The sequence below is a fragment of the Neisseria shayeganii 871 genome (genome assembly GCF_000226875.1).
In the GTDB taxonomy this organism is placed as follows: Bacteria; Pseudomonadota; Gammaproteobacteria; order Burkholderiales; family Neisseriaceae; genus Eikenella; species Eikenella shayeganii.
On record NZ_JH164926.1, the window covers coordinates 1,258,310 to 1,312,092 of the forward strand.

Annotated in this window: 56 protein-coding genes, 2 tRNA genes, 1 other RNA gene and 7 pseudogenes (1 of these 66 cut by a window edge); 33 read left to right on the forward strand and 33 right to left on the reverse strand. The window is 59.5% G+C overall.

The features are described 5' to 3' along the window. Positions 1–99: 99 nt before the first annotated feature. On the forward strand, positions 100–330 hold the full coding sequence (locus tag HMPREF9371_RS05775; RefSeq protein WP_009119038.1) for a DUF2798 domain-containing protein: 231 nt from the start codon (positions 100–102) through the stop codon (positions 328–330). Positions 331–427: 97 nt separating this feature from the next. Here HMPREF9371_RS05775 and ygiD read toward each other — a convergent pair whose 3' ends face one another. The 3 genes from ygiD to HMPREF9371_RS05790 all read right to left on the reverse strand — a co-directional run bounded on the left by ygiD (position 428) and on the right by HMPREF9371_RS05790 (position 2,734). Further along, on the reverse strand, positions 428–1,213 hold the full coding sequence (gene ygiD, locus HMPREF9371_RS05780) for a 4,5-DOPA-extradiol-dioxygenase (protein ID WP_040660862.1): 786 nt from the start codon (positions 1,211–1,213) through the stop codon (positions 428–430). 254 nt (positions 1,214–1,467) lie between these two features. Beyond that, on the reverse strand, positions 1,468–2,073 hold the full coding sequence (locus HMPREF9371_RS05785) for a nitroreductase family protein (RefSeq protein ID WP_040660258.1): 606 nt from the start codon (positions 2,071–2,073) through the stop codon (positions 1,468–1,470). A 250-nt stretch (positions 2,074–2,323) separates the two neighbouring features. Continuing rightward, a complete protein-coding gene (locus tag HMPREF9371_RS05790; RefSeq protein ID WP_009119041.1) occupies positions 2,324–2,734 on the reverse strand; it encodes a DoxX family protein in 411 nt (136 codons plus the stop codon). Between the two features lie 100 nt (positions 2,735–2,834). Between HMPREF9371_RS05790 and HMPREF9371_RS05795 the strand changes: the two genes are divergently transcribed. After that, positions 2,835–3,740: a LysR family transcriptional regulator gene (locus HMPREF9371_RS05795; protein WP_009119042.1), complete on the forward strand. Its 906-nt coding sequence runs from the start codon at positions 2,835–2,837 to the stop codon at positions 3,738–3,740. Positions 3,741–3,795: 55 nt separating this feature from the next. On the opposite strand, the gene HMPREF9371_RS05800 is transcribed toward HMPREF9371_RS05795, so the two are convergent. Together HMPREF9371_RS05800 and HMPREF9371_RS05805 are read right to left on the reverse strand one after the other, a co-directional pair. Further along, positions 3,796–4,782 carry a cation diffusion facilitator family transporter gene (locus tag HMPREF9371_RS05800; protein ID WP_009119043.1) on the reverse strand — a complete coding sequence of 329 codons (987 nt, stop codon included), beginning with the start codon at positions 4,780–4,782 and terminating at the stop codon, positions 3,796–3,798. Positions 4,783–4,905: 123 nt separating this feature from the next. Then, positions 4,906–5,478, reverse strand: coding sequence for an adenine phosphoribosyltransferase (locus HMPREF9371_RS05805; RefSeq protein WP_040660260.1), 573 nt, complete (start codon positions 5,476–5,478; stop codon positions 4,906–4,908). Positions 5,479–5,611: 133 nt separating this feature from the next. Between HMPREF9371_RS05805 and HMPREF9371_RS05810 the strand changes: the two genes are divergently transcribed. Then, positions 5,612–7,822: a RelA/SpoT family protein gene (locus HMPREF9371_RS05810; RefSeq protein ID WP_009119045.1), complete on the forward strand. Its 2,211-nt coding sequence runs from the start codon at positions 5,612–5,614 to the stop codon at positions 7,820–7,822. A gap of 87 nt (positions 7,823–7,909) precedes the next feature. After that, entirely contained in the window at positions 7,910–8,092 is a 183-nt protein-coding gene (locus HMPREF9371_RS13350) for a hypothetical protein (RefSeq protein WP_009119046.1), read from the forward strand. Positions 8,093–8,126: 34 nt separating this feature from the next. Here HMPREF9371_RS13350 and HMPREF9371_RS05815 read toward each other — a convergent pair whose 3' ends face one another. The 3 genes from HMPREF9371_RS05815 to HMPREF9371_RS05825 form a co-directional block, all read right to left on the reverse strand. Beyond that, positions 8,127–8,468: a YbaB/EbfC family nucleoid-associated protein gene (locus HMPREF9371_RS05815; protein WP_009119047.1), complete on the reverse strand. Its 342-nt coding sequence runs from the start codon at positions 8,466–8,468 to the stop codon at positions 8,127–8,129. 76 nt (positions 8,469–8,544) lie between these two features. Further along, a complete protein-coding gene (dnaX, locus tag HMPREF9371_RS05820) occupies positions 8,545–10,509 on the reverse strand; it encodes a DNA polymerase III subunit gamma/tau (protein ID WP_009119048.1) in 1,965 nt (654 codons plus the stop codon). A gap of 103 nt (positions 10,510–10,612) precedes the next feature. After that, positions 10,613–10,688: transfer RNA gene (locus tag HMPREF9371_RS05825), tRNA-Asn, on the reverse strand. Positions 10,689–10,813: 125 nt separating this feature from the next. Between HMPREF9371_RS05825 and HMPREF9371_RS13785 the strand changes: the two genes are divergently transcribed. The 7 genes from HMPREF9371_RS13785 (at position 10,814) to HMPREF9371_RS05860 (ending at position 14,734) form a co-directional block, all read left to right on the forward strand. Beyond that, a complete protein-coding gene (locus HMPREF9371_RS13785; RefSeq protein ID WP_040660262.1) occupies positions 10,814–11,206 on the forward strand; it encodes a type IV pilin protein in 393 nt (130 codons plus the stop codon). 75 nt (positions 11,207–11,281) lie between these two features. Continuing rightward, positions 11,282–11,752, forward strand: a complete 471-nt coding sequence (locus HMPREF9371_RS05835) for a type IV pilin protein (RefSeq protein ID WP_009119050.1) — start codon at positions 11,282–11,284, stop codon at positions 11,750–11,752. Between the two features lie 91 nt (positions 11,753–11,843). Then, the gene (locus HMPREF9371_RS05840) at positions 11,844–12,158 is read left to right on the forward strand and encodes a hypothetical protein (protein ID WP_009119051.1); all 315 of its coding nucleotides are present in this window, start codon (positions 11,844–11,846) and stop codon (positions 12,156–12,158) included. Positions 12,159–12,199: 41 nt separating this feature from the next. Beyond that, positions 12,200–12,973: an exodeoxyribonuclease III gene (locus HMPREF9371_RS05845; protein WP_040660264.1), complete on the forward strand. Its 774-nt coding sequence runs from the start codon at positions 12,200–12,202 to the stop codon at positions 12,971–12,973. 238 nt (positions 12,974–13,211) lie between these two features. Next, a complete protein-coding gene (locus HMPREF9371_RS05850; RefSeq protein WP_009119053.1) occupies positions 13,212–13,409 on the forward strand; it encodes a DUF1737 domain-containing protein in 198 nt (65 codons plus the stop codon). A gap of 157 nt (positions 13,410–13,566) precedes the next feature. Further along, positions 13,567–13,995 carry an inner membrane protein YiaA gene (gene yiaA / locus HMPREF9371_RS05855; RefSeq protein ID WP_009119054.1) on the forward strand — a complete coding sequence of 143 codons (429 nt, stop codon included), beginning with the start codon at positions 13,567–13,569 and terminating at the stop codon, positions 13,993–13,995. A gap of 211 nt (positions 13,996–14,206) precedes the next feature. After that, entirely contained in the window at positions 14,207–14,734 is a 528-nt protein-coding gene (locus HMPREF9371_RS05860) for an alpha/beta hydrolase (protein WP_009119055.1), read from the forward strand. A 93-nt stretch (positions 14,735–14,827) separates the two neighbouring features. Here HMPREF9371_RS05860 and pyrI read toward each other — a convergent pair whose 3' ends face one another. Beyond that, entirely contained in the window at positions 14,828–15,286 is a 459-nt protein-coding gene (gene pyrI, locus HMPREF9371_RS05865; protein ID WP_009119056.1) for an aspartate carbamoyltransferase regulatory subunit, read from the reverse strand. A 52-nt stretch (positions 15,287–15,338) separates the two neighbouring features. Between pyrI and HMPREF9371_RS13360 the strand changes: the two genes are divergently transcribed. Next, the gene (locus tag HMPREF9371_RS13360) at positions 15,339–15,488 is read left to right on the forward strand and encodes a lipoprotein signal peptidase (RefSeq protein WP_083813989.1); all 150 of its coding nucleotides are present in this window, start codon (positions 15,339–15,341) and stop codon (positions 15,486–15,488) included. Between the two features lie 5 nt (positions 15,489–15,493). Here the strand turns inward: HMPREF9371_RS13360 and HMPREF9371_RS11035 are convergent, their stop codons facing one another. Both HMPREF9371_RS11035 and pyrB read right to left on the reverse strand, forming a co-directional pair. Then, positions 15,494–16,042 carry an acyl-CoA thioesterase gene (locus HMPREF9371_RS11035; protein ID WP_009119058.1) on the reverse strand — a complete coding sequence of 183 codons (549 nt, stop codon included), beginning with the start codon at positions 16,040–16,042 and terminating at the stop codon, positions 15,494–15,496. Positions 16,043–16,046: 4 nt separating this feature from the next. Then, positions 16,047–16,967: an aspartate carbamoyltransferase gene (pyrB, locus tag HMPREF9371_RS05875; protein WP_009119059.1), complete on the reverse strand. Its 921-nt coding sequence runs from the start codon at positions 16,965–16,967 to the stop codon at positions 16,047–16,049. Between the two features lie 207 nt (positions 16,968–17,174). On the opposite strand from pyrB, the gene HMPREF9371_RS05880 reads away from it, so the two are divergent. The 8 genes and pseudogenes from HMPREF9371_RS05880 to HMPREF9371_RS05910 all read left to right on the forward strand — a co-directional run bounded on the left by HMPREF9371_RS05880 (position 17,175) and on the right by HMPREF9371_RS05910 (position 23,292). Next, on the forward strand, positions 17,175–18,704 hold the full coding sequence (locus HMPREF9371_RS05880; RefSeq protein ID WP_009119061.1) for a helicase HerA-like domain-containing protein: 1,530 nt from the start codon (positions 17,175–17,177) through the stop codon (positions 18,702–18,704). A 35-nt stretch (positions 18,705–18,739) separates the two neighbouring features. After that, positions 18,740–18,990, forward strand: a pseudogene (locus HMPREF9371_RS13365) (hypothetical protein). Between the two features lie 840 nt (positions 18,991–19,830). Next, positions 19,831–20,188: RNase P RNA component class A (gene rnpB, locus HMPREF9371_RS11090), an RNA gene on the forward strand. Between the two features lie 30 nt (positions 20,189–20,218). Next, positions 20,219–20,587, forward strand: a complete 369-nt coding sequence (locus tag HMPREF9371_RS05890) for a hypothetical protein (protein ID WP_009119063.1) — start codon at positions 20,219–20,221, stop codon at positions 20,585–20,587. 271 nt (positions 20,588–20,858) lie between these two features. Then, entirely contained in the window at positions 20,859–21,305 is a 447-nt protein-coding gene (locus tag HMPREF9371_RS05895; protein WP_009119064.1) for a CopD family copper resistance protein, read from the forward strand. A 73-nt stretch (positions 21,306–21,378) separates the two neighbouring features. Then, positions 21,379–22,539, forward strand: a complete 1,161-nt coding sequence (lpxB, locus tag HMPREF9371_RS05900) for a lipid-A-disaccharide synthase (RefSeq protein ID WP_009119065.1) — start codon at positions 21,379–21,381, stop codon at positions 22,537–22,539. Beyond that, positions 22,536–23,120 carry a ribonuclease HII gene (gene rnhB, locus HMPREF9371_RS05905; protein WP_009119066.1) on the forward strand — a complete coding sequence of 195 codons (585 nt, stop codon included), beginning with the start codon at positions 22,536–22,538 and terminating at the stop codon, positions 23,118–23,120. The genes lpxB and rnhB overlap by 4 nt, the downstream gene beginning before the upstream one ends. A gap of 95 nt (positions 23,121–23,215) precedes the next feature. Next, positions 23,216–23,292, forward strand: a tRNA-Met gene (locus tag HMPREF9371_RS05910). 130 nt (positions 23,293–23,422) lie between these two features. Here the strand turns inward: HMPREF9371_RS05910 and HMPREF9371_RS05915 are convergent. From HMPREF9371_RS05915 to HMPREF9371_RS05925, 3 genes are all read right to left on the reverse strand, one after another. Further along, positions 23,423–23,746, reverse strand: coding sequence for a DMT family transporter (locus HMPREF9371_RS05915; protein WP_009119067.1), 324 nt, complete (start codon positions 23,744–23,746; stop codon positions 23,423–23,425). Between the two features lie 92 nt (positions 23,747–23,838). Further along, positions 23,839–24,711 carry a pirin family protein gene (locus tag HMPREF9371_RS05920; protein ID WP_009119068.1) on the reverse strand — a complete coding sequence of 291 codons (873 nt, stop codon included), beginning with the start codon at positions 24,709–24,711 and terminating at the stop codon, positions 23,839–23,841. A 72-nt stretch (positions 24,712–24,783) separates the two neighbouring features. After that, positions 24,784–25,020: a DUF896 domain-containing protein gene (locus tag HMPREF9371_RS05925; protein ID WP_040660871.1), complete on the reverse strand. Its 237-nt coding sequence runs from the start codon at positions 25,018–25,020 to the stop codon at positions 24,784–24,786. A gap of 178 nt (positions 25,021–25,198) precedes the next feature. On the opposite strand from HMPREF9371_RS05925, the gene HMPREF9371_RS05930 reads away from it, so the two are divergent. Next, positions 25,199–25,561 (forward strand): winged helix-turn-helix transcriptional regulator, encoded by a 363-nt coding sequence (locus HMPREF9371_RS05930; RefSeq protein WP_009119070.1) that lies wholly within the window; start codon positions 25,199–25,201, stop codon positions 25,559–25,561. A gap of 35 nt (positions 25,562–25,596) precedes the next feature. Beyond that, positions 25,597–25,871, forward strand: a pseudogene (locus HMPREF9371_RS13370) (hypothetical protein). On the opposite strand, the gene HMPREF9371_RS05935 reads toward HMPREF9371_RS13370, so the two are convergent. From HMPREF9371_RS05935 to murA, 3 genes are all read right to left on the reverse strand, one after another. Then, complete coding sequence (locus HMPREF9371_RS05935; RefSeq protein ID WP_009119071.1) at positions 25,835–26,605, reverse strand: TIGR03915 family putative DNA repair protein; 771 nt, start codon at positions 26,603–26,605, stop codon at positions 25,835–25,837. The pseudogene HMPREF9371_RS13370 and the gene HMPREF9371_RS05935 overlap by 37 nt on opposite strands. A gap of 23 nt (positions 26,606–26,628) precedes the next feature. Continuing rightward, a complete protein-coding gene (locus HMPREF9371_RS05940) occupies positions 26,629–27,891 on the reverse strand; it encodes a putative DNA modification/repair radical SAM protein (protein ID WP_009119072.1) in 1,263 nt (420 codons plus the stop codon). Positions 27,892–28,038: 147 nt separating this feature from the next. After that, on the reverse strand, positions 28,039–29,292 hold the full coding sequence (gene murA, locus HMPREF9371_RS05945) for a UDP-N-acetylglucosamine 1-carboxyvinyltransferase (protein ID WP_009119073.1): 1,254 nt from the start codon (positions 29,290–29,292) through the stop codon (positions 28,039–28,041). Between the two features lie 32 nt (positions 29,293–29,324). Between murA and HMPREF9371_RS13375 the strand changes: the two are divergent. Then, positions 29,325–29,562: pseudogene (locus HMPREF9371_RS13375) on the forward strand (ATP-dependent exonuclease). A gap of 117 nt (positions 29,563–29,679) precedes the next feature. Here HMPREF9371_RS13375 and hpf read toward each other — a convergent pair. The 6 genes from hpf to HMPREF9371_RS05975 all read right to left on the reverse strand — a co-directional run bounded on the left by hpf (position 29,680) and on the right by HMPREF9371_RS05975 (position 33,889). After that, positions 29,680–30,003, reverse strand: a complete 324-nt coding sequence (gene hpf, locus HMPREF9371_RS05950) for a ribosome hibernation-promoting factor, HPF/YfiA family (RefSeq protein ID WP_009119074.1) — start codon at positions 30,001–30,003, stop codon at positions 29,680–29,682. Between the two features lie 52 nt (positions 30,004–30,055). After that, positions 30,056–31,429, reverse strand: a complete 1,374-nt coding sequence (gene rpoN / locus HMPREF9371_RS05955; protein WP_009119075.1) for an RNA polymerase factor sigma-54 — start codon at positions 31,427–31,429, stop codon at positions 30,056–30,058. A 17-nt stretch (positions 31,430–31,446) separates the two neighbouring features. After that, positions 31,447–32,190, reverse strand: a complete 744-nt coding sequence (gene lptB / locus HMPREF9371_RS05960) for an LPS export ABC transporter ATP-binding protein (RefSeq protein WP_009119076.1) — start codon at positions 32,188–32,190, stop codon at positions 31,447–31,449. Positions 32,191–32,284: 94 nt separating this feature from the next. Beyond that, positions 32,285–32,797: a lipopolysaccharide transport periplasmic protein LptA gene (lptA, locus tag HMPREF9371_RS05965; protein WP_009119077.1), complete on the reverse strand. Its 513-nt coding sequence runs from the start codon at positions 32,795–32,797 to the stop codon at positions 32,285–32,287. Further along, positions 32,772–33,356, reverse strand: coding sequence for an LPS export ABC transporter periplasmic protein LptC (lptC, locus tag HMPREF9371_RS05970; protein WP_009119078.1), 585 nt, complete (start codon positions 33,354–33,356; stop codon positions 32,772–32,774). Before lptC ends, lptA begins: the two co-directional genes overlap by 26 nt. Next, positions 33,353–33,889: a KdsC family phosphatase gene (locus HMPREF9371_RS05975; protein ID WP_009119079.1), complete on the reverse strand. Its 537-nt coding sequence runs from the start codon at positions 33,887–33,889 to the stop codon at positions 33,353–33,355. The genes lptC and HMPREF9371_RS05975 overlap by 4 nt, the downstream gene beginning before the upstream one ends. 229 nt (positions 33,890–34,118) lie before the next feature. Here HMPREF9371_RS05975 and putP point away from each other — a divergent pair, with 229 nt between their 5' ends. Beyond that, entirely contained in the window at positions 34,119–35,636 is a 1,518-nt protein-coding gene (gene putP, locus HMPREF9371_RS05980) for a sodium/proline symporter PutP (RefSeq protein WP_040660266.1), read from the forward strand. Positions 35,637–35,774: 138 nt separating this feature from the next. Here the strand turns inward: putP and HMPREF9371_RS13380 are convergent. After that, a pseudogene (locus HMPREF9371_RS13380) lies at positions 35,775–36,046 on the reverse strand (ATP-dependent exonuclease). 29 nt (positions 36,047–36,075) lie between these two features. On the opposite strand from HMPREF9371_RS13380, the gene putA reads away from it, so the two are divergent. Further along, entirely contained in the window at positions 36,076–39,681 is a 3,606-nt protein-coding gene (gene putA, locus HMPREF9371_RS05985) for a bifunctional proline dehydrogenase/L-glutamate gamma-semialdehyde dehydrogenase PutA (protein ID WP_009119083.1), read from the forward strand. Here putA and HMPREF9371_RS13385 read toward each other — a convergent pair. Continuing rightward, positions 39,682–39,888: pseudogene (locus HMPREF9371_RS13385) on the reverse strand (ATP-dependent exonuclease); the annotation flags it as partial. A 153-nt stretch (positions 39,889–40,041) separates the two neighbouring features. Between HMPREF9371_RS13385 and fdx the strand changes: the two are divergent. From fdx to xth, 4 genes and pseudogenes are all read left to right on the forward strand, one after another. Then, positions 40,042–40,383 carry an ISC system 2Fe-2S type ferredoxin gene (gene fdx, locus HMPREF9371_RS05990; protein ID WP_040660875.1) on the forward strand — a complete coding sequence of 114 codons (342 nt, stop codon included), beginning with the start codon at positions 40,042–40,044 and terminating at the stop codon, positions 40,381–40,383. A gap of 68 nt (positions 40,384–40,451) precedes the next feature. Further along, positions 40,452–40,646 (forward strand): Fe-S cluster assembly protein IscX, encoded by a 195-nt coding sequence (gene iscX / locus HMPREF9371_RS05995; protein WP_009119085.1) that lies wholly within the window; start codon positions 40,452–40,454, stop codon positions 40,644–40,646. Positions 40,647–40,702: 56 nt separating this feature from the next. Next, positions 40,703–40,893 (forward strand): annotated as a pseudogene (locus HMPREF9371_RS13390) (hypothetical protein); the annotation flags it as partial. A 19-nt stretch (positions 40,894–40,912) separates the two neighbouring features. Further along, positions 40,913–41,680 (forward strand): exodeoxyribonuclease III, encoded by a 768-nt coding sequence (gene xth, locus HMPREF9371_RS06000; RefSeq protein WP_040660268.1) that lies wholly within the window; start codon positions 40,913–40,915, stop codon positions 41,678–41,680. Between the two features lie 424 nt (positions 41,681–42,104). On the opposite strand, the gene HMPREF9371_RS06005 is transcribed toward xth, so the two are convergent. From HMPREF9371_RS06005 to mutS, 8 genes and pseudogenes are all read right to left on the reverse strand, one after another. Further along, positions 42,105–42,704 (reverse strand): response regulator, encoded by a 600-nt coding sequence (locus tag HMPREF9371_RS06005; RefSeq protein WP_009119087.1) that lies wholly within the window; start codon positions 42,702–42,704, stop codon positions 42,105–42,107. Positions 42,705–42,715: 11 nt separating this feature from the next. Beyond that, on the reverse strand, positions 42,716–42,877 hold the full coding sequence (locus HMPREF9371_RS13395; RefSeq protein WP_232203133.1) for a lipoprotein signal peptidase: 162 nt from the start codon (positions 42,875–42,877) through the stop codon (positions 42,716–42,718). Positions 42,878–42,928: 51 nt separating this feature from the next. Then, positions 42,929–43,495 (reverse strand): annotated as a pseudogene (locus tag HMPREF9371_RS13400) (sensor histidine kinase); the annotation flags it as partial. Between the two features lie 69 nt (positions 43,496–43,564). After that, positions 43,565–44,395, reverse strand: a complete 831-nt coding sequence (locus HMPREF9371_RS13405) for a phosphate/phosphite/phosphonate ABC transporter substrate-binding protein (protein ID WP_009119089.1) — start codon at positions 44,393–44,395, stop codon at positions 43,565–43,567. A gap of 36 nt (positions 44,396–44,431) precedes the next feature. Beyond that, positions 44,432–44,566, reverse strand: a complete 135-nt coding sequence (locus HMPREF9371_RS13790; protein WP_269596917.1) for a hypothetical protein — start codon at positions 44,564–44,566, stop codon at positions 44,432–44,434. Positions 44,567–44,744: 178 nt separating this feature from the next. Then, positions 44,745–45,710: a hypothetical protein gene (locus HMPREF9371_RS06015; RefSeq protein ID WP_040660270.1), complete on the reverse strand. Its 966-nt coding sequence runs from the start codon at positions 45,708–45,710 to the stop codon at positions 44,745–44,747. A 168-nt stretch (positions 45,711–45,878) separates the two neighbouring features. Further along, entirely contained in the window at positions 45,879–46,781 is a 903-nt protein-coding gene (locus HMPREF9371_RS06020; protein ID WP_009119092.1) for a patatin-like phospholipase family protein, read from the reverse strand. Positions 46,782–46,856: 75 nt separating this feature from the next. Beyond that, positions 46,857–49,451, reverse strand: a complete 2,595-nt coding sequence (gene mutS / locus HMPREF9371_RS06025; protein WP_009119093.1) for a DNA mismatch repair protein MutS — start codon at positions 49,449–49,451, stop codon at positions 46,857–46,859. Between the two features lie 519 nt (positions 49,452–49,970). Here mutS and mltA point away from each other — a divergent pair. The 4 genes from mltA to HMPREF9371_RS06045 all read left to right on the forward strand — a co-directional run. Further along, the gene (mltA, locus tag HMPREF9371_RS06030) at positions 49,971–51,281 is read left to right on the forward strand and encodes a murein transglycosylase A (protein ID WP_009119095.1); all 1,311 of its coding nucleotides are present in this window, start codon (positions 49,971–49,973) and stop codon (positions 51,279–51,281) included. A 268-nt stretch (positions 51,282–51,549) separates the two neighbouring features. Next, a complete protein-coding gene (locus HMPREF9371_RS06035) occupies positions 51,550–51,870 on the forward strand; it encodes a hypothetical protein (protein ID WP_009119096.1) in 321 nt (106 codons plus the stop codon). Then, positions 51,837–53,063: a hypothetical protein gene (locus HMPREF9371_RS06040; RefSeq protein WP_415752579.1), complete on the forward strand. Its 1,227-nt coding sequence runs from the start codon at positions 51,837–51,839 to the stop codon at positions 53,061–53,063. Before HMPREF9371_RS06035 ends, HMPREF9371_RS06040 begins: the two co-directional genes overlap by 34 nt. Positions 53,064–53,066: 3 nt before the next feature. After that, positions 53,067–53,783, forward strand: the 5' portion of a protein-coding gene (locus HMPREF9371_RS06045) for a hypothetical protein (protein ID WP_009119098.1). 375 nt of this gene lie beyond the right edge of the window; only the first 717 of its 1,092 coding nucleotides appear in the window; the start codon lies at positions 53,067–53,069; the stop codon falls past the right edge of the window.

Consider the following 53,783-nt stretch of genomic DNA (forward strand, 5'->3'; position numbering starts at 1 on the left):
CAGCCCATCTGTTAATATTATTGAGGCGATGCAAAAGGGCTGCTTGATTGAATACCCCTCAACCATTCAAAATTTTGTGCTATTCATTAGGAATTTTTTATGAACAAACTCCCCAAAAAATGGGCAGGCATTGCATTTTCATTTTATGCATCGGCCATTATGGTACTCATCGTCAGCAGTGTGTTGCTGGTTCTGAACACAGGGATAGATGCAGGCTATCCCATGCGCCTGTTGAAATCTTATTTGATCACTTGGCCGATTGCGTTTTGCAGCCTGCTGGCCGTTCGCCCGCTGGTGGTTAAATTGGTCAATGCCACCGTAGAGAGCTAGGCAGCCTCTACTACATCTGCAGATTTTCGCTCGGTAGCAAAGCCGACTTACGAAGCCCAAAACTGCTGCGCCAGCCTGAGACCTTTGACGACACGTCCTAGCCTACTCGCACCGCGGTCATGCTCAATGATCCGCCGACAATTTCGTCATTAAACAATTCGACTTTATCCTCCTCATCCCGCAACGCCATGACATATAGCAAGGGCAGATAATGTTCGGGAGTGGACACGGACAAGGCTGCAGGATTTCCTAAGCGATTGTAATAAATCAATTTTTCATTATCCCCACTCAAAATCGCTTGGTTGATTTGGTCACGGAAAGTTTGCGCCCATTCGTAAGCCGCCCCCGGCTGGCGGATGTGGGCGAAGCTGATGGTGCGCAGGTTATGGACGATATTGCCGCTGCCGACAATGAGCACGCCTTGTTCGCGCAAGGGCTTGAGCTTCTGCGCCAAGGCGAAATGCCATTCGGCAGGCCGGTGCCGGTTCAAACTTAATTGAACAACAGGAATATCGGCCTCGGGGTAAAGATGCTTGAGTACACTCCATGTACCGTGATCAAAGCCGCGCTGCATATCGACAGCTACGGTTTCCGGCGCAAGCAACCGTTGCACTTCGGCAGCCAGCTCAGGGCTACCGGCGGCAGGATACTGTACTTGGCTCAATGCTTCGGGAAAGCCGTAAAAATCATAAATCATGCCGGGAGCCGCACTGCCGGACACATGCAAACCATCGCCGTACCAATGTGCGGAAACCATCAAGATGGCGCGGGGCTTGGGAAACCGTGCCGAAACCTGTTTGAAACCGAGGTTAAACGGATTATCGGCTTCGATGGCATTCATCGGGCTGCCGTGGCCGAGAAATAAAGCAGGGATTTTATCCATCATCAGGCTACCTGAAAAATCCACGGGCAAAGACAACAAATAGCTGCCCGCTGTCTAGCAGCGACACAAAAACGCTGGAAGTGAAATACCGGTCAGTGACTTGCTCAATTTTGCGTAGACGGTACGCTTGATCATTGACTGCGCAGTCATTTCAGAAGAAAAACCCCGCGGCCATCAGAGCTTGACAGATGTCCGGGCCACAATAATGCCTGCTTGAAACCGCATTCCAAGCAGGCAACCACAGAGTTTACGCCTTACAGGCCGAATACTTGCAAGCGTTCTTCCAGCGGTTTGAACGCTTTCTCGCCGGCGGGGGCATCAATGCCGCCGAACACCATTTGCGCACGCAGGGTCCAAGATGCGGGGATGTTCCACTCTTTAGCCACGGCTTGGTCAATCAAAGGATTGTAGTGCTGCAGATTGGCGCCGATGCCGGCAGCAGCCAAGGTCGTCCACACGGCATATTGGTGCATGGCATCGGTGTGTTCGGCCCAAACCGGGAAGTTGTCTGCATACAGGGGGAATTGTTCCTGCAAGCCTTTAACCACCGTTTGATCTTCAAAAAAGAGCACGGAGCCGGCCGCTGCTTTAAACATATCGAGCTTTTGTTTGGTGGAATCAAACTGTTCGGCAGGCACAATGGCGTGCAAGGCTTCTTCGGCGAATTGCCACAGCTTTTCATGGTCTGCACCCAGCAATACCACCACACGGGTAGATTGCGAATTGAAGGAGGAAGGCGTGTGCAGCACGGCATGCTTCACGATTTCCACCACTTCGGCCGCCGGCAAAGGCAGGTTTTTATTCAGCGCGTAAACAGAGCGACGGGTTTCTGCGGTTTTTTGAATATTTTGATAAGACATAGGGTTTCCTAGATTTTCAATGAATGAGGATGGGGTAAAAGAGAAAAGCATCGACAACCCAAAGACGGGCGGCAAGCGGTACGGCATCGGCGCTTTCGGCAGAATCTGGCTTTCGGCTGCGTGAACCATACCGGCACAACGTATCACGCCGCACTTCACTTCCGGCCTCTGCTGGCAGATTACTACCCGAATGCCAGTCCATACCGCCTGGCATGAAACACCGGCGGGAAGGCGCTGCTTGTCGGCAGTTTTAAGCGCTTGTATTCAGCTGCTTATCCAAAGTCCAAAGGCCGCCGCCTGCCGATGCGATATATAAGAAGATAAAGCAGAACAGGGCTGCCGGTTCACCGCCATTGAGCAGCGGAAGCAGTGGGGAAGGCGCTGTATGGGCCATAAAATAGGCGAATGCCATTTGACCCGACAAAATAAAGGCCACCGGGCGGGTAAACAGGCCGACCAAAAGCAACAGGCCGCCGACGACTTCGAGTATACCTGCTAAGCCGTAGATTGACATCAGCTGCAAGCCGTCAAACATTTCCACATGGGGCAAAGCAAAGAGTTTGGCCGTACCGTGCAACAAGAACATATAGGCGGATGTGATCCGCAAGACCGCAAGCAAAGCCGGTTGGAAACTGCTGAGTTTATGGTTGAAGGTATTCATCTTGATGGTATGTGTTGTTTAAGATGGAATGCAGTATATTGATTTCCCATGTGTAGATATATAATCTTTTTATTGATGAATCATTTCCCAATAAGAAATCATGGATACCTTATTCAGCCTAAAAGTTTTCCGGCAAGTGGTGGAAAGCGGCAGCTTCACACAGGCCGCCGAACGCTTGGGCATCTCCAATGCCATGGCCAGCAAGCATGTCCGCCATTTGGAACACTCCCTGCACAGCAAACTCTTGCACCGCAACAGCCGCAGACTGCACCTGACCGAAGCCGGCGAAGCGTATTACCGGCAGTGCTGCCATGCCCTGGACACCTTGGAAACGGCGGCACGGCAAGCCGCCGGCGTCGCAGAAAAACCGCAGGGCATATTACGCCTGACCATGCCCCAATGGTTTGCCAATCCCCGATTCAGCCGTTGGTTACATGAATACCGTCAGCTCTACCCGGCCGTGGCGCTGGATTTGGTGCTGAGCAACCGCCATACCGACCTGATTGCCGACGGTTTCGACCTCGCTTTACGCGTTTCCAACGATCCCAGCCCTTCTTTGATTGTGCGCCCCTTGGCCGACATCGCGTTTCTTCTGTTGGCCGCCCCCGATTACCTCCGCCACAACGGCTGGCCGCAAACCCCCGAGGAAGTGGCGCAACACCCTGCTATTTTGCCCTCCTACACCGACATGAGCCGGGTGGAAATCCGGCATAAAACCAGCAGCCGCAGCTGCTTGCTGGAATTGCACTCTTCGGTTCACAGCGACAGCACGTTGATGATCGGCAGCCTGATTCGGGCCGGCTGCGGCATCGGTTTCCAACCCGAATGGTGTGCCTGCGAAGACTTGGCCGCCGGCAGGGTCGTCCAACTGTTGCCCGACTACCGGATCACCACGGTCAAACTTTATGCCGCCTATATAGACCGCACTTTCCTCAGCGCCAAAGTCAGAAGCTTTATTGACTTTTTGGAAGCGAAAATCCGCGACAACGCCGCGGAAAACGGTTGAGGCTACCTGAAAAGCAGATGGGTTTTTCAGGTAGCCTCAACCGTTCCACACTGTGTCAATCATGATGGTGGTGCGGCGGTGTCGAAGATTCGGGCAGGCCGCACAACACACCGTCCTCATGCCCGTGCGCCTCGCTTTCCACCTGAATATTGGTGTGCGTGATGTTCAGCGACCGCAGCCGCTCCGCCAAGCGGCCCTGCAAATCGGTGATCTGCGCCACGGTCAGGCTTTCGTCCACCACCAAATGGCACGACAGGGCATGGACCGTGCTGTCTATGCTCCAAATGTGTACATCATGCACCGAGCGTACCCAAGCCTCAGCCTGCAAGATCGACAACACCTCAGCCATGTCCGCCTCCGGGCTGGCCTCCATCAACACCAGCCAAGCCTGACGGACGGTTGACCAACCGCCGCGCACAATCAGCAGCGCCACCAGCAAACTGCTGAGCGCATCCGCCCACAGCCAGCCCCAAGTCATCATCAATACCGCCGCCGCAATCGCCGCCAGCGAGCCGAGCAAATCGCCCAAAACATGCAGATAAGCGGCTTTCATATTCAGATTGTGGCCGACATCGCCGCCGCGATGCATATACCAAGCCACAAAGATATTGACCACCAAGCCTGCGGCGGCAATCACCAGCATTTCCAGCGAAGCCACCGGCTGCGGCGACAGCAGCCGCCACAGCGCCTCGTAAGCAATATAGGCGGCAATCGCCAGCAGGGTCAGCCCGTTGAAAAAGGCGGCCAAAATCTCCAAGCGCTTGAAGCCGAAAGTGTGCCGCGGCGTGCTGCCTTTGCGCCCCCACGCCACGGCCAATAAAGCCAGCAGCAAAGATGCCGCATCGCCGAGCATATGGCCGGCATCCGACAATAGGGCCAAGCTGTTCGACCACAGCCCGCCGATGAATTCGACCAGCATAAAGCCGGCAATCAGAACAAAGCTGACCGCCAGCGTGCGTAAATTATCCTGCTGGGGATGGCCGTGGGCATGGCCGGAATGGGAATGCGAATGGGCAGACATCATGCGCTCCGGAAACATCATACACGGCTTATGGTGCGGCAACGGCCCGTGCGCCGTCAATCCGGCAGACGTAAAAAAGCCGCCGGCAGCGGGAAAGCGCGGCAGGCGGCTTGGCCATGTTTTCAGGTAGCCTGAGACCTGTGTTCAGGCGGCGGCATCCACGGAACCGCTGTTTTGGTACAGCGTAAACAAAGGCACGTCGGCTGCACGGATTTTGCTGCCGCCGGGCAAATCGGTAAATTCCAGAATCGCAGCCGCCTCCACCACCTGCCCGCCGAGTTTGCGGATCAGATTGACGCCGGCCAGCATGGTGCCGCCGGTGGCCACCAAATCGTCCACTAACAGCACGCGGTCGTTGGTGTGGATGGCATCGGTATGGATTTCTACCGTGGCCTCGCCGTATTCCAGCGCATAACTCTGCTCCACGGTTTCATACGGCAATTTGCCTTTTTTGCGGATGGGCACGAAGCCCACATTGAGCTGGTAGGCCAAAGCGGCGCCGATAATAAACCCGCGTGCGTCCAAACCCGCCACCACATTGATGTCCTGATTCATATAACGGTAGGTAAGCAAATCCACCAGCAGGCGGAAATACTCCGGGCTCTGCAATACAGGCGTGATGTCGTGGAACAAAATGCCGTTTTGCGGCCAATGCGGAATTTTGCGGATTTTCTGCGCCAACATTTCAACAGTCATGACTTCGGGATGGAACAGCATAGCGGTAGCCTCTTTCAGGTAGCCTGCAGACGAAAACAAAGCGCGCAATATAGCACAAAAAGCCACCGCCACACCCCGCCCAAGCCGAATTTGGTTACAATCGGCCTTCCTGCGTGTACAGAATATTCGTGTCATGGAAAACGTCCGCCCCAGCAGCACCGCCCCCGATTTAAACGACTACCGTGCCTGGTTCGCACCCTATGCCGCAAGGCAAAACGAAACCGAGCGGCAGATGCTACAGCGGGCGTTGGCGCTGGCCGAGCAGCATTACCCGCCCGAGGCGCACACCCACGCCGGCGAGCCGCTGCTGGCCAGCGTGATGGGCGCCGCGCAAATGGTGGCCGAGATGGACCTGCTGCCCGAAGCCGTGGCCGCCACCCTGCTCACCGACATCTCCTCCTACTGCGCCGACTGGCCGCTTCAGGTAGCCGAACAATGCGGCGAAACCGTGTGCGGCCTGGTGCGCGGCATCGACGAAGTGCAGAAACTCACCCACTTCGCCCGCATCGACCAACTCGGCACTCCCGAAGAACGCGCGCGGCAAGCCGAAGCCATGCGCAAAATGCTGCTGGCCATGGTCAACGACATCCGCGTGGTGCTGATCAAACTCGCCCTACGCACCCGCACCATGCAGTTTGTCGGCAGCACGCCCGACAGCCCCGAAAAACGCGCCTTGGCCAAAGAAACGCTGGATATTTTCGCCCCGCTGGCCAACCGCCTGGGCGTGTGGCAGCTCAAATGGCAGCTCGAAGACCTCGGTTTCCGCCACTACCGCCCCGAAGAATACAAACGCATCGCCCGCCTGCTCGACGAAAAACGCGAAGAACGCCTGCAATACATCGCCGACTTCCTCCAACAGCTGCGCAGCGAACTCGAGCGCTACGGCATCCGCCACTACGACGTGGCCGGCCGCCCGAAACACATCTACTCCATCTACCGCAAGATGGAAAAGAAAAAACTCGATTTCGACGGCCTCTACGACATCCGCGCCGTGCGCATTCTGGTGGACAGCATTCCCGAGTGCTACACCACGCTCGGCCTCGTGCACAGCCTGTGGCAACCCGTGCCCGGCGAATTCGACGACTACATCGCCAACCCCAAAGGCAACGGCTACAAAAGCCTGCATACCGTCATCATCGGCCCCGAAGACAAAGGGGTGGAAGTGCAAATCCGCACCTTTGAAATGCACCAATTCAACGAATTCGGCGTCGCCGCCCACTGGCGCTACAAAGAAGGCGGTAAGGGCGATGCCGCCTACGAGCAGAAAATCGCCTGGCTGCGCCAGCTGCTCGACTGGCGCGAAAACATGGCCGAAAGCGGCAAAGAAGACCTCGCCGCCGCCTTCCAAACCGAGCTGTTCAACGACACCATCTACGTGCTCACTCCGCACGGCAAAGTGCTTTCCCTGCCCGCCGGCGCCACCCCCATCGATTTCGCCTACGCCCTGCACAGCAGCCTCGGCGACCGCTGCCGCGGCGCCAAAGTGGACGGCCAGATCGTGCCGCTGTCCACCCCGCTGGAAAACGGCCAGCGCGTGGAAATCATCGCCGCCAAAGACGGCGCACCCTCCGTCAACTGGCTCTACGAAGGCTGGGTAAAAAGCAACCGCGCCATCAGCAAAATCCGCGCCTACATCCGCCAGCAAAACGCCGAAAGCATCCGCGAACAAGGCCGCCTGCAACTCGACAAAACCCTGGCCAAAATCCAGCCCAAACCCAATTTGCAGGCATTGAGCGAAAAAGTCGGCTACAAAAAACCCGACGAGCTCTACACCGCCATCGCCCAAGGCGAAGTGACGCCGCGCGCCATCCAGAAAGCCTGCGGCCTGCTCAACGAACCGCCGCCCGCCCCAGTGAGCGAACACAGCATCGTCAAGCGCTCCAAAATCAAAGCCGGCAACAAAAACGGCATCCTCATCGACGGCGAAGACGGCCTGCTCACCACCTTGGCCAAATGCTGCAAACCCGCCCCGCCCGACGACATCGTCGGCTTCGTCACCCGCGGCCGCGGCATTTCCGTGCACCGCAGTAACTGCCCGGCCTTCCGCCATTTGGCCGCCCAAGCGCCCGATAAGGTCTTGGCCGCTGCTTGGGCCGGCCTGCAGGAAGGCCAAGTGTTTGCCGTCGATATCGAAATCCGCGCCCAAGACCGCGGCGGCCTGCTGCGCGACGTTTCCGAAGCCCTCGCCCGCCACAAGCTCAACGTGACCGCGGTGCAAACCCAATCGCGCGACCTCGAGGCCAGCATGCGCTTCACCCTGGAAGTGCGCCAAGTCAACGATCTGCCGCGTGTGCTGGCCAGCCTGGCCGAAGTGAAAGGCGTGATGAGCGTGTCCCGTCTTTAATGCCCGAAGCAAGGCCGTCAGCTCGCGCCCGTCCTCCTTTCAGGTAGCCTGGAACCTTTGCAACACAAAAAACAGCAGCACTTCTCTATGAAGCACTGCTGTTTTTCCAGCCCGAGACCTTTGCAAAACCCTCATCTGCGGCGCATTTCTGCATTGTGCGCTGCTCGCTCGCTTGCCTATCTACTATCTGATATGTCTGCACTCGCTGCGCTGCTACGCCTTGAACTGCATCCACATCTGGGGGGTTTGCAAAGGTCTCAGGCTACCTGAACGCTTTCAGGTAGCCTTTGCCGTCTCCATCCGATTACTTGAAGAAATCGCCCATGCCCGGCGGCAAACCCATGCCTTGGGTAACTTGCGCCATGTGGGCCTGAGTGGCGCCTTCCACCTTGCGCGCGGCATCGTTGAAAGCGGCGGCAATCAAGTCTTCCAGCATTTCTTTATCGGAAACGGCATCGGCAGCCAAAGCGTCGTCGATGTGGATGCGTTTGATCTGGTGGTGGCAGGTGAGGGTGATTTTCACCATGCCGCCGCCGGCTTCGCCTTCCACTTCGATATTGGCCAATTCGGCTTGCGCCTGTTTCATTTTTTCCTGCATTTTCTGCGCCTGCTGCATCAGGCCGCCCAGTCCGGCTTTGCCAAACATATGCTGACTCCTATGGATGTTGAATGGAATAAATAATGGGGAAGGCTATCTTCCGCGTTTTGTCTATCAAGCGGCCTTATGTTTCGGGCGCGCTATTTTCGTGCAATTCTAAAGTATCGGGCAACCAGCGTGCGCCGAATAATGACAGAATATCCTGTGCTGCGGCATCCGCTTCCAGCGCCGCTTGCGCACGGTGGCGGTTTTCGGCCTGAATTCTGACTTGGCGCATGGCCGGGGTTTCTTCATGCCTCCCCTCCTGCCAATCACACAAACGGATGTGTACCGGCCGCCCGTAGGCTTCGCTTAGTCTGTGCTCAATACGCTGTATTTGTTCGCGTCCGCCAACCGCTTGGCCGGCTTCGGCCACCGCCAGCTGCAACAGACCGGTTTCGGCGTCAAAGCCGACAAAAGCCATGTGGCGGGCGGGCATTTGGGCGGCGCCGATTTTGCGCGCCAAAATAGAAACTATGGCATGCCAGTTGCTTGAATGGAGTTCCGGCAGCTGCAAAGCGGTAAAGTCGCCAACCGGTTCTTCGTCCGCTTCCATGTCGGCTTGTTCGGCTTGCAGCGGCACTGCTTCGGCAAACGGCGCCTCGGAAGGTTCGGCAGACAAACTATCTTGAACCGGCGGTAACGATGGTTTATCCGTCTCGGTCGGCATCGGCGCAGATTCGAACTCGCGCGGAATGTGTCTGTCCTCGTCGTGCAACCACGGCGGCAAATCGTTTTCAGGTAGCCTTTCGGCTTCCGCCTCAACGGCAGCGGGAACCACAGCGGTTTCCATTTCGGCAGAAGCTAACGGAGGTTCCGGCTCCGTATCCGCCATAACGGTTGACACCGTTTCTGCCGGCGGCAGAGGCGCTTGGGTTGCTTCGGCAGCCGCCAACGCCGGTGCCGCGAACACAGGCTGATGCAATTCGGTACCGTGGATTTCGCCGTCCGCCGGACAGGACTCGGCAGCCAGCGGCGAAAACGCCAACATGCGCAACAAGGTCATCACGAAACCGGCGTATTCGTCGGGCGCCAGCGGCAAATCCTGCTTGCCGTGAATCGCACATTGGTAATACAGCTGAATCTGTTCCCTGCTCAAATGCGCGCCCAAACGGCTCAAAGCGGCGTGTTCCGGGTCGTGCAGCAAGGCAGCCGGCACGGTTTTCCACAGCGCCAAGCGTTGCAACAGCAGGGCCAACTCGCTCAAAGCATTGTCGAAACCGATGGCGCGCGCGGCCATATCCTGCGCTTGGGCAATCAGGGCGGCGCCGTCTTGGACAATCAGGGCCTGCAGCAGTTGGTACAGATACTGCTTGTCCACCGCGCCGATCATCTGCCGCACATCGGCTTCGCCCACCCGGCCGGAGCCCATGGCAATTGCCTGATCCAGCAGGCTTAAGGCGTCGCGCATCGAGCCGGCGGCCGCCCGCCCCAACAGCGCCAAGGCTGGAGGTTCGTAGGCAATCTCTTCGCTGTCGAGCACATGCGCCAAATGGTCGGACACCTGTTGGGCGGTCATATTGCGCAAGACAAACTGCAGGCAGCGGCTGAGCACGGTAACCGGCACCTTGTGCGGATCGGTGGTCGCCAAAATGAATTTCACATGCTCGGGCGGCTCTTCCAGGGTTTTCAACATGGCGTTGAAAGCCGATTTGGACAGCATGTGCACTTCGTCAATGATATAGACTTTGTATTTGCCGGCCGTAGGCGCGTATTGCGCGTTTTCCAGCACTTCGCGAATGTTGTCGATGCCGGTGTTGGAAGCGGCGTCGATTTCCAGCAAATCGACAAAGCGGCCTTGGTCGATATCGAGGCAGCTTTGGCAGACACCGCAAGGCTCGCCGTGCTGCGGCGCGGCGCAGTTGAGGCTCTTGGCCAAGATGCGGGCGATGGTGGTTTTCCCCACCCCGCGCGTACCGGTGAGCAGGTAGGCATGGTGCAGGCGGCCCTTGTCCAGCGCATTTTGCAGGGCTTTGACAACGTGCTCTTGGCCGACCAAATCGGCAAAAGTTTTCGGACGCCATTTGCGGGCAAGCACTTGATAAGCCATCGGCAGGCTACCTGAAAGACAGTTTGAAAGGCGGCGATTTTAGCATTTTTCCCCCGCCGCCACAGACAAAATAAAACCCCCGCCAAGGCAGGGGTTCGGTATCTGGCTCCCCGACCTGGGCTCGAACCAGGGACCTGCGGATTAACAGTCCGTCGCTCTACCGACTGAGCTATCGGGGAATGGGCCGGCATTATAAATGAAACCGCCCAGCGGTCAAGCCCTGCGTGTGCGGGGCCGCATCGGCATCAATGCTATAATTTTCTTGTTGCCCCTCGCCGGGCCAATCTGATTTTAAGGTTGATTTATGAACACTTCAAACATGCGCGGTTTTACCCTGATCGAGCTGATGATTACCATTGTGATCTTGGCCATTTTGGCCTCCATGGCCTACCCCAGCTACGATTCTTTCGTCCGCAAAGCGCGAATGGAAGAAGCCAAATCCAGCATCATGACCACGGCCAAAGAGATGGAGCGCTATTATTCCCGCAACCGCACCTTCACCAACGCCCCCGATCCGGCCGATACCGACTATTTCGACATCGCTTTTGCCGCCAGTAGTCCCCAAGACAGCAGCTATGAAATCATCGCCACGCCCAAATCGAGCTATGCCCGCGAAGACAAAGCCATTTCCTACAACAGCATCGGCATTTTGGTCCGCTGCGACAAAGCCACCATGAGAAACTGCGAACACTACTGAGCAACTATTCAATTCGCGCCGAAAGCCGTTTATACTGAAACCTTCTCCACCGGCACAGACAACAGGAGCAACAGCATGAACGGCTTATCTTTTTCCCGAAAATCCGGCTTCACGCTCACTGAGCTGCTGATCACGATTGCCGTATTGGCCATTCTGGCCGCCATCGCTTATCCCAGCTACCAGTCTTTCGTGCGCAAATCCCGCCTGGAAGAGGCCAACGCCGCCCTCTTGGAAAACAGCCGCTTTATGGAGCGCTTCTACAGCCGCCAACGCAGCTTCAAAGCCAACTCCACCACCTGGCCGGCGCTGCCGGTAACGCAAACCGGCCACTTCTGCATCAAATTTCAAGGCAATGCCCGCGGCGTCTTGGGCGACAAATACACCATCAAAGCCGTCGCTTTCGATCCCCAATACGAGCCGCGCGTGCTGTTGATCAACCAAGACCAAAGCGTGCGCGTGTGCGAAAGCAGCCGCAGCCGCTGCGACAGTCGTGACACCTTTTCCGGCGGCAGCGGCATAGACCGCAACTGTACCCTGCTGCATTAACACCGGCCGCCAACCCAACCGACACTTTGCCACATCAGAACACCAGGCAATCGGCTATAATCCCCCCCTTTTTCAACTTTCAGGTAGCCCCATGGATCTCACCGAACTGCTGGCCGGCAAAATCGCCAATGCCGACTGTCTGCGCCTGATCGAGCGCGACCGCGCCGGCTTCAGCGCCGCAGAAACCGAGTTGCTGGCCGAAATCCTGCGCGACCATAGCTTCGACGTGGTGCAGCAGCAGGCCCTTGCCCAAGCCGTTTCCCAACAGGCCCGCTTCGACCCCGACGCCCTACACTACGAAGAAGACGACGAAGACACCACCGCCATCTGCCCGCACTGTCTCAACCCGCCGGTGCCGCCCCTGCGCGACTATCTCATGTGGCGCCAGCAGCAGGCACGCAGCTGACCGCCCACACAGGCTACCTGAAACCCGATTTGGAATCCCCCATGCGCATTATTTCCGCCAACCTCAACGGCATCCGCTCCGCCTACAAAAAAGGCTTCCACGACTACCTCGCCGAGGCCGGGGCCGACATCGTCTGTGTCCAAGAACTCAAAGCCCAAGAGGCCGACCTCTCCGCCGAGATGCAACGCCCGCACGGCATGCACGGCGTGTGGCACTGCGCCGAAAAACGCGGTTACAGCGGCGTGGCGGTGTACAGCAAACGCGAACCCGACCAAGTACAAATCGGCATGGGCATCCCCGAATTCGACGCCGAAGGCCGCTTCGTACGCACCGATTTCGGCAATCTGTCCGTGATCTCTCTCTACCTGCCCTCCGGCAGCAGCGCGGAAGAGCGCCAACAAGTGAAATACCGCTTTCTCGACGCCTTCTACCCCATGCTGCACGACATGAAACACAGCGGGCGCGACATCGTGGTGTGCGGCGACTGGAACATCGCCCACCAAAACATCGACCTGAAAAACTGGAAAGGCAACCTGAAAAACTCAGGCTTCCTCCCCGAAGAGCGCGCATGGATCGGCAAAGTGATTGCCGAGCTCGGCTGGGTGGACATGTGGCGCACTCTCTACCCCGAAGCGCCCGGCTACACCTGGTGGAGCAACCGCGGCCAAGCCTATGCCAAAGACGTGGGCTGGCGCATCGACTACCACATGGTTACCCCCGAACTGGCCGCAAATGCCCGCAGCGCCCATGTGTATAAAGAGCAGAAATTTTCCGACCACGCCCCGCTGGTGGTGGATTACGATTACCCGTTCTAGGGTCTGTTGACATTTGGCTGATGCAGCGGTTTTTGAGTGGCAATTTTCGCATACCAGGTTCACTCGAAGAGGGCGGTTTGACACGCTGCGCCAGTCAAACCAGCCAGCGCAGCAAGATTAAACATCTTGCGCGCATTTTGGCCGCAGTAGGCGGAGATTTACGCCAGAAATACCGCCATCATACCCATTGTCAACAGACTCTAATCCCCGACCCTAATCCCCGAAAGGAAAACACAATATGCAGGTTTACCGCTACCTAACCGGCCCCGATGACGCCTCTTTCTGCGCCCGCGTCAGCGCCGCCCTGCAAAACGGCTGGCAGCTGTACGGCAGCCCGACCTTGTCTTTCAACGGCGAACGCATCATTTGCGGACAAGCCATTGTGAAAGAAGTCGGCGACGCTTACCAACCCGACCGGCCGCTGGATACCTATTGACGACGCACCCAACAAGCGGCCGGCGCAGGGCGCCGAGAACACACAACGCAAAATGGCACGGCAGGCCTGATTGGTCAAAGCCCCGGGCTACCTGAAACCCCACCTCCGGCTTTGCCTGCCGCCCACACCCAATGTCTACACCCAAGGAGAATCTGTCATGAACCGTCGTCCGCGCCCCACTCTGCGTCCGCCCACGCCCGCCTACGTCATCGCCTCGTGGGCGGCACTGGCCATCGGCATGCTGGCTTATCTGATCGGCCTGTGGCGCGCCGAGATGCAGCTCAACGAAAAAGGCTACTATCTGGCCGTGCTGCTGTTCGGCCTCTATGCCGCCGTCAGTCTGCAAAAAACCGTGCGCGACCGCGAAGAAAACCTGCCGGTTTCCGCCCTCTATTTCAACATCAGCTGGTTCGCCCTGGCAGCCGCCATCTGCCTGCTCGGCATCGGCCTGTTCAATGCCGAACTCCTGCCCAGCGAAAAGGGCTTTTACCTGATGTCCTACACCCTAAGCCTGTTTGCCGTGGTGACCGTACAGAAAAACACCCGCGACTTGGCCGCCGCTCCCCGCTTTGCCGACGACGATTAAGCAACCGAAACCTTTGCAACCCCCAGATACGGATGCCGCTCAAGGCGTAGCAGCACAGCGGGCGCGAACGCCGGAAACGCCCGTGGGGCGGCCACATTCCAAGCTAAGCGGGTACGCCCCCCACGGAGCAACGCACCAGGCAAAAATGCGCCGTAGATAACGATGCAAGCAAGCCCTCAGGCTACCTGAAACCACCTTCCCGTCTTTCCCCATGCCCACCGACGACCTTACCCTGTTTCTGCTGCGCGATGCCGACGAGCCCGAGATGTGGATCGACCGTTGGGCCGTCAGTTACCCTTTGGTGCAGACGCTGGCCTGCCGTCGCAGCGACGGCATTGCCCTGTGGCAACGGCAGGTGCAGCAGGTTTGGGACGGCATTCCCGGCCAAGTGATGGCGGTGGCGCACGGCGTCGGCGTGTCGGCGCTGATGGCCTGGCAGTACCGCAGCAGCCTGCTCGACCAGCGGCGCATCCGCGGTATGATTCTGGTGTCGCCGCTGCCCGATGCCTGCCCCGACGATGCCGAACACACTTTTTTGCGCAGCCGTGCCAACTGCCCCGCCGCTTTGGTATTGGGCCGCGCCGGCAGCAACCCGCTTTGTGCCGAAACTTGGGCCGCCGACATGGCCGCCCGTTGGGGCGCCCGCCTGTTGCACGCCCCCCAGCCCGGCCGGCTGAATACGCCGCTGCACGGCTGGCAGTGGGGCATGAAGCTGATGCAGGAAATGCTGCTGGCGTGATTTTCCTGTTCCATTGCTTCCCGCCGAAACGTTTTCAGGTAGCCCGAGGGCTACCTGAAAACGTTTTTAGCGTCCGTTTAAAGCGTATCGAGTCTACGCTTCCGCCACCGATTCGCGGGCATAGGTTTTTTCGCAGTAATGGCATTTCAGCTTGGTCTGCCCGCTGCCCTGGCGCACATAGAAACGGCTTTTCACCGGCTCGCCGTGGCTGGCGCAGTTCGGGTTAGGGCAGCGGAACACTTCGCTGATGGTGTCCGGCAGCTTGAGGTGCATTTTGCGCACCACTTCGAACTGTTCAATCACGTTCACCGTGGCCTCGGGCGCAAACAATGCCAGCCGGTTGGCGGTGTGGTCGTCCATCTGCACGCCGGTGATTTTGATGATGTCTTTTTGGCCGTGGCGGCCGCTGGGCAGGTTGAAGCCCACGGTGACCGCGTTGCCGTAGTGCAGCAGTTTGAATTGGCGCAGAATCGCCAGCGCCAAACCGGCGGGGATGTGGTCGATCACGGTGCCGTCTTTAATCGCTTCGACACTCAGTTTTTGCATGCTCATGGTGTGCTTATCCTTGTGGTATTGGGTAAGGCTTTCAGGTAGCCTGAGACCTTTGCAAAACCCTCATCTGCGGCGCATTTCTGCGTTGTGCGCTGCTCGCTCACTTGCCTATCTATATGATATGTCTGCGTTCGCTGCGCTGCTACGCCTTGAACTGCATCCACATCTGCGGGTTTTGCAAAGGTCTCAGCCTGGCCGGTAGCCGGTTTAGCCGAAACGCTGTTGGGCGCGTTGCAAAAGCTGCTTCATCAGCGCGGTGCTGTCGTCCAAAAGGCCGTCGATGCCGGCCGAAGGCGGGGTGAAGGTCAGCCCCACTGTATTCAGCAGTTCGTCCACATCCAGCGTGCTGCCGCGGCGGACGGCGCGCAGCTCGATCACGGCCACGGCATACAGTTTGCCGTGCCGCTCGATGGTCTGCTCGACAAACAGACTCTGGCCGCGGCGCGCCACCAATTGCGTGTGCACGTTGAAGGTTTGCAGCGGGCCGAGCGAGCGGCGGTACACAATGGCGGTGTTGAGCACCGGCGCCATGATGCCGTTTTTCAGGGCGTATTTGAGAAAGCCGGAACGGATGTTCAAATCCCAACGCGCCAGCTCCATATAGTTCAGGTAGCGGCTGTTGTTCATGTGCAGGTTTTCGTCCAAATCCAGCGGCCACACAAAGAAGCGGTGGCTCAAGGGCGTGCCCAACTCACGGATGCGCGGGTGGAAAAAGCTGCGCAGCCACAACCAGATTTTCAGAATCAGCAAGCCCATCGGTTTACACCTCCGGATTCAGAATCAGCGACAAAATCGCCTGCCGCGCAAACACGCCGTTGGTGGCTTGCTGGAAGTAATAGGCATAGGGCGTGGCATCGACATCGGGATGGATTTCGTCCACCCGCGGCAGCGGATGCAGCACCCGCAGATTCGGTTTGGCGCCGGCCAGCATGGCGGCGTTCAGGTTGAACTTGCCTTGGATTTTGGCGAACTCTTGCTCGTCGAAGCGTTCGCGCTGCACCCGCGTCATGTAAAGAATATCGGCCCACTCCACCGCAGCTTCCAACGTGGGCAGCACTGCATAGCGGCAGTCGGCTTCGTCGAGTTCTTCGGTGATGTATTCGGGCATCGCCAAACTGGGCGGCGACACAAAGGCGAATTCGCAGCCCCAGCGCTTCATCGCCTGCGCCAGCGAATGCACGGTGCGGCCGTATTTCAAATCGCCGGCCATGGCGATTTTCAAACCCTGCAAGGTGCCTTGCGTTTCGTAAATGGTCACCAAATCGAGCAGGGTTTGGCTGGGGTGCTGGTTGGTGCCGTCGCCGGCATTGATCACCGGCACGGCGGAAAATTCCGACAACACGCGGGCGGCGCCGTCTTTAGGATGGCGCACCACAATCGCATCGGTGTAGCTGCTGATGATGCGGGCGGTGTCGGCCAGCGTTTCGCCTTTCTTGGCGCTGGTATTGGCGCCGTCGGCAAAACCGATCACCTTGCCGCCCAGCCGCTGCACTGCGGTTTCAAACGACAAACGGGTGCGGGTGGAGGGCTCGAAAAAGCAGGAACCGATCAGGCGGCCTTCCAGCAGGTGCGCCTGCGGCTCGGCTTTGAGGCGCAAAGCGGTTTGCAGCAGGCACTCGAGCTGCTCGTTGCTCAGATCGGGAATCGAAATCAGATGTTGGCCATAAAGCGGATTGGGCATGGCAAAACCTTTCCGTCAGTCAAACAAAACGGGCGGCATTATCCGCTGTTTGCCGCCGAAAGGCTACCTGAAAGCCCGCCGATGGCATTACAATAAGCAGCCGCCGACTTGTGCGCCGCACCGTCTTAAGCCGCTGATTGCGCGGCAACAGTTTCCCCTTTTTCAGGCCGCGCATCCTGCCGCCGGCCGACCACAAGGAGTCTTGTCATGACCCGTTTCACCATCGCCAAAACCGCCGCCGGCCTGCACAGCCTAGACCTGCTGGGCAAAATGGCCAACCGCCACGGCCTGATTGCCGGCGCCACCGGCACCGGCAAAACCGTGACCCTGCGCAAAATGGCCGAAAGCTTCAGCGCCGCCGGCATCCCCGTGTTTCTGGCCGACGTGAAAGGCGATTTGTCGGGCATGGCAGAAGCCGGCGACGGCCAAGGCAAGGTGGGCGAACGCATGGCCGAATTCGGCATCGAAGCCGCAGGCTACCTGAAAGGCTTTCCCGTGCGCTTTTGGGATGTTTACGGCGACACCGGCATCCCCGTGCGCGTTACCGTTTCCGAAATGGGCCCCATGTTGCTGGCCCGCCTGATGAACCTCAACGACACCCAAGAGGGCCTGCTCAATCTGGTGTTCAAAGTGGCCGACGACAAGGGCTGGCACCTCATCGACCTCAAAGACCTGCGCGGCATCCTGCAGCACGTCAGCGACAACGCCAAAGATTACCGCGCCCGCTACGGCAATGTTTCCGCCGCCAGCGTCGGCGCCATCCAGCGCCAGCTGCTGCAGCTGGAAAGCGAAGGCGCGGACCACTTCTTCGGCGAGCCGGAAATCAACCTGCAAGACTGGCTGCAAACCGAAGGCGGCCAAGGCGTGATCAACATCTTGAACGCCGAAAAACTGATGCGCTCGCCGCGCCTCTACAGCGCCTTTCTGCTGTGGTTTTTGGCCGAACTGTTTGAAACCCTGCCCGAAGTGGGCGACTTGGCGCAGCCCAAATTCGTCATGTTTTTCGACGAAGCCCATCTCTTGTTCGACAACGCCGCCAAAGTGCTGGTGGAGCAAGTAGAACAAGTGGTGCGCCTGATCCGCTCCAAAGGCGTGGGCGTGTATTTCGTTACCCAGAACCCTCTCGATCTGCCCGACACCATTCTCGGCCAACTCGGCAACCGCGTACAGCACGCCCTGCGCGCCTTCACCCCGCGCGACCAAAAAGCCGTGCGCGCCGCCGCCGACACCTTCCGCAGCAACCCCGGTTTAAACGTCAGCGCAGCGATTACCGAATTGGGCGTGGGCGAGGCACTGGTGTCTTTCCTCGACGAAAAAGGCATGCCCGGCATCGTAGAACGCGCCTTTGTCTTGCCGCCGCAATCCCAACTGTCGCCGCTGAGTGCCGATGCGCGCAACCAGCGTTTCCAAAACGACATCCTCTACCGCCATTACCGCGACGCGGTGGACAACTTCTCCGCCTACGAAGCCCTGCAGCAACTGGCTGCCGAACAGGCCGCCGCCGAGCAGGCGGCACAAGCCGCCAAGGCGCAGCAAAGCACCGCCGCCGCCAAAACCGAACCCGTGGCCGGCGGCATAGTCGACGGCTTTCTCGGCGGCCTGTTCGGCGGCCGCAAACGCGCCAACCAAGGCGTGGGCTACAACATCGCCGACTCAGTGGGCGACCAGATCAACAAACAGGTTACCCGCGCCATTTCCCGCAGCGTGATGGGCGTGATCCGCAACATCATCAAATAACGTGTTAAAGGGTACCATCAGCTAGTCTGAGACCTTTGCAAAACCCCCATCTGCGGCGCATTTCTGCGTTGTGCGTTTATGCCCTATGGGTACTGCTCGCTCGCTTGCCTATCTATATGATAGGTCTGTCCCACAGGGATTCCTGGCGTTCACGTTCGCTGCGCTGCTACGCCTTGAACTGCATCCACATTTGAGGGTTTTGCAAAGTCCTCGGCCTGCCAATAAGCCAAAGGCCAGCGCCAGTTCAATACCGGCGGCAGGGTGCTGTCTGCGTTGGCCTGTCTGACGGGTTTCACGCCGTGCATGAAGTACACGTACATGGCCTGAATGTCTTCGTCGGGCATCAGGGTGTAGGAAGGATAGGGCATGGCCGGATAAAGCGGGCTGCCGTCGGCACGGATGCCGTGTTGGACCGCGCTTTTAAATTGGGCGTAGCTGTAGTGGCCGATACCGGTTTCTTTGTCGGGCGTGATGTTGGTGCTGTACACCGCGCCCAAGGGGGTTTGCATGGCCAAGCCGCCGGCATAGGGCTGGCCGCCGGGGGCGGTGTGGCAGGCGAAACAGTCGGCCAAGCGGGCGGCATATTCCCCGCGTGCCACTTTAACCGGGTCGGCAGACAGCTGGATGTCGGTTTGCTCGGTGCGGACGTGGGTCAGCCATTTGGCACCGCCGTAGATGACCACCAGTAAGACCGTGATGCTGAGTGCGGTTTTGGTGAAGATTTTCATGAGCGCTCCTTCTGCAGCGTCGGGATCGAAAGTATTGCTTCGTGGAGATACGGCTCTATTGTTTCGCTGCGGGCCGGAGGGCGGCTATTGTGGAAAACCACATAAGCGCAGCTTATTTGACGGAACGCAATAAAATTAAAATTTCTGTAAAGAAAAGCAGGGTAGCGGCGGCAGGCGTGGTTTTTCAGCACTTTCGCGCTGTTGTCTCGGCCTGCAGCATGGGGTGGGGAACGGTTCCTCCAAGCAGGCGGCTTGGGTGGTTGGGGAGTTTGGGCCGGAATCGGGCGGCCTGCCGACTCAGGAAAGACAGTTGGCCGGATCGCTGGCTACCTGAAAGGTTTGCCGCCCAATACCGATTTGCCGCCGCTTGACAGCCCCGATATAATCTTGGCCGCACCGCAGTCGGGCAGACAGTCGCCGCGTGATCCGCTCACGGGGAGGAAAGTCCGGGCTGCACAGAGCAGGATGCCGGCTAACGGCCGGGCGCCGCGAGGCGACGGAAAGTGGAACAGAAAGCATAACCGCCGATGGCTGCGGCAACGCGGTACAGGTAAGGGTGAAATGGTGCGGTAAGAGCGCACCGTGCGGCTGGCAACAGTCCGTAGCAGGCCAAACCCCATCCGCAGCAAGACCAAACAGAACACCATGACGCTGCTCGCCGAGTGTTCGGGTAGGTTGCTTGAGCCGTCCGGCAACGGGCGGCCTAGAGGAATGACTGTCCAACGACAGAACCCGGCTTACCGCCCGGCTGCGGTGCAGAAAACTCAACTTGAAAAGGAAAAGATAATGAAAAAAACCCTGATGCCTGCTGCTTTGCTGGCCTTGTTTTTAGCTGCTTGCGGTGGCGAGCCTGCTGCTCCCGAAACTGCCGCTCCGGCGCCTGCCGTTGCCGAAGCTTCTGCTCCTGCCGCAGTGCCGACTGCCTCTGAAGTGGCGACCGCTTCCGAAGCTGCTGTTGCACCGATGGGCGAGCTGATTGCGCTGTGTAAAGAAGCGGAAACTCTGGAAAACCAATACATCGAAACCCTGAGCGGTGCCGAAAAAGAAGAGCGCATCAAACACCGCGACACTTGGTTGGCCAGCCTGAAAGAAGCCACCGCGGCCGAGCAGGAAGAAAACTGCAAACAAGCCATCGAAGAATTGAAAGAAGAGTAATCGCTCTTTTAGAAAAAGCATACCCGGCCGGGTATGCTTTTTTTCATTTTTCAGGTAGCCTGAGACCTTGGCAAAACCTCCAAATGGGGAGGCGGTTCAAGGCGTAGCAGCGCAACGAGTGCGAACGCCAGGAATCCTTGCGGGACAGGCCCATCACGCGATAGGCAGCGTGCAGTGCCCATAGGGATCAACGCACAACACGCACATGCGCCGCAGATGGGTTTTGCCAAGGTCTCAACCTATTTTCTCTGTCACCTATCGGAACACCGCCATGTCTGCCTATGCCTTTGCACATATCGTTCATTTGCTCTGCGCCATTCTGTTTGTGGGCGGAGTGTTGTTTGAAGCCTTGGTATTGTCGGTTTTGCACACGCCTGCCGTCAGCCGCGAGGTGCGGCAGGCGGCTGAAAAAGCCGTTTCCTCGCGCGCGGTGAAGGTGATGCCGTGGGCGGTGATGCTGCTGTTTTTGTCCGGCTTGGCGCTTGCCCACCGCTATGCCCCGTTGCTGGCCGCACCGGCAGACAGCTCGCTCGGGTGGCAGTTGTGGCTCAAAATCCTGCTGGCCTTCAGCGTGCTCCTTCATTTCATCGCCGCCGTCCGCCGTATGCGTCGCGGCACCATGAGCGCGGCTTTCTCGACATACATCCACCGCGCCGTGCTGCTGCACATGCTCTTGATTGTGGTGTTGGCCAAAACCATGTTTTATCTGGTGTGGTAGCCGCGCCGAACATTTCAAGCGTGCAGCCGATGCGCTACAATCCGCCCCTTTCCGCCTCCTTCTGCCTGTCACCATGCCCCACTCTTCCTCTCCGCTGATCGCCCTCTGTGCAGGCGAAGCCTCGGGCGACCTGCTTGGCGCCCACCTGATGGCCGCCGTCAAAGCGCGCTGCCCGCAAGTGCGTTTTACCGGCATCGGCGGCCCGCGTATGCAGGCGGAAGGGCTGCACAGCCTGTTTGACCAAGAGACGCTGGCGGTGCGCGGTTATGTGGAAGTTTTGAAAAACCTGCGCGCCATTCTTGCCATCCGCAAGGGGCTGGTGGCTGAGCTCACACGGCAGCGCCCGGATGTTTTTGTCGGCATCGACGCGCCCGACTTCAACTTGGGCGTGGCCGAACAGCTGAAAGCCGCCGGCATCCCCACCATCCATTACGTCAGCCCGTCGGTATGGGCTTGGCGGCGGGAACGGGTTCGCCGCATCGTGCGGCAGGTAGATGAGGTGTTGTGCCTGTTTCCGATGGAACCGCCGCTCTACCACGCCGCCGGCGGACGGGCGCGCTTTGTCGGCCACCCGTTGGCGCAAACCCTGCCGCTGGACGCCGACCGCGCACAGGCACGCGAACGGCTCAAACTCGACCCCAACCAAGCCGTATTTGCCCTCTTGCCCGGCAGCCGCGTCAGTGAAATCGACTACATGGCGCCGCTCTTTCTGCAGGCCGCCCAGCGCATCCGCGCCCAAGAGCCGGAAGCCGTTTTTCTCCTGCCCTACGCCACCGCCGCCACCCGCGCTCGCCTGCAAAGCCTTTTGGACAGCGATGCCTACCGCTACCTGCCGGTGCGCCTGATGTCGGCCCGCACCGAACTGGCCTGTACCGCCGCCGATGTGGTGCTGGTGGCGAGCGGCACCGCCACGCTGGAAGTGGCCCTGTGCAAACGTCCGATGGTGATCAGCTACAAAATCTCGCCGCTCACTTATGCTTGGGTGAAGCACAAAATCAAAGTGCCTTACGTCGGCCTGCCCAATGTGTTGCTGGGGCGGATGGCGGTGCCCGAGTTGCTGCAGAAACAGGCCACGCCCGAACAGCTGGCCGAGGCCGTACTGCATTGGTACCGCCACCCGGCCGAAAGCGAACAACTCGCCGCCGACTTTACCGAACTGCACCGCCTGCTGCGCAAAGACACCGCCGCCGAAGCCGCCGAAGCCGTGCTGGCCGCCGCCGGAGCAAACACATGATGTGGCAGGCCGGCGTGGACGAAGCGGGCCGCGGTCCGCTGGTCGGCAGCGTGTTTGCCGCCGCCGTGGTGCTGCCGCCCGATTATTGCCTGCCCGGCCTCACCGATTCCAAAAAACTCAGCGAAAAAAAACGCGACCTGCTGGCCGCAGCCATCAAACAACAGGCCGTGGCCTGGTGCGTGGCCGCCGCCTCGCCCGCAGAAATCGCCGAACTGAATATTCTGCACGCCACCCTGCTGGCCATGCGCCGCGCCGTACACGGCTTGCCCAGGCTACCTGAAAAAGTGTGGATAGACGGCAACCGCATCCCCCCCAATCTGGGCACCGAAGCCGAAGCCGTGGTGAAAGGCGACAGCAAAATCATCCAAATTTCCGCTGCCTCCGTGCTGGCCAAAACCGCCCGCGATGCTGAAATGTATGCCCTGGCCGCGCGCCACCCGCAATACGGTTTCGAACGGCACAAAGGCTACGGCACCGCTGCCCACCTCGCCGCCCTGCAACAATACGGCCCGCTGCCCGAACACCGCCGCGATTTCGCCCCGGTTAAAGCCCTGCTTGCCCAAGGGCGGCTGTTTGGTTGACTTCCCGTTTTCAGGTAGCCTCCGACCGTTGCCTCTTTTTAGCGAAAAATGCTTGACGTTAATCCGGCGAAGCGGTATAGTTCGCCTTCTTCAGACGCGGGGTGGAGCAGCATGGTAGCTCGTCGGGCTCATAACCCGAAGGTCGTAGGTTCAAATCCTGCCCCCGCAACCAGATTTACAACCGCCTTGTTCAGCAAGGCGGTTTTGTTTTATCGGGTAATCAAACGCTCGGCCAACATACTCCGCATGGATTCGGGCTACCTGAAATGCTTTCAGGTAGCCCGTATTCTTTGAAACTCCCTTCAAGAATGGCTGGCCAATTTCATCACCACCACGCCGGCAATAATCAGCGCCGCGCCCAGCCAGCGGCCGAAGCTGGCGGCGTCGCCGAAAAACACCACCCCCACCAAAAACGCACCGGCCGCGCCGATGCCCGTCCACACTGCGTAAGCCGTGCCCATCGGAATGGTTTTTTGCGCCAGAAACAGGCAAAAGCCGCTGGCCGCCATAAACAGCACCGCCAGCACCATGCCGTGCCAGCGGTAGCCTTCCTGCTGCGCCAGTTTCAAACCCAGCGGCCAGCCGATTTCCAGCAGGCCGGCGGTGATCAAATATACCCAACTCATCAAAGTTTCCTTTCCTTCTTATCGCCGCTGAATCAAACAACCCAAACCGCATACCGATGCAGATTGGGCTGTTTGTTTGGCGGGGCGGGGCGTCAAGCCAGTTGACCGAAGCGGCCGCTGTTGAATTCGGCAATGGCCTCACGGATTTCTTCGGCGCTGTTCATCACAAACGGCCCGTAGCCCACCACCGGTTCGTTAATCGGCACGCCGGAAAGCAGCAGGATTTTCACCGTTTCGCCGCCGGCGCGGATGCTTACTGCACCGCCGCCTTCGGCAAAACCCACCAACTGCCCGGCACCGGCGCGCGCTTGGCCGTTAAATTCGGCTTCGCCGCGCAGCACCACCATAGACAGATTATGGCTGGCCGGAACCTCAATGGCTGCCTCACGGCCGGCTTCGATCACCACGTCCCATACATTCATCTCGGTAAAGGTGTCGGCCGCACCGCGGACGCCTTGATATTCGCCGGCGATCAGACGCAGATGGCCGGCATCCTCGGGCAAGGCCACCACGGGGATGTTTTCCTTGGCCAAATGCTGATAGCGGGCGGGGGTGAGTTTGTCTTTGGTCGGCAGGTTCACCCACAGCTGCACCATCTCAAACAGGCCGCCGTTGCGGCTGAAGGCCTCTGAGTGGAATTCTTCGTGAATGATGCCGGCGCCGGCGGTCATCCATTGTACGTCGCCCTCTTTGATCACGCCGCCGCCGCCGGTTGAGTCGCGGTGCGCCACTTCGCCGTGGTAGGCGATGGTCACGGTTTCGAAACCTTTGTGCGGGTGTTGGCCGACGCCGCGCTGGCTGCTGCGATGGTTGGGGGCGAATTCGTAAGGGGCGGCGTAATCCAGCATCAAAAACGGATCGGTGCCGCGGTCTTCGCCCATGTGGGAAAACAGGGGTTGTACCAGAAAGCCGTCGCCCACCCAATGTTGGCTGTTGGCGCGGTAGATTTGACGTACGGAACGCATGATGACTTCCTTTCTTGTTTTTTTGATGCGGCCGGCAGGCTACCTGAAAGCCCGGCGCGGGTTTGTTTCTTGCTAAACGGTTGTTTGCATGCCGGTAGCTTGGGCGGCGCGCAGCTTGGCGGGGGTAACGTCCTGGCCTTCGGGGTCCACCACGGTCACGGTGGACAACATATTGTTCAGCTGGCCGCATACTTGGCGGATATAGGCCTGGCGCAGCGCTACCTGTTCTGCCAGCTCGGCTGCGTTTAAGCCTTCGGTTTTGGCTTTGCGGGCCAGTTCGTTGATGCGGTCCAATTCCATAATGCGCATGATGCACTCCTTATTCCAATCGGCCTGCCGCTTTGAAGCGGTTTGGGCCGGTTTGCAAACGGCAATAAAACTGCCCGAATTTTTGCTGGGCTTTTTATTTTCTTGGGCGTATTGTACGCAGTACAAACTAATGAGCAAGTACGCACATTTTTTATACTGTAATTAAGGAAGCAAACGCATGCATGATTCTGCAGACGACCCTTTGGCTGTGCCGGATGGCGCGCTGTGTTGCCCGGTACGCACCACACTCAGCATCATCGGCGGCAAATGGAAGGTGTTGATTTTGTATCATTTGAATACCGATGTCCGCCGTTTCAACGAATTGCAGCGTCTACTCTCGGGCATTACCCAGCGCATGCTCACCCTGCAGTTGCGCGAGTTGGAGGCCGACGGCATCGTGCACCGCGAGGTTTATCCGCAGGTGCCGCCCAAGGTGGAATATTCGCTCACCGATTTCGGCCGCACCCTGTTGCCGGTGATCGAGGCCATGTACCGCTGGGGTGAGGCGTATGCGGCGGAATGTGCGCGGCAGCGCTCGTAATCTCTCTGGCGGCTGATGCCGTTTGCCCGCCGCTCATGCGGAAGCAGGCAGCGTTTTCCGTATTCGGCTTATTCGGCCGCGGTATCAGCCCGAGACCTTTGCAAAACCCCCATCTGCGGCGCATTTCTGCGTTGTGCGTTTATGCCCTATGGGTACTGCTCGCTCGCTTGTCTATCTCTATGATATGTCTTTCCCACGGGGATTCCTGACGTTCACGCTCGCTGCGCTGCTACGCCTTGAACTGCATCCACATCTGGGGGTTTTGCAAAGGTCTCAGCCCGGCAATTCGGGTTGCTTTTCGGTGAGGTAAGCCCAATAGCGCTGCGGCACCTGTTGCCGGTGCAGGCGCGGGTTGCGGCGGGCGGCGATGTTGCTGCTGTGGAAATAACGCCGCCACAGCCGCTGGTAATCCTGCTCCTGCGGCGCATAGGCTGTTGTCAGCGCGGCGGTGTCGAGGTGGCTGATCGGGTACAGGCCTGTCTCATTGCTGGCCACGCCGTAAGCGCGCCCGGTGTCGAAAATGGCCCAGTGCTGCTGCGGATAGCGGCGGCGGAAATGCGGCACAATCAGCGGCAGCACGTCGTATTGCGGCGCGATGCGGGCCAGATAGAGGCTACCTGAAAGTTCTTCAAAGCGTACAAACGCTTCCATGCGGTGTTTTTCGTGGCCGACGGTTTTCACCCACTGCGCCCATTGCAACACGTCGATATGGCCGTAATCACTCAGCAGGTCGCGGCGTTCGGGGCGCGCCAGCATCAGGCGGACGAGGCGCAAAAAGGTATCCGGCATCTCGGGGGCGGCAATCAGAAAACCGTACAGCAGCCGCACCATGCCGCGGCGGCCGATCTGCCGCTCCAGCCGTTCGCACACACGGCGGGCGTGCTCGGTGCTGGTGGCCACGTTTTCGCTGTGGCCGAACAAATCGGTGTCGTGCGCATCGGCAGTCAGATGCACCTGATCGGGCGGCAGACGGCGGGCGTACACCTCAAACACGGCGCTCAACAAACCGTCAAAACTGCCGTTGTAATGCAAGATCACACGCATGGGCGGGTTCCTATGGGCGCGGTTCAAGCAAACAAATCGCTTTGCACGGCATCGCTTTGGCCGAACTTGGAGCGGGTGTGTTGCAGCAGCAGACCGCGCAATTGCGTGCTGTCGATTAAGTCGGCATAGCGGTTGGGTTCGGGCAGGGTAATGAAATAGCGCGCGCGGTTTAAGGCCACGCCCATTTTGCGCAGCTGGGCCATGGTGATCATGCGGAAGCGGCGGGCCTGCACGATTCGGCGGGCGGACTTCACGCCGATGCCGGGCACGCGCAGAATCATTTCCAGCGGCGCGTGTTGCAGCGGCACCGGAAACCATTCGCGGTGCCGCAATGCCCACGCCAGTTTGGGGTCGAAGTCCAGGTCGAGAAAAGGTTGTTGCTCGTCTAAAATTTCATGGTCGGCAAAGCCGTAAAAACGCATCAGCCAGTCGGCCTGATAGAGCCGGTTTTCTCTCCGCAGCGGCACTTGTGCCGATAAGGGCGGCAGGCGTTTGTCGGCCAATACCGGCACATAGCCGGAGTAATACACGCGTTTGAGGCCGTAATTACGGTAAAAACCGCCGGCGGCGCGGATGATTTGGCGGTCGGTTTCGCCTGCCGCGCCGATGATGAACTGTGTGCTTTGCCCCGCCGGGGCGAACTTGGGCGTGGATTTGAGGGTTTTGCGGCTGTCGGCCAAGGCGGCGATTTCGTTGTGCACAAACGCCATCGGCTGCGTCATGTCGCGGTGGTTTTTTTCGGGCGCGAGCAGCTTGAGGCCGGAAACGGTGGGGATTTCCATGTTGACGCTGAGGCGGTCGGCATACAGCCCGGCTTCGTGCAGGATTTCAGGAGAGGCTTTGGGAATGGTTTTCAGGTGGATGTAGCCGTGAAAGCGGTGTTCTTCACGCAGTTTTTTGGCAATCCGCACCAAGCGTTCCATGGTGTAATTGGCATTTTTGAAGATGCCGGAACTTAAAAACAGCCCTTCGATATAGTTGCGGCGGTAAAAGCTCATGGTCAAATCCACCACTTCATCCACCGTAAACGCCGCGCGCGGGATGTCGTTGCTGCGGCGGGAAGCGCAGTAGGCGCAGTCGTAGATGCAATGGTTGGTGAGCAGGATTTTCAGCAGCGAGACGCAGCGGCCGTCTTCGGTGAAACTGTGGCAGATACCGGCGCGGGACGAGTTGCCCAAGCCCTGCCCCTTATTGCCGCGCGAACCGCCGCCGGACGAGCAGGAAACATCGTATTTGGCCGCGTCGGCCAGTATTTCCAGCTTGCGGCTGAGCTTGGCGTAATCCATGGTGTGACTTCATAAAATCGTATTTTTTGATTATAAAGATTAGATTTTATTCAGTCAGCTAAATTTTTTCTTAGTATTAAAATTGGCAGGCAAACAAACAGGCTACCTGAAAACCTTTCAGGTAGCCTGTTCGTCAATTAAGCTGCCTCAGCCGCGCACCCGTTCGATTAAGGCGCCCACTTTGCCCAACTTCTCTTCGATGTGTTCGTAACCGCGGTCGAGGTGGTAAATGCGCTCGACCACGGTTTCGCCGTCGGCCACCAGGCCGGCAATCACCAGGCTGGCCGAAGCGCGCAAATCGGTGGCCATCACAGTGGCGCCGGAAAGTTTTTCCACGCCTTTGATCATGGCGGTATTGCCTTCGGCGGTGATTTGGGCGCCCATGCGGTTGAGCTCGGGCACGTGCATGAAGCGGTTTTCAAAAATGGTTTCCACCACGCGGCTGCTGCCTTCGGCCACGGCGTTCATGGCCATAAACTGCGCCTGCATATCGGTGGGGAAACCGGGATGCGGCACGGTGCGGATGTCCACCGCTTTCGGGCGTTGGCGCATATCGATGGCGATCCAGTCGTCGCCGGCTTCAATCACGGCGCCGGCTTCCACCAGTTTGTCCAACACCACCTCCATGGTTTTCGGCGCGGCGTTGCGCAGCACCACATGGCCGCCGGTCATGGCAACGGCGCAGAGGAAGGTGCCGGTTTCGATGCGGTCGGCCACCACGCTGTGGGTGCAGCCGTGCAGTTTTTCCACACCCTCCACCGTCATCACCGGCGTGCCGATGCCGCGGATTTTGGCGCCCATCTTTACCAAGCATTCGGCCAAATCCACTACTTCGGGTTCAATGGCGCAATTTTCCAAAACGGTGGTGCCTTCGGCCAACGTGGCGGCCATCAGCAGGTTTTCGGTGCCGCCCACGGTGACCATGTCCATCACCACGCGTGCGCCTTTCAGCTTGCCGCTGGCTTTTACATAGCCGTGCTCGATGGTGATGGTGGCGCCCATGGCCTCCAGCCCTTTCAGGTGTTGGTCAACCGGGCGCGAGCCGATGGCGCAGCCGCCGGGCAGGCTGACTTCGGCATGGCCGAAACGCGCCAGGGTGGGGCCGAGCACCAGAATCGAGGCGCGCATGGTTTTCACCAGCTCGTAAGGGGCGCAGGTGTTGTTGACCGTACCGCCATTGATGTAAAACGCGCTTACCCCGTCGCTTTCCACCTGTGCGCCCATGCCTTGCAGCAGTTTGTGGGTGGTTTTCACGTCGGCCAGCATGGGCACGTTTTTCAAGTGGAGGATGTCTTCGGTCAGCAGGCCGGCGCACATCAGCGGTAGGGCGGCGTTTTTGGCGCCGGAAATGGTGATTTCGCCGTTGAGGGGGCCGTTGCCGGTGATTTTCAGTTTGTCCACGGTGTGTCTCGGTAACTAAGGGTTGGGCCGGAATGCGGCGCGGTGTGGGTGGTTTGTTTTCAGGTAGCCTGAGACCTTTGCAAAACCCCCATCTGCGGCGCATTTCTGCGTTGTGCGTTTATGCCCTATGGGTACTGCTCGCTCGCCTATCTAGATGATATGTCTGTCCCACAGGGATTCCTGACGTTCACGCTCGCTGCGCTGCTACGCCTTGAACTGCATCCACATCTGGGGCTTTTGCAAAGGTCTCAGCCTGTAGGGCATTGCTGAAAAAACGGCGGATTATAAAGCGGTTTGCCCGCCTTGTGGGGCGGGCGGAAAATTTTTACATCGGGCAAACAGACGGCAAAACAGGCTGCTTCGGCAGCCTGTGAAAGGGGAGGGCGCTTAAGATTCGGCGCTCAGTTTGCCGCTGGATTCGGCGCGGTGGTCGTGGGTTTTTTCTTTGTGTTTGAGCACCGCACGGTCGAGTTTGTCGGCCAGTAAATCGATGGCGGCATACATGTCTTTATCGGTTTGATCGATGTGCAGGTCTTTGCCCGCCATGTGCCAATCCACTTCTGCTTTCTGCACCAGTTTGTCCACCGAGAGGGTAACGGTGGCGGAAATCACATTGTCGCTGTGCCGCATGATGCGCTCGAGTTTGCTGCGGATGTAGTCTTTCAGCGCGTCGGTCACTTCGATGTTGATGCCGTTGATTTTCAGATTCATAGCAGACTCCTTCGAGGGGTTGTGCCTGCCTGGCGGCGCGCAAACCGGGGAACTACGGCTGTTTGCGTTTACGTTGGTGGGCAGGCGGGAAATTCATCTCTTCGCGGTATTTGGCTACGGTACGGCGGGCCAGCGTCATGCCCTGCAGGGCGAGGCGGTCGGCGATGGCTTGGTCTGAGAGCGGCTTGGCTTTGTTTTCCGAGGCAAACAGGCTTTCCATCACGGCTTTCACCGCGCCGGCGCTCACGCCCTGTTCGTCTTCTTCGTCGGCGTAAACGGCGGCTTGGCTGAAGAAGTAGCGTAACGGAAATACGCCTTGCGGGCAAGCCAGATATTTTTGGTTGACGGCGCGCGATACGGTGCTTTCGGCCAGGCCCAATTCTTGGGCGGTGTCTTTGATGGTCATCGGCACCAGGCCGATGGCGCCGAATTGGAAGAAGTCGGCCTGTTTTTCCAGAATGATGTCGGCCAGACGCAGCACGGTGCTTTTGCGCTGCTCCAATGAGAGCAGCAGGGTTTTGGCTTCGGCGAGTTTCTGCTTGAGTTCGGGCGCGCTGCCGCCGCATTCGCCGAGCAGTTCGCAGTATTCGCGGTTGAGCCGAACCTGCGGCCAGGCCTGGCGGTAGGCGCCGGTTTTCCATTCGCCGGTTTCTTCATCGGGACGGATCCACACATCAGGCTCGATGTATTCGGTGTGGCCGGCGGCGGCATAGCCGTAGGCGGGAAAAGGGTTGAGCGAAGACACCAGCGCTTGGGCGGCTTCGATGGTGGCGGTGCTGTATTGGGGATGCTGTTTGCGTACCTGCGGGGCGAGGGTGATTTTGCCTACGTCGTTCAGGTAGCCCTGCACCAGTTTGACGGCGCAGAACACGGTTTCGCACGGTTCGCGGCGGGCCAGCTGTAAGAGTAGCGATTCGGCCAAGTCGCGTGCGCCGGTGCCGGGCGGGTCGAAGCGCTGGAGCTGTTGCAGGGCGGCGGCCAAGTCTGCTTCGTCCAGCATCCATTCCAGCGGCGAATGCTCCACAATCTCTTCAAGGCTTTCTTTCAGGTAGCCTTGGTCGTCGAGGTAGTCGATCAGCAGGTGTACCCTTGCGGCTTCTTCGCGATCCAGCGGATGTTCGCACACCTGCTCGTGCAGCAGGCGGCGGAAGTCGGCTTCGTCGGCCACGGTGGCCCACAAATCGCTTTCTTCGCCGCTGCTGATTTTGCGGGTAATCGGCACGGCGGCGGAGTAGTGGATTTCGGGCTGGCCGCTGTCGGCGTCGCCCGTTTCGGCGCGCTCCAGCAGGGGGTTGTCTTCCAGCCAGGATTCCACTTCTTCAGCCAGCTCCTGCGAAGACATGTGCAGCACGCGCAAAGACTGCTGCTGCTTTTGGTTGAGCAGCTGGGTTTGGCGGAGTTTGAGTTTGACCGCTTGCGTTGTCATAACCGGCTACCTGAAACTCAATAATCGAAGTTTTCGCCCAAATACACGGCGCGGACTTCGTCGTTGTTGACCAGGTCTTCGGGGCGGCCGTCGGCCAGCACGCGGCCTTCGCTGATGATGTAGGCTCGGTCGCAGATGCGCAGGGTTTCGCGCACGTTGTGGTCGGTAATCAGCACGCCGATGCCGCGCTGTTTGAGGAAACCGATGATGTTTTGGATGTCGATGACCGCAATCGGATCGACGCCGGCAAAGGGTTCGTCGAGCAGGATGAAGCGCGGGTTCATAGCCAGCACGCGGGCAATCTCCACCCGGCGGCGTTCGCCGCCCGACAATGCAGGCGCGGGGCTGCGGCGCAGGTGGCCGATGTTGAGGTCGGCCAAGAGGCCGTTGAGGGTGTCTTCGATGCGGGCAGGGTTGCTTTCGTGCAGCTCGAGAATGGCGCGGATGTTTTCTTCCACCGTCATTTTGCGGAAGATGGAGGCTTCCTGCGGCAGATAGCCCAGCCCGAGGCGGGCGCGCTGGTAAACCGTCATGTGCCGGAGCCGGTGGCCGTCCAGACCGATTTCGCCGGCATCGGCGGCCACGAGGCCGACAATCATGTAGAAGCTGGTGGTTTTGCCCGCGCCGTTGGGGCCGAGCAGGCCGACCACTTCGCCGCTGCTGATGTCGAGCGAAAAGTCTTTCACCACTTGGCGTTGCTTGAAGCTTTTCTGCAGTTGCCGCACGCTCAGGCGGCTGCCGGGTGTTGTCGGCACATTCATGATTGGTTTCCCGTTATTTTGATTTTGGTCTTGTCGGGCTACCTGAAAGCCTGTTGCCGCCGGTCGGCGTGTTTTCAGGTAGCCTGCTGCGGCATCAGTTTTGCGGCTGGATGGTGATGCTGACGCGGCCGCGGTTGGCGTTGTTTTTGCTGCCGCCCATCACGGTATACACCTCGGTGCGGGTGTTGTAGGTGATGGTTTCGCCGCGCGCATTGTCGCCGCCGCGCTCCAGGCGGGCGTTGCCGCTGAGTTTCACGATGCCGGTGGCCGACTGGTATTCCACCCGGTTGGCCTGCCCCTTCACGTGGCCTTGGCGGTCGAGCTGCTGGCCGAACTGCACCGGGCTGCCGGTGGCGGTGATGGTTTGGGTGCCGCTGGCGGCGCGCACCACGCGGACTTTGCCGGCGTGGATATACATGGTTCCCTGTTTGATGACCACGTTGCCGGAAAATTCGGTGCTTTGGTTGCCTTGATCCAGCGAGCCTTGGTCGGCCTCGATTTGGATGGGCTGGTTGCGGTCGGAGGTGAGTGCGTGTGCGGGCAGAACGGCGGCCAACAGCAGAACGCACAGCAGGCGGGGCTTAAGGATGGTCGGTTTGCGGGTCATAAATCACGGCCTTTATGCGTGAAGAGAGGTTGAGGCGTCTGGCGGCATGATCGTACACCATGCCTTGCGCGGTGCCGTGCGAGGCGCCGTAGCGGTAGCGCACCCAGTCTTCGGTTCGGGCGGTTTGGGTGTCGGTGTCGATGGTTAGGGTGTCGGTTTCCATGCGGCCGGCGGGCGAATCGGCGGTGGCGGGTTTCACCAGCACCACGCCGCCGCTGAGGGCCACTGTTTCGTGGTCGTTCACATAATGCGCCTGCGCGGCCTGAACGCGGTAGTGCTCGCCGCTGTGGGGGGCGAACACGATATCGGGCTTGGCCAGATAGGCGTCTGAGCGGGCCGGAAACTGCCAGGCGCGCTCGGCGGTTAACTGCTCGGCCACCGCGCCGTCGGCGCCGAAACGCTTGGCCTGGATGCCGAAAATTTCATATTGCGGCTCGTGCGGACTGAGCGCCACTTCTTCGGTTTCCAGCTGGCTCACGCGGTCGAGCCAGAAGCTGACGCCGCCCAAAGCCAGGGCCAACATCAGCGGAAACCACCAGCCGGCCAGTTTCTTCATCATTGCGTGTAGCGCTCCAAAGCGGGTTTCAGGTAGCCCTGCGCTTCCATGATCAGGTCGCACAGTTCGCGCACCGCGCCGGCACCGGCCGGGCGGGCGGTGGTGTAAACGGCATAGTGTTTGACGAAATCGTGCGCTTCCGGCACCGCCACCGGCAGCCCGCACCGCACCATCACCGGCAAATCCACCACATCGTCGCCGATATAAGCACATTCGTGCTCGGCCACGCCGGAGGCGGCGCGCAGCGCTTCATAAGCGGCGCGTTTGTCGCTGATGCCTTTGAAATAGTGGCCGATGCCCAAAGCACGCACCCGCACGCCCACCGAAGGCGCATCGCGGCCGGTGATGATGGCGGTTTGCACGCCGTTTTGCTGCAGCATTTTGATGCCGTGGCCGTCGAGCGTGTGGAAGGCTTTGATTTCTTCGCCGTTGTCGCGGATAAAAATGCGGCCGTCGGTTAACACGCCGTCCACGTCCATAATCAGCAGTTTGATGGCGGCGGCACGGCGGCGCAGTTCGTCGGGCAGAGGGTTCATCGTCAGGCACGGGTTGGGGCGGGTTTCAGGTAGCCCATCATACCACGGACGCCGCACAAAACCGGCACTTCGGGCAAAGCGAAGCGCCGTCTTAACGCCAAGCGTAGGCGATATTTACAAAAATTGACCGAACGCGCGTTTCTGAAGTATAAACGCAAAGTTTGGCGGCGGTCGGCCCGACGCGCCCCCACACACCTTTTCAAACAACAACCCACGAGGTTATTGCATCATGAATCCCATGTACATCACCTTCGGTGTGTATCTGGTGGCCGTTTTGCTCATCGGCTTGGCCGCCTATTTCTCCACCCGCAATTTTGACGACTACATTTTGGGCGGCCGCAGCTTGGGCCCCTTCGTGACCGCCATGTCGGCCGGCGCTTCCGATATGTCCGGCTGGCTGCTGATGGGTCTGCCCGGCGCGATTTACGCTTCCGGCTTGGCCGAAGCTTGGATTGCCATCGGCCTCACCGTGGGCGCTTATTTCAACTGGCTCTTGGTGGCCGGCCGTCTGCGCGTGCACACCGAATACAACAACAACGCCCTTACCCTGCCCGAATACTTCTTCCACCGTTTCGGCGCACAGGGCAAAGCGATGAAGGTAATCTCCGCCGCCATCATCCTGTTTTTCTTCACCATCTATTGCGCTTCCGGTGTGGTGGCGGGCGCCCGTCTGTTCCAGAGCCTGTTTACCGATATGTCTTACCAGCAGGCGCTGTGGCTCGGCGCCGGCGCCACCATTGCCTACACCTTCATCGGCGGTTTCTTGGCGGTGAGCTGGACCGACACCGTGCAGGCCACGCTGATGATTTTCGCCCTGATCCTGACCCCGATTATGGTGTACCTGAGCTTGGGCGGTGCGGATGAAATGAGCGCCGCCATCCAAGCCGCCGCTGTGGCCGCCAACACCGAATACGGCAGCCTGCTCACCGGCACCACCTTGGTCGGCATTATTTCCACTGCCGCCTGGGGCTTGGGCTATTTCGGCCAGCCGCACATTCTGGCGCGCTTCATGGCCGCCGAAAACGTGAAATCGCTCACCAGCGCCCGCCGCATCGGCATGACTTGGATGGTGTTTTGCTTGGCCGGGGCCGTGGCCGTGGGCTATTTCGGTATCGCCTACTTCGGCGCCAACCCCGAACAGGCGGCCGCCATGCAGGGCAACAACGAGCGCGTGTTCATCGCCTTGGCCACCCTGCTGTTCAACCCGTGGATTGCCGGCGTGATTTTGTCTGCCATTCTGGCTGCGGTGATGTCCACCTTGTCCTGCCAGCTTTTGGTGTGCTCCAGCGCCATCACCGAAGACTTCTATAAAGGCTTCCTGCGCCCCAACGCCGCCCAGAAAGAGCTGGTGTGGGTGGGCCGCATCATGGTGTTGGCCGTGGCCGTAATCGCCATCCTGCTGGCCGCCGACCCCGACAGCAAAGTGCTGCGCCTGGTGTCTTACGCCTGGGCCGGCTTCGGTGCCGCCTTCGGCCCGGTGGTGATTCTGTCGGTGTTCTGGAAGCGCATGACCGCCAACGGCGCACTGGCCGGCATGATTACCGGTGCCGTGGTGGTGGTGCTGTGGGCGGAAAAAGTGAATCCCGCCCTGAAAGCGGCCAATCTGCAAACCATGTATGAAATCGTGCCCGGCTTCATCGCCTGCGCCATTGCCGTGGTGGCCGTTTCCCTGCTCGGCAAAGCGCCCAGCCAAGAGGTTCAGGAACGCTTCGAACAAGCCGACCGCGACTACCATGCCGCCAAATAAATCGGCCGTTTGATGATGTGCTCAGGCTACCTGAAACCGCAATAGGTGGGTTTCAGGTAGCCTGATTGGCATTCAGGTCAGCCAAACAGGCGGCAAAACTTTGCCTTCCATCAAGCCCGCAAACATCGGTTTGGTTTATCATATCCACCTGATTTTCGCCTGAATGGCGGCCTCAAATTCAAGCTGAGACCTTTGCAAAACCCCCAGATGTGGATGCAGTTCAAGGCGTAGCAGCGCAGCGAGCGTGAACGCCAGGAATCCCTGTGGGACAGACATATCATGAAGATAGGCAAGCGAGCGAGCAGTACCCATAGGGCATAAACGCACAACGCAGAAATGCGCCGCAGATGAGGGTTTTGCAAAGGTCTCAGGCTACCCGAAACCCAGCCGAGCGCTTTCAGGTAGCCCATTTCCCGCACTCTACATCACGGAGATTCCCATGTTCCAGTTTGCCCATCCGCAACAAGCCCCCTTGCGCCAAGCCATTACCGAAGCCTACCGCCGCGACGAAGTGGCGGCCGTGGACGATATGTTGCGGCAGGCGCAGATGAGTGCAGAAGAGCGCAGCGCCGCCGCCGACTTGGCCCGCCGCCTGGTTACCCAAGTGCGCAGTAGCCGAAGCAAATCTTCGGGCGTGGACGCGCTGATGCACGAATTCTCCCTTTCCAGCGACGAAGGCGTGGCGCTGATGTGTCTGGCCGAAGCCCTGTTGCGCATCCCCGACAACGCCACCCGCAACAAACTCATCCACGACAAACTGGCCGACGGCGACTGGAAAAGCCATTTGGGCCACAGCCCGTCCCTATTCGTTAACGCCGCCGCCTGGGGCCTGCTGATCACCGGCAAGCTGACCAACCCCACCAACGAACAAAGCCTGTCCGCCTCGCTTACCCGCATGTTGGGCAAAGGCGGCGAACCCCTCATCCGCAAAGGTGTGGACTACGCCATGCGTATGCTGGGCAAACAGTTTGTGACCGGCCAAACCATTGAAGAAGCGCTGGCCAACGGCAAAGAGCGCGAAAAACTGGGCTACCGCTTCTCCTTCGATATGCTCGGCGAAGCGGCCATGACGCAGGCCGATGCCGACCGCTATTACCAAGATTATGTGAACGCCATCCACGCCATCGGCAAAGACGCCGCCGGCGCCGGCGTGTATGAAGGCAACGGCATCTCGGTGAAACTTTCCGCCATCCACCCGCGCTATGTGCGTGCCCAGCACGGGCGCGTGATGAGCGAACTGCTGCCGCGCCTGAAAAACCTGTTCCTGCTGGCCAAGCAGTACAACATCGGCCTCAACATCGACGCCGAAGAAGCCAACCGCCTGGAGCTGTCGCTGGATTTAATGGAAGCGCTGGTATCCGACCCCGACTTGGCCGGCTTCAACGGCATCGGCTTTGTGGTACAGGGCTACCAGAAACGCTGCCCGTTTGTGATCGATTATTTAATCGACCTCGCCCGCCGCAGCAAACAGAAGCTGATGATCCGCCTGGTAAAAGGCGCCTACTGGGACAGCGAAATCAAATGGGCGCAGGTGGACGGCATGGACGGCTATCCGGTTTATACCCGCAAAGTGCACACCGATATTTCCTATCTGGCCTGCGCACGCAAACTGCTGGCCGCGCAAGATGCCGTGTTCCCGCAATTTGCCACCCACAATGCCTACACCTTGGCTGCCATTTACCAAATGGGCGAAGGCAAAGACTACGAATTCCAATGTCTGCACGGCATGGGCGAAACCCTGTACGACCAAGTGGTCGGCAGCCAAAACCTAGGCCGCCGCGTGCGCATTTACGCCCCGGTCGGCACCCACGAAACCCTGCTCGCCTATTTGGTGCGCCGTCTGCTGGAAAACGGCGCCAACTCCTCGTTTGTGAACCAGATCGTCGATGAAAAAATCAGCATCGACGAACTCATCCGCAGCCCCTTCGATACCTTGGCGCAAGAAGGCATCCGCCTGCACCGCGCCTTGCCGATGCCGCGCGAACTGTACGGCCACGAGCGCGTCAACTCGCAAGGCATCGATTTGAGCAACGAAAACGTGTTGCAAAACCTGCAACAGCAAATGAATGCCGCCGCCGGACGAAGCTTTCAGGTAGCCTCTTTAATCAACGGCCAAAGCCGTCCGGCCGCCGCCGCGCACCATGTGCCGAATCCGGCCGACCACGGCGATATTGTCGGCAGCGCCTCGTTTGCCGACGCCGGCTTGGCACAGGAAGCGGTCAGCATTGCCGTGGCCGCCCAGCCGGCCTGGTCGGCCAAGCCCGCCGCCGAGCGCGCTGCCTGTCTGCGCCGCTTTGCCGACCTGATGGAAGCGCACACCCCCACACTGATGATGCTGGCCGTGCGCGAAGCGGGCAAAACTCTGCAAAACGCCATTGCCGAAGTGCGTGAAGCGGTGGATTTCTGCCGCTACTACGCCAGCGAAGCCGAACTCACGCTACCTGAAAACACCCCCGGCCTGGGTGCCGTGGTCGCCATCAGCCCGTGGAATTTCCCCTTGGCGATTTTTGTCGGCGAAGTGGCCGCTTCCTTGGCCGCCGGCAACAGCGTGGTGGCCAAACCCGCGGAGCAAACCAGCATCATCGCCCACTACGCCGTTTCCCTGATGCATGAAGCCGGCGTGCCCGGCGACGTGCTGCAGCTGGTGCTCGGCGCGGGCGATGTGGGCGCGGCGCTCACCCAAGACCCGCGCATCAGCGGCGTCATCTTCACCGGCTCCACCGAAGTGGCGCGCCTGATCAACCAAACGCTGGCCAAACGCAGCGACAACCCGGTGCTGATTGCCGAAACCGGCGGCCAAAACGCCATGATCGTCGATTCCACTGCCCTGCCCGAACAAGTGGTGGCCGATGTATTGAACTCCGCCTTCGACAGCGCCGGCCAACGCTGCTCCGCTCTGCGCATCCTTTGTCTGCAGGAAGACATCGCCGACCACTTCCTCGCCATGATCAAAGGCGCGATGAACGAGTTGCGCGTGGGCAACCCGCTGCGTCTCCACACCGACATCGGCCCGGTAATCGACGCCGAAGCGCGCGACAACCTGCAACGCCACATCGACCGCATGAAAGGGCTGGCCAAGTCCTACCACGAAGTGCCGCTCGCCGCCGATGCCGCCAACGGCACCTTCGTCGCCCCCGTGCTGTTCGAGCTGAACAATCTGCAGGAGCTGCGCCAGGAAGTGTTCGGCCCCGTGCTGCACGTGGTGCGTTACCGCGCCGGTGAGCTGGACGAGCTCATCGCGCAAATCAACAGCAAATGCTACGCCCTCACCCACGGTATCCACAGCCGCATCGATGCCACCGTGGCGCACATCCGCAGCCGCATCGAGGCCGGCAATGTGTATGTGAACCGCAACATCGTCGGCGCCGTGGTGGGCGTGCAACCCTTCGGCGGTCACGGCCTCTCCGGCACTGGCCCCAAAGCCGGCGGCCCCTTCTACCTGCAACGCTTAAGCCGCCTGAAACGCTGGCGCATCCCGCGCCTGAGCCGCATCGGCCAGGCCGACGAAGCCGCGCTCGCCCGCCTGCAGGAAGTGCTGGCCGCCCTGCCGCTCTCCCAGGAACAAAAACTGGAGCTGGCCGGCAAAATGGGCCAAGCGCGCCTGCACACCCTGCGTCAGGCCGAGTTGGCCCTGCCCGGCCCCACCGGCGAGCACAACAGCATGAACTGGCACACGCCCAAGCAGGTGTGGCTCTACGGTGGCGACTTGGCGCAATCCTTTGCCGCCCTCGCTACCCTGGCCGCTTCCGGCATCCACACCGTGGTGGAGTCCGGCCACCCCTTGGCCGCCTATGCCGACCGTCTCGGCGGCCTGCTCTCCACGCACGGCCGCCCCGAAACCGCCGACATGACCCATGTGGTGGCATTGGAGCCGATGACGGCGGAATACCGCCAGGCGTTGGCCGATCATCCCGGCCCGCTCACCCGCATTCACAACGCGGCCGACGGTCTGGACGTCTTGCGCCTGTTCTCCGAAGTGGCCTGCAGCATCAACACCACCGCCGCCGGCGGCAACGCCAGCCTGATGGCCATGCACGATTTGTAAAGCCTGAGACCTTTGCAAAACTCCCAGATGTGGATGCAGTTCAAGGCGTAGCAGCACAGCGAGTGTGAACGTCAGGAATCCCTGTGGGACAGACATATCATCTACAAGGCTAAGCGAGCGAGCAGTACCCATAGGGCATAAACGCACAACGCAGAAATGCGCCGCAGATGGGGGTTGCAAAGGTCTCAGCCCGCCATCCCGCAACAGGCTACCTGAACACCACGCCGCCCCGCAGCGGCAGGCTTTCAGGTAGCCTGCTTCCTTTTGCCGCCGCCCTGCAACAGCCTCATTCTGAAAAAAAACAGCATTTCAGGTACAATGCCGCCGTTTTCCCATCCCATTTTCACCCATACACACACCATGCCCAAAATCACCGTCCTGCCCCACGCCGAGCTCTGCCCGGAGGGCAAAATCATCGAAGACGCCCCCAGCGGCCGCTCCCTCTGCGATCTGCTGCTCGAACACGACATCGAAATCGAGCACGCCTGCGAAAAATCCTGCGCCTGCACCACCTGCCACGTGGTTATCCGCCAAGGCTTTGACAGCCTGCCCGAAGCAGGCGAAATCGAAGAAGATCTGCTCGACCAAGCCTGGGGCTTGGAAGCCACCTCCCGCCTCAGCTGCCAAGCCTGCGTGGGCGACGAAGATTTGGTGGTGGAAATCCCCAAATACACCATCAACCACGCCCGCGAACACCATTAACAAACCAAACCCGTTCGCCCCGGGTCGTTGCGCCCGACACTTCCCAACCGCTTTTCAGGTAGCCCGCCATGAAATGGACCGACACCCAACGCATCGCCGAAGAGCTCTACGATGCCCACCCCGACACCGACCCCAAAACCATCCGCTTCACCCACTTGCGCGAGCTGGTGCTGGCCTTGCCGGATTTCGACGACGATCCCGCCCGCAGCGGCGAACGCATACTCGAAGCCATCCAGCAGGCTTGGATTGATGAAGCCGAGTAATCCCGGTTATCGCAGGCTACCTGAAGGCCGCCCCGATTTCAGGTAGCCTGCGACCTCTGCAAAACCCCCATCTGTGGCGCATTTCTGCGTTGTGCGTTTATGCCCTATGGGTACTGCTCGCTCGCTTACCTATCCAGATGATATGTCTTTCCCACAGGGATTCCTGGCGTTCACGCTCGCTGCGCTGCTACGCCTTGAACTGCATCCACATCTGGGGGTTTTGCAAAGGTCTCAGCCTTCCTGTCGAACCCCACCACCCGAATGCCATGAAAATCGCCACCTGGAACGTCAATTCTCTCAACGTCCGCCTGCCGCAGGTCAGCAACTGGCTGATCGAACACCGGCCCGACATTCTCTGTCTGCAAGAGCTCAAACTCGAGCAAGACAAATTCCCCCTTGCCGCTTTCGAGTTGCTCGGCTACCGCGCCGTGTGGAGCGGGCAGAAAACCTATAACGGCGTGGCCATTCTCAGCCGCAGCGAAGCGGCCGACGTGCACACCGGTCTGCCCGACCTGCCGGACGACCCGCAACGGCGCGTCATCGCCGCCACCATCGACGGCGTGCGCGTGATCAATGTGTATTGCGTCAACGGCGAAGCAGTGGGCAGCGAAAAATTCGCCTACAAAGAGCAATGGTTCGCCGCCCTCAACCGCCTAGTGGCGCAAGAGCTGGCGCAACACGACGAGCTGGTGCTGCTGGGCGACTTCAACATCGCCCCTGCCGACCGCGACGTGTACGACCCGGAAAAATGGCATGAAAAAATCCATTGTTCTTCCGCCGAGCGGCAATGGTTTGCCGAACTGCTGCAACTGGGCTTGGGCGATGGCCTGCGCCACCTGCATCCCGAAGCGCAAATGTTTACTTGGTGGGATTACCGCATGAATATGTTCCGCCGCAAGCTCGGCCTGCGCATCGACCATATTTTGTGCAGCCCGGCGCTGCTTGCCCGTCTGCAGCAATTGGAGGTCGACACCGCCACCCGCGCTCTCGAGCGCCCCAGCGACCATGCTCCGGTTTGGGCCGTTTTTGCCTGAACGGCGCCAATCTCGCCGCCGGCCGCCTTGGATGGCGAGGCGGCTGATTTTTGATCTAATTGTTAATTTTGTTTAAAAAAATCTGAATAAATAAATATTTAGACTAAATACTCGTTCTTATTTAAATTAACTTTCGTCAAAATTTTGCCAAATTATGGCTTAAGAATAAATTTTTCAGATAAAAAATGACAAAATTCTAGACAATATATTCCAGCGTGGGTATAATTCGTCTCGCTTACATGGATTCCTGAATGGGGATGTGTGAGCAGTAAGTAGACGTTTTCCCGCAAGTTTGCCACCAATACTTCCTCCCTTGGTATTGGTGGCGTTTTTTACTTGTGGGGTTTTGTCATCATATCGTTAAGGTGAACTTACAAATAAGATATGTCGGGCTTGTAGGCTACCTGAACCGCCCAATACCGTTTTATTTCCCTTCTTCCAAAGCCGCCAAGGCCTGAATCAGGGCGGCCATGCTGTCGGCCTGCATTTTCTCCATCAAATGGGCACGGTGCACTTCTACCGTGCGTACCGACACATTCAGCGTTTCCGCCATGGTCTTATTGGTGTGGCCCTGCAACAGCAGCCGCGCCACCGCCTGCTCTTTGGCGCTCAGCTGCTTGAAACGCCGGCGGTTCTGCCACAGGGCATAATTCGTTTCGCTTTGGCTGCGGGCGGCCGCCAAAGCGGCTTGCAGGCGTTGCAGCGACACCGGTTTTTCCAAAAAGTCCACCGCCCCCCGTTGCAGCATATCGACCGCCAGCGGCACGTCGCCGAAACCGGTCATCACCACCAAGGCCAGCGGGCTGTCTTGCGCCTGTAGCGCCTGCTGGAGCTGCTGGCCGTTCAGCCACGGCATATTCCAATCGCTCAATACCACGCCGGGCGTCTCCAGATCGGCCTGTTGCAAAAATTCGCGCGGATCCGCCCACAATTGCGGCCGGTAACCCAAGCTTTCGAGCAGAAAGCCGCAGGCATCCAGCACGGCGGCATCGTCATCGACCACATGAACGGCCAGATTAAGCATGTTTTTTCCTTTCAGGTAGCCTGAGACCTTTGCAAAACCCCCAGATGTGGATGCAGTTCAAGGCGTAGCAGCGCAGCGAGCGTAGACATATCATGAAGATAGGCAAGCGAGCGAGCAGCGCACAACGCAGAAATGCGCCGCAGATGGGGGTTTTGCAAAGGTCTCAGCCTGATTTCGGCACGGGCGCCGCAAACCGCACCACGGCGGTTGCTCAGGTGCAGGCTGCCGCCGATGCTGCGCAGCAGGCGGTCGCAAATGGCCAGCCCTAAGCCCAAGCCGTCGTGTTTGCTGCTGCGGAAGGGCACAAAGGGCTGGGCCAGCACCGCTTCGTCAAAACCGCCGCCGTCATCTTCGATGCGGATGATCCAGCCGCCGTCTGCGGCCCGCTCCACCGTCATTTCCACTTGGCCCACCTGTTGCTGTTGGCTGTTGAGCAGGCAGTTCATCATCACCTGTTCCACAATGCTGGCCACGGTATAGATATGTGTTTGTCCGCTTTGGTTGCACCAATACAGCCGCGGCGGATCTTTTTGGCAGGCCAGCCAGTCGGCGCAGCGGCGCAACATGTCTTCCACCGCCACTTCGGCATACACATGCTCCGGCGTTTTCACCCATTGGCGCAGATTGCGGATGATGCCGCTGCCGCGCTCGGTGGTTTGGATGATGTTGGCCAGCGCACGGCGTACCGCGTCTTGGCCGCCGCCGCTGTCGAGCAGATGCAGGCCGCCTTCGGCGTAATGGCGGATGGCCGCTATCGGCTGGTTCAGTTCGTGCGCCAGGCCGGCGGCCATTTCGCCGGCGATGTTGAGGCGGTCGGCGTGCGCCAGCAGCCGGTCGCGCTCGCGCAGCTGGCGGTATGCCTACCGCAGTTTTTTCCGCCGCCGGTAGGCCAGCCAGCTCATCCAGGCGTAATTGATCAGGGAAATCAACACGGCCAGCCCCAAGGCACCGGCGAGCAATTTGTTCTCTTGCAGCCATTTGCGGCCTTGGTTTTGCCAGCTCGGGTGCAGCGGATGGCGGCCCAATTCGGCCAACACCTGTTCGGCCGCCACAAAAGACACCGGCGGCGACCAGCCCGGCATGCCCTCGGCCGGGGTGTGGCCGAACAAAAGCCCCATCATGCGCGTGGCCTGTTCTTCGGGCACGGAAGGCAGCGCCGCCAATACCCAATGGGGAAACACCGGTGTGGCGGAAACGCAGCCGTTCACGGTGGTTTGCACCGACAAAGGCCGGAAGCTTTCTGCCGGCAAGCCCTGCCGGGCCCGCCACTCTTCCATTAAACATAAAGGGGCAATGGCGGCGTCCACCTCGCCCCGGTGCAGCGCTTCCACCGTCTGCTCAATCGGATAACCGGTGAAAACCGGCAGGTAGTCTTTACCCGCGTGCAATCCGTGCTGCAACAGCAGGCGTTCGGCCAGCATAAAGCCGCCGAACGCCTGTTCGTCCACCGCCGCAACCCGCTTGCCGCGCAAGTCGCGCTCGTCTCGCCAAAGGGCTTCTTGGCGCACCCAAATCGCACTGCCTACCTGCTCGGTCGCCCGCGGCGTGTGCCCGTTGGGGAAACGGGCCGTGGCCAGCCAACGCCAGCCCTCGGTGTCGGGCAGCACCACAAACTGGGCCTGCGGCCCGAGGGCAAAATCCACCCGCCCGGCCGCCAGCTCGTGCTGCCAGTCGGCCAAAGCCAACGGCACCAGGACAAACTGTTCTTCCGGCTGTTTCTCGCCCAGTCAGTTCAGCCAGGGCTGCCACTGCGCCCGGGCGGCTTCCGTGCCTTGGGGCGCCAAAATGCCCACATACCAAGTCTTGGCCGACACCGCCGCCGATAGCGACAGCAGCAAACACAGCAAGCCCAAACGCATCATGGCCAGGTTTCCTTCCGAGACGACCATCTGAGACCTTTGCATCTCCCCATCTGAGGCGCATTTCTGCGTTGTGCGCTGCTACGCCTTGAACGGCATCCACATCTGGGGGTTTGCAAAGGTCTCTATCTGTAAATTGGCCCGGGCTTCGCCGCCGGCTGGCGGCGCGTCCCAAGCAGTTTCAGCCGGCCAGGCTGCCGGCAAAGGTTTTTTTCCGTTTCCAGAAGCGCCAGCCGCTGCGGGCCGCCAACAGCAGGCGGCCGCCGGCGGGGCCGTCGGTTTGCAGGCAGAGCCCAGACAGGCGGCCGTGTTGCAGGTCTTGCCACAGCGGGGCGAACAGGCTGCGCTCCCAGGCTTCGAGCTGGCTGCAATAGGCGTGGACGTCGGCGCATTGGACGGCGGTGGCGAGCGCGTCGAGATACAGGGCGGTGTCGGCCGGCGGCAGACCGCGGACGGCGGTTTCGGCCTGCCAGGCGGCCCAGCTTTCGGGCGCGGGCGCGGTTTCGCTGCGGCTGAAGGCGGCCCAAGGGCTATCGCTGCCGATGAGGCGGGCGGCGCTGTGGCCGTTGTCTGCCGGCAGGCTGTCCCACAGCCACAGGCCGTTGATCGGCGGGCGGCCTTCGGCTTGGCGCTGTTGGTTGACGGCTTGGCCGTGCAGCCACATTTGGATTTCGGTTTGCCGTTGCAGCCATTGGGTTTGCGCGGGGCCGACTGCGCGTTGGGTGCCGTCGGCCTGGCCGACGATGTCCAACACGCAGGGCGCCTGCCAGCCGGCGGTTTCGGGCAGATGCAGCAGCCACAAATCGGGGCGCAGCGGCTCGAAGCGCCAGCCGTCTTCGGCATACAGGGTGTTCAGGCCGTCGCACAGGGTGTGGGCTTCTGCTGCGCTGACGGCCAGCACGCGGTTGTCGAGTATCTGCACGCTGTGCATGCCGGCCTGCTGCCAAACCGGGCTGGCGAAGGCATAGGGCTGCGGGCTCAGTTGGGAAAGGTGGACCTTGAGCTGGCGGAAACAGAAATCGGCGGGCGTGGCGGGCGCGGCTTGGAAACGGCCGAAGCGCAGCAGTTTATCGAGATGGGGCAGCTTGAGTGGCGGCAGGGTGTCGGGGTGGGGCCAATGCAGGCCGGGCAGATTGAGGGTAAACATGGCGGGCAGGGCAGGTGGGCAAACGCTCGGGCGGGGCAAACCGATGGGGCGGTTTCAGGTAGCCCGAGCAATGTTTGAGCGGTTAATGGATACGGCAAAGGGGAGGGGAGTTCAGGCTACCTGAAAAGACGGGATCGGGCTTTCAGGTAGCCGGTTGCGAGGCAGGGTTTATTGCAGGCGGTAGCGCGAGAGCACGGCGCGGATTTTCGGCAGGGCGGCGCGGGCGGCGTCTTCACCCAGTTTAATGGCTTGGGCGCGTTCGTCAAAGCCGCCGACCGCGCCCAGCCGTTGTACCTGCGGTTTGATCACCACGTCGGCGCCGGCCAGCTCGTTATTGAGGGCGGCGGTGTTCATGATGTTCAGGCTTTGGTCGAGATAGGAGAAAAAGCCGCTTTCGGTGAGGCGGGCGGGTTTGGCCGAAATGTCCACCGCAATCACCACATTGGCGCCCAAGCCGCGGGCGGCGCCCACCGGCACGGGGGCGGTGAGGCCGCCGTCCACATAGCGTTTGCCGCCGATGAGGGCCGGTTGGAACACATTGGGAATGCTGGCCGAGGCGCGCACGGCCTGGCCGGCGTTGCCGCGGCTGAACACCACGCTGCGGCCGCTGTCGAACTCGGTGGCCACGGCGCCGAAGCGCAGCGGGAAGTTTTCCATCGGCCGGTTGCCGACTTTGCGGTTGATGAAGTTTTGCAGTTTTTCACCGCGGATGAAACCGCTGGTGGAAAGGGTGAGGTCCACCAAATCGGTTTTCTGCATGGCGTCGGCTTCCTGCGCCAAGCGTTCGGCATTCATGCCCGAGGCGTAGAGGCTGCCGACCACCGCGCCGGCGCTGGTGCCGGTAACCACTTTGACCGGAATGCGGTTTTCCTGCAGCACTTTGATCACGCCGATGTGGGCAAAGCCTTTGGAGGCGCCGCCGCCCAGGGCCAGGCCGATGACGGCCTGCGGTTTGGCGGTTTGCACCGGTTTGGGCGGAGCGGGTTTGGCGGAGCCGAAACCCAAGGTGCCGCAGGCAGACAGGCTGAGGGCGGCGGCAAGCGTGAGGAAGAAGCGGCGGGTGGCGGGCATGGCGGTTTCCTTTCGGCGGGTGGGGCAATGGTTTCAGGCTACCTGAAAGCCGATCATGTGTTGGGTTCTCGGCATTTACAGCAGGCTTTTTAAACGGTACAGGCAGTCCAGCGCCTGTTTCGGGCTCAGGTGGTCGGGTTCGACGGCGGCCAGCTCGGCCAGCAGGGGATGCGGGGCGGTGTCGGGCGGGGTGTCCGGGGTTGCGGTCAACAGACTGTCGTTTTGTTCAACGCTGTCCGGCCAGTTGTGGAAAATATCCAGCTGCGGGCGGCGGGCGGCGGCTTCGGCCTCGTGGTGTTCGAGGTGTTTTTGTGCGGCTTTGAGGGCGCGCGGCGGCAGGCCGGCCAGTTTGGCCACGGCGATGCCGTAGCTTTTGCTGGCGGGGCCGGGCTCGATGTGGTGCAGAAAAACAATGTCCTGACCCTGCTCCAGCGCGGAAAGATGCATATTGACGGCGGTGGCGTGGTGTTCAGGTAGCCCGGTGAGTTCGAAATAATGGGTGGCAAACAGGCTGAAGGAGCGGTTTTTCTGAATCAGGTGTTCGGCAATCGCCTGTGCCAGCGCGAGGCCGTCGAAGGTGGAGGTGCCGCGGCCGACTTCGTCCATCAGCACCAGAGATTGCTCGGTGGCGTGGTGCAGGATGTAGGCGGTTTCCGACATTTCCACCATGAAGGTGGAGCGGTTGCCGGCCAAATCGTCGGAGGCGCCGATGCGGGTGAAGATGCGGTCGATGGGGCCGATGCAGGCGCGTTCGGCGGGCACGAAGCTGCCGGTGTGCGCCAGCAGCACAATCAGGGCCGCCTGCCGCATATAGGTGGATTTGCCGCCCATGTTCGGGCCGGTGAGCAGCATCAGGCGGTGTTTGTTGTCGAGGCGGGTGTGGTTGGGGGTGAAACGCTGTACCTGCCGCTCGACAACAGGGTGGCGGCCGGCGTCAATTTCGATGCAGGGGTAATCGACAAATTCGGGCACGGTGTAGCCGTATTCGTCGGCGTGTTGGGCAAAGCAGCACAGCACGTCGAGGGTGGCGGCGGCTTTGGCAATTTGCTGGAGCAGGGGCAGCTGGGTCTGCAATTCCTGAATCAGGCCGTCGTAAAGGCGTTTTTCCCGCGCCAGCGCCTGCTCTTGGGCGGTGAGGACTTTGTCTTCAAAGGCTTTCAGTTCGGGCGTGATGAAGCGTTCGACGTTTTTCAGGGTTTGGCGACGTTGGTAGTCGGCCGGTGCCTGTTCGGCTTGGGTTTTGGAGAGCTCGATGTAGAAACCGTGTACGCGGTTGAATTCCACTTTGAGGGTGGAGAGGCCGGTGCGTTCGTGTTCGCGCTGTTCCAAATCCAGCAGGAATTCGTTGCCGTGGTTTTGAATGTGGCGCAACTCGTCCAATTCGGCGCAAAAGCCGTGGTTGATCACACCGCCGTCGCGCAGCCAGACGGCCGGTTCGGGCAGGATGGCGGCCTGCAGGCGTTCGGCGACGGCCCGGCCCGGCGGAAAGACAGCCTCTAGGGTGTGCAGCAGGGGGCTGTCGGGCAGGTGGAGGCCGGCCAGGGCAAACAGGCTGTCGCGCAGGCCGCTCAAATCGCGCGGGCGGGCGGAGCCGACGGCAATGCGGGCGGCGATGCGTTCGATGTCGGACAGGGTTTTCAGGTAGCCTTGGATGGCGGCGTATTCGCTGCCTAGGGCGGCGACGGCGGTTTGGCGGGCTCGGATGTGGGCGCGGTTGCGCAGGGGGTGGTGCAGCCATTGGGCGAGTAGGCGGCTGCCCATGTGGGTGGCGCAGCGGTCGAGCACGGAAAACAGGGTGGGCGCTTTTTTACCGCCCAGAGTGGCGGTGATTTCGAGGTTGCGCCGGGTGGCGGCGTCCATGCCGATGTATTCTTGTTCGGTTTCGAGCGACAGGCTGTCGAGGTGGCGCGGCAGTTGCGATTGGGTGAGCTGGATGTAGTTGAGCAGGGCGCCGGCGGCGCCGACGGCAGGGGCGTGTTCGGCGGGGTCGAGGCCGAAGCCGAGCAGGTCTTGGCTGCCAAAATAGCGGGTCAGCAGGTCGAAGCCGCTGTCGGCGGCAAACTGCCAGTCGTGCAGGCGGGTGCTTTGCAGGGCGGCGGGCAGTTCGGGCAGATGGGCGGCGGTTTCGTCGCTGAGCAGGATTTCGGCGGGCTGCAGGCGAGCCAGTTCGTCGGCCAGTTGGCCGGGGCGGATGATTTTGGTTTTGAATTCGCCGCTTTGCAGCGAGGCCCAGGCGAGGCCGAGTTGTTGTTTGTGCGTTTTGTGGCGGCAGAGGGCGAGAATGCGGTTGGTTTCTTTGTCTTCCAAGAGGGCGGAGTCGGTGAGGGTGCCGGGGGTGACGATGCGCACCACTTCGCGCGCCACCGGGCCTTTGCCGACCCCCACTTCACCCACTTGCTCGCAAATGGCTACGCTTTTGCCCAGCTTCACCAGGCGGGCGAGGTATTGCTCGGCGGAGTGGTGCGGCACGCCGGCCATTTTGATTGGTTCGCCGTCCAGCTGGCCGCGGGTGGTGAGGGTGATGTCGAGCAGCTTGGCGGCTTCCACGGCGTCGTCGAAAAACAGCTCGTAGAAGTCGCCCATGCGGTAGAACAGCAGTTTGTCGGCGTGGCCGGCTTTGATGCTGAGATACTGTTGCATCATGGGCGAGACGGTGGGTTTGCTGCTCATGCGAGGCTACCTGAAAAAAGAAAACAGGGCGTTATTCTAGCGGCTGGTGCGGCTTTCAGGTAGCCTGATGCCTTGGCAAATCCCATTTGCGGCGCCTGCCTGTGTGGTGTGGCGCCCTTTGTGTGCTTATCTGCTTGATGTGTTTCTCTCGCAGGGATTCTTTGTCATGTGTGCTCGCTGTGCGGCTGCGTTTTGAACGGCTTCTGCATCTGACACTTCTCCGGCCTCCTGACGGCAAGGCGCTGGCATCTGCGGCCGGCTTGCGGGAAAGCGTTTGGCGAAAAACGGTGAATGGCTAGGCAAAATAGGCGGGCAGAGCAGATGAAAGCAGGTGTTTGTGTAGTGTAAAAGGGTTTGCGGCCAGATGGATCGGGTGGTTAAATTCAGCGTTTGCGTGTCTGCCAGGCGGCAGAAAGTGTCGCGGCGCGCGGCGGCTTGCCGGGTGGATGCGGCGGCCTTGTGCAGTATATTGTTCAATATTTCAAAAATATAAAAATTTTTTAAAGTGTAATCGGAAGAATGGCAGCGAAATTTCTTTTTTCCCGTCAATCGGCAGCAGTTTTGCCGCTGGTGTGTTTGCTGGCGGCCTGTCCGTCGCAATATGTTCCGCCTGGCGCTTCCTTGCCGCCCGTGGTCGATGTGCCGGCGGGCCAAGCTTATGCGCCGGGGTATGTGCATCGGGTTTCAGGTAGCCCGGCGGCTTATAAGGCAGTGGCGTTCGGCGCATTGCCCCAATGGACGCAACAGGATTTTGCCGCCAGTTTGCAGGCGTTCCGCAAGAGCTGCGAGCGTTTGCAAAACCAGCCGCAATGGCAGGCCGTCTGCCGACAGGCGGCTGTCGTGCCCAACCAGTCGGCGGCGGCGAAAAGCTTTTTCGAGCGGTATTTTACGCCGTGGGAAGTGAGTCACAACGGTCAGCTCGGCGGCATGATTACCGGATATTACGAGCCGGTGCTGAAGGGCAGTGCAGTGGCTACTGCGCAGGCGAGGTTTCCGATTTACGGCCAACCTGCGGACTTGGTCAGTGTGCCGCTTAACGGACAGCGCCAAGGTGTGGTGCGGATCAGATTGACGGGCGGCAACAGCGGCCGAATCGCGCCCGACGGCGAATACACGGCCAATTTGGCCGAGTTTCCTTTGCAGGAGCGCAGCCGTGTCTTGAAAGGCCGGGTGGAAGGCAGCCGCTTTGTGCCGTACTTCACCCGTGCTCAAATCAACGGGGGCGCGCTCAACGGCCGCGCCCCCGTTCTGGCGTACGCTGAAGACCCGGTGGAGCTGTTCTTCCTGCATATTCAAGGTTCGGGCCGCATCCGCACGCCGGACGGCCGTTATATCCGTCTCGGCTTTGCCGACAAAAACGATTACCCCTATGTGTCGATCGGGCGCTATATGGCCGACCGCGGTTATTTGCCGTTGGCGCAAACCAGTATGCAGGGCATTCAGGCATGGTTGCGCAGCCACCCGGACCGTTTGGCCGAAGTGTTGGGGCAAAACCCGAGTTATGTGTTTTTCCGCGAGTTGCCGGCCGGCAACGATGGGCCGATCGGCTCTTTGGGTGTGCCGCTCACCGGCGGTTATTCCGGCGCGGTGGACCGCCGCTTTATTACCTTGGGTGCACCGATCTTTTTGGCGACCGCCCATCCGGAAACCGGTCATGCACTCAACCGCTTGATTATGGCTCAGGATACCGGCAGTGCGATCAACGGCGCGGTGCGGGTGGATTTTTTCTGGGGTTACGGCGACGAGGCGGGCCGGGTGGCCGGTAAGATGAAGCAGACCGGCTATGTGTGGCAGCTGTTGCCCAACGGCGTGTTGCCGAGTGCGGGGTGAGCTGGATTAAGTCAGTCGGCTGGTGTCGATGTCGACGATTGAACTATCTAGATTTTTATTGAAAATACTTAAATAAATTGTCCATCTTGGGAGGTAATCTGGTTTGCGGTCTGGCTGCGATCAGAGGTGAGCAAGACGGCGGTTTGATTTCAAACAAGTAAATCAGTATAGTTTGCCTGCTGTTTGGCTTTAACTTATTTTTGAATAAAGTGCGGTAGAGAGTAAAATGCGCAATTCGATTCAATCAAGATTCAGGAAGGAGGGCTAGATGGAGCCCATGATTCTTGTTCCCGTGCTGCTGGTGGTCTTGGGGGTGCTGATTGTGATGCAGCGTCGCCAAAAGCAAGCCGCTGCCGGCAAGCAGGACATTCAGAGTAAAAAAAGCCACCGACCGGGCGTGAAGACGGCCGGAGCAGCCGCTTCTCCTGCCAAGCGAGCGCCAGCTAGGCCTTCTACCTCTTTTGAAAAAATTGAAAAAGAGGAAAAAAAACAGTACCGCCAGTACAGGAAGATTGGGGCTGGGGGGCATCGTCAAACGAAGTGTTGGAGGGCGAGGTGTTGGCGGTTGCCCAAGAGGTGGATGCACTAACTGAATATAAAGTGTACAAACAGTTTGGCTACCATGAGAAAGCAGCCGAATCACTGGTCCATTATTTGCATTCCGAAGTGGACAACATCACAGATGGCGTGCGCAGTACCTTGGTGAATGAGTTGGTACAGCTGTGGCTGGATGCGAAGAAACCCGATAGCTTGGGGGAAACCTTGAGTGAATTTTCGGAGATGTTGACCAAAACCCAGTTGGAGGACTACATCAAGCAAGGTTTGGCTATTGATAAAAACAACCTGAATTTGCGTGTGCTGGCGGAAGAAAAGCTGGGCTGGGGTGTGCAGCAGACTGCTGCACAGATTGGCGAAAAGAGCGGCTTGGATGCCAATCAGAGCAAAGGCAGCCGTTTCGTCCGGCGCAAAGAAGCGGAGGTGCGGGCAGAGCCAGCCGCTGCGGTTATCCGCCCGCGTAAGGATTTGGTAACCAATCCCGAACAGCCCAATCATTTATTGGTGCGCGATGAAGAAAAAACTGCACTGATGGGCTTTATGAAGCCTGAATTGGGTTACCGCCTGATGAAAGACCGTTTGGCTTATGATGCAGCGGTCGGCTATGCCAACAAAGCCATCCGCCAGGCAGACAAGCCGGCTGCATTGATTATCGATGCGCTGAGTCTGGATTATAAAAACCGTAATATTGAACATTTTGCCCAACATTTGTGGCGCCTGTACTACACCTTAGGTCAATATGGCCGCCAGGTGAAGGAGCGTATGTTGGGCTGGGGTTTGAATTTGGGGGATCACGAGATCTTTTCCCAATTAGAAGCCAATCCAAATGAAGCCCAGCTGCGCGATATCGGTATTGAACACGGTTTTTTGGAACGCGGCACCAGTATCAATAAAGCGCATCGCAAAGCATTGATTCAAATCAGAACCGATTCGGTGGGGGTGCTTCAATCTCCGGCTGAAAAAGCATTGAAGGATGTCGAATCTTTGCTGATGTACGGTCAGTTGGACGAGGCGATGACGGTATTGGAAGATTCCATTATCCAATATCCTGATGAATCGCAACTGTATATTACCCTGTTCGATATTTGTGAGCGGGCAGAGGAGTGGGCGCGTTTGGAGCAGGTGTTGCACAAGATCCGTGCCAATGTCCAAAACCCTCCGGAAGAGGTGGTATTGGCCATGAGCCAGTTGCTGCAAAAGATCAATTATGGCTCTGTTCGGGCATAATCCATGGATAACAATAATACAATTCCCAAAGTCAAGACGGTTCATATCATGCTATTGGGCATGGATGACCGCCAATATGCCATGTTCCGTATGGCGTTCAAAATGCACGGTACCACCAATTACGAGCTGGTAACCGAAGAGCAGGGTATTCCGCCGCAGCTGGTGTTGGTGGATGCCGATCATGCGCCCGAAGCATGGGCAAAGGCAAAAGAGCGGTTTGTCCAAGCCAAGGTGGTTTATTTCTCGGCCACCCCGCCGCAGACAACTGCCCCTTATCTGGCCAAACCGATCAAATTCGACACCCTGTTTGTCAATCTGAAAAACCTGCAGCAAGGCAACGGTATCTGGATTGCGCGCACCGGTACACCGGTGGCTGAAGCGCTGGTGGCCGTACCTGTAGCTGCGACTGTAAAAACAGAATCTCCCCAAAGGATTGAGCATTTTGATCCCAACGAAGGCTTGCTGGGCGCAGTGAAAAAAGCCAGCCGGCAGGAGAGTGATGTGGCGGTGCTGCATGGCGGCAAACCTGTATTGCTGGTATTCCCTTCTATACAGAAAGTATTGCTGACGGCTGACTCCGCAGCGTTGAAGGCCTTGTGTGAACAGAAGTTTGTCGATTTGAGCGTACGGCCGGTGGCAGAAGAGCACTTGAAAAACAAGGCTAAATTGTCGGTGCAAGCTTGCTTATGGCAGCTGGCGGTTTGGACCGGTAACGGACGT

Coding starts and splice junctions, on each gene's coding strand:
- HMPREF9371_RS05845 (WP_040660264.1), top strand. CDS start 12,200: ATGCGCATTATTTCCGCCAACCTCAACGGCATCCGCTCCGCCTACAAA.
- lptB (WP_009119076.1), bottom strand. CDS start 32,190: ATGAATGTGCCGACAACACCCGGCAGCCGCCTGAGCGTGCGGCAACTG.
- HMPREF9371_RS05800 (WP_009119043.1), bottom strand. CDS start 4,782: ATGATGTTTCCGGAGCGCATGATGTCTGCCCATTCGCATTCCCATTCC.
- HMPREF9371_RS05840 (WP_009119051.1), top strand. CDS start 11,844: ATGGATCTCACCGAACTGCTGGCCGGCAAAATCGCCAATGCCGACTGT.
- HMPREF9371_RS05835 (WP_009119050.1), top strand. CDS start 11,282: ATGAACGGCTTATCTTTTTCCCGAAAATCCGGCTTCACGCTCACTGAG.
- HMPREF9371_RS05975 (WP_009119079.1), bottom strand. CDS start 33,889: ATGAACCCTCTGCCCGACGAACTGCGCCGCCGTGCCGCCGCCATCAAA.
- rpoN (WP_009119075.1), bottom strand. CDS start 31,429: ATGACAACGCAAGCGGTCAAACTCAAACTCCGCCAAACCCAGCTGCTC.
- hpf (WP_009119074.1), bottom strand. CDS start 30,003: ATGAATCTGAAAATCAACGGCATCAACATCGAAGTGACCGACGCGCTG.
- HMPREF9371_RS05940 (WP_009119072.1), bottom strand. CDS start 27,891: ATGGATTACGCCAAGCTCAGCCGCAAGCTGGAAATACTGGCCGACGCG.
- HMPREF9371_RS05775 (WP_009119038.1), top strand. CDS start 100: ATGAACAAACTCCCCAAAAAATGGGCAGGCATTGCATTTTCATTTTAT.
- yiaA (WP_009119054.1), top strand. CDS start 13,567: ATGAACCGTCGTCCGCGCCCCACTCTGCGTCCGCCCACGCCCGCCTAC.
- HMPREF9371_RS05815 (WP_009119047.1), bottom strand. CDS start 8,468: ATGTTTGGCAAAGCCGGACTGGGCGGCCTGATGCAGCAGGCGCAGAAA.
- HMPREF9371_RS05795 (WP_009119042.1), top strand. CDS start 2,835: ATGGATACCTTATTCAGCCTAAAAGTTTTCCGGCAAGTGGTGGAAAGC.
- HMPREF9371_RS05790 (WP_009119041.1), bottom strand. CDS start 2,734: ATGAATACCTTCAACCATAAACTCAGCAGTTTCCAACCGGCTTTGCTT.
- lptA (WP_009119077.1), bottom strand. CDS start 32,797: ATGACCCGCAAACCGACCATCCTTAAGCCCCGCCTGCTGTGCGTTCTG.
- HMPREF9371_RS13350 (WP_009119046.1), top strand. CDS start 7,910: ATGAAGCACTGCTGTTTTTCCAGCCCGAGACCTTTGCAAAACCCTCAT.
- HMPREF9371_RS05805 (WP_040660260.1), bottom strand. CDS start 5,478: ATGCTGTTCCATCCCGAAGTCATGACTGTTGAAATGTTGGCGCAGAAA.
- HMPREF9371_RS11035 (WP_009119058.1), bottom strand. CDS start 16,042: ATGGGCTTGCTGATTCTGAAAATCTGGTTGTGGCTGCGCAGCTTTTTC.
- HMPREF9371_RS05895 (WP_009119064.1), top strand. CDS start 20,859: ATGTCTGCCTATGCCTTTGCACATATCGTTCATTTGCTCTGCGCCATT.
- pyrB (WP_009119059.1), bottom strand. CDS start 16,967: ATGCCCAATCCGCTTTATGGCCAACATCTGATTTCGATTCCCGATCTG.
- xth (WP_040660268.1), top strand. CDS start 40,913: ATGAAAATCGCCACCTGGAACGTCAATTCTCTCAACGTCCGCCTGCCG.
- lpxB (WP_009119065.1), top strand. CDS start 21,379: ATGCCCCACTCTTCCTCTCCGCTGATCGCCCTCTGTGCAGGCGAAGCC.
- HMPREF9371_RS05890 (WP_009119063.1), top strand. CDS start 20,219: ATGAAAAAAACCCTGATGCCTGCTGCTTTGCTGGCCTTGTTTTTAGCT.
- HMPREF9371_RS06005 (WP_009119087.1), bottom strand. CDS start 42,704: ATGCTTAATCTGGCCGTTCATGTGGTCGATGACGATGCCGCCGTGCTG.
- HMPREF9371_RS05860 (WP_009119055.1), top strand. CDS start 14,207: ATGCCCACCGACGACCTTACCCTGTTTCTGCTGCGCGATGCCGACGAG.
- HMPREF9371_RS05785 (WP_040660258.1), bottom strand. CDS start 2,073: ATGTCTTATCAAAATATTCAAAAAACCGCAGAAACCCGTCGCTCTGTT.
- HMPREF9371_RS06020 (WP_009119092.1), bottom strand. CDS start 46,781: ATGCCCGCCACCCGCCGCTTCTTCCTCACGCTTGCCGCCGCCCTCAGC.
- mutS (WP_009119093.1), bottom strand. CDS start 49,451: ATGAGCAGCAAACCCACCGTCTCGCCCATGATGCAACAGTATCTCAGC.
- putA (WP_009119083.1), top strand. CDS start 36,076: ATGTTCCAGTTTGCCCATCCGCAACAAGCCCCCTTGCGCCAAGCCATT.
- pyrI (WP_009119056.1), bottom strand. CDS start 15,286: ATGAGCATGCAAAAACTGAGTGTCGAAGCGATTAAAGACGGCACCGTG.
- rnhB (WP_009119066.1), top strand. CDS start 22,536: ATGATGTGGCAGGCCGGCGTGGACGAAGCGGGCCGCGGTCCGCTGGTC.
- HMPREF9371_RS05920 (WP_009119068.1), bottom strand. CDS start 24,711: ATGCGTTCCGTACGTCAAATCTACCGCGCCAACAGCCAACATTGGGTG.
- fdx (WP_040660875.1), top strand. CDS start 40,042: ATGCCCAAAATCACCGTCCTGCCCCACGCCGAGCTCTGCCCGGAGGGC.
- HMPREF9371_RS05880 (WP_009119061.1), top strand. CDS start 17,175: ATGACCCGTTTCACCATCGCCAAAACCGCCGCCGGCCTGCACAGCCTA.
- HMPREF9371_RS06035 (WP_009119096.1), top strand. CDS start 51,550: ATGGAGCCCATGATTCTTGTTCCCGTGCTGCTGGTGGTCTTGGGGGTG.
- HMPREF9371_RS13790 (WP_269596917.1), bottom strand. CDS start 44,566: ATGATGCGTTTGGGCTTGCTGTGTTTGCTGCTGTCGCTATCGGCGGCG.
- putP (WP_040660266.1), top strand. CDS start 34,119: ATGAATCCCATGTACATCACCTTCGGTGTGTATCTGGTGGCCGTTTTG.
- iscX (WP_009119085.1), top strand. CDS start 40,452: ATGAAATGGACCGACACCCAACGCATCGCCGAAGAGCTCTACGATGCC.
- dnaX (WP_009119048.1), bottom strand. CDS start 10,509: ATGGCTTATCAAGTGCTTGCCCGCAAATGGCGTCCGAAAACTTTTGCC.
- HMPREF9371_RS05915 (WP_009119067.1), bottom strand. CDS start 23,746: ATGAGTTGGGTATATTTGATCACCGCCGGCCTGCTGGAAATCGGCTGG.
- HMPREF9371_RS05925 (WP_040660871.1), bottom strand. CDS start 25,020: ATGCGCATTATGGAATTGGACCGCATCAACGAACTGGCCCGCAAAGCC.
- HMPREF9371_RS05850 (WP_009119053.1), top strand. CDS start 13,212: ATGCAGGTTTACCGCTACCTAACCGGCCCCGATGACGCCTCTTTCTGC.
- lptC (WP_009119078.1), bottom strand. CDS start 33,356: ATGATGAAGAAACTGGCCGGCTGGTGGTTTCCGCTGATGTTGGCCCTG.
- HMPREF9371_RS05935 (WP_009119071.1), bottom strand. CDS start 26,605: ATGCGTGTGATCTTGCATTACAACGGCAGTTTTGACGGTTTGTTGAGC.
- HMPREF9371_RS06015 (WP_040660270.1), bottom strand. CDS start 45,710: ATGTTTACCCTCAATCTGCCCGGCCTGCATTGGCCCCACCCCGACACC.
- HMPREF9371_RS05810 (WP_009119045.1), top strand. CDS start 5,612: ATGGAAAACGTCCGCCCCAGCAGCACCGCCCCCGATTTAAACGACTAC.
- HMPREF9371_RS13785 (WP_040660262.1), top strand. CDS start 10,814: ATGAACACTTCAAACATGCGCGGTTTTACCCTGATCGAGCTGATGATT.
- HMPREF9371_RS05930 (WP_009119070.1), top strand. CDS start 25,199: ATGCATGATTCTGCAGACGACCCTTTGGCTGTGCCGGATGGCGCGCTG.
- ygiD (WP_040660862.1), bottom strand. CDS start 1,213: ATGGATAAAATCCCTGCTTTATTTCTCGGCCACGGCAGCCCGATGAAT.
- mltA (WP_009119095.1), top strand. CDS start 49,971: ATGGCAGCGAAATTTCTTTTTTCCCGTCAATCGGCAGCAGTTTTGCCG.